General features: G+C 66.7%; 48 protein-coding genes, 2 tRNA genes and 1 pseudogene (1 of these 51 cut by a window edge). 18 read left to right on the plus strand and 33 right to left on the minus strand.

The features are described 5' to 3' along the window. Window positions 1-484: 484 nt before the first annotated feature. From DYI37_RS17440 to DYI37_RS17465, 6 genes are all read right to left on the minus strand, one after another. Window positions 485-1,876, minus strand: a complete 1,392-nt coding sequence (locus DYI37_RS17440; RefSeq protein WP_116684564.1) for a M20 family metallopeptidase — start codon at window positions 1,874-1,876, stop codon at window positions 485-487. Next, on the minus strand, window positions 1,873-2,865 hold the full coding sequence (locus DYI37_RS17445) for an ABC transporter ATP-binding protein (protein WP_116684565.1): 993 nt from the start codon (window positions 2,863-2,865) through the stop codon (window positions 1,873-1,875). The genes DYI37_RS17440 and DYI37_RS17445 overlap by 4 nt, the downstream gene beginning before the upstream one ends. Beyond that, window positions 2,862-3,830, minus strand: coding sequence for an ABC transporter ATP-binding protein (locus tag DYI37_RS17450; protein WP_116684566.1), 969 nt, complete (start codon window positions 3,828-3,830; stop codon window positions 2,862-2,864). The genes DYI37_RS17445 and DYI37_RS17450 overlap by 4 nt, the downstream gene beginning before the upstream one ends. Continuing rightward, window positions 3,827-4,720 (minus strand): ABC transporter permease, encoded by an 894-nt coding sequence (locus tag DYI37_RS17455; protein WP_116684567.1) that lies wholly within the window; start codon window positions 4,718-4,720, stop codon window positions 3,827-3,829. Before DYI37_RS17455 ends, DYI37_RS17450 begins: the two co-directional genes overlap by 4 nt. 2 nt (window positions 4,721-4,722) lie before the next feature. Next, entirely contained in the window at window positions 4,723-5,640 is a 918-nt protein-coding gene (locus DYI37_RS17460; protein ID WP_116684568.1) for an ABC transporter permease, read from the minus strand. Window positions 5,641-5,813: 173 nt separating this feature from the next. Next, the gene (locus tag DYI37_RS17465; protein ID WP_116684569.1) at window positions 5,814-7,337 is read right to left on the minus strand and encodes an ABC transporter substrate-binding protein; all 1,524 of its coding nucleotides are present in this window, start codon (window positions 7,335-7,337) and stop codon (window positions 5,814-5,816) included. A 106-nt stretch (window positions 7,338-7,443) separates the two neighbouring features. Here DYI37_RS17465 and DYI37_RS17470 point away from each other — a divergent pair, with 106 nt between their 5' ends. Beyond that, a complete protein-coding gene (locus tag DYI37_RS17470) occupies window positions 7,444-8,256 on the plus strand; it encodes an IclR family transcriptional regulator (RefSeq protein ID WP_116684570.1) in 813 nt (270 codons plus the stop codon). Further along, on the plus strand, window positions 8,253-9,407 hold the full coding sequence (locus DYI37_RS17475; RefSeq protein WP_116684571.1) for a M20 family metallopeptidase: 1,155 nt from the start codon (window positions 8,253-8,255) through the stop codon (window positions 9,405-9,407). Before DYI37_RS17470 ends, DYI37_RS17475 begins: the two co-directional genes overlap by 4 nt. A 94-nt stretch (window positions 9,408-9,501) precedes the next feature. On the opposite strand, the gene DYI37_RS17480 is transcribed toward DYI37_RS17475, so the two are convergent. From DYI37_RS17480 to rsfS, 6 genes are all read right to left on the minus strand, one after another. Beyond that, window positions 9,502-10,020, minus strand: coding sequence for an RNA pyrophosphohydrolase (locus DYI37_RS17480; RefSeq protein ID WP_116684677.1), 519 nt, complete (start codon window positions 10,018-10,020; stop codon window positions 9,502-9,504). 126 nt (window positions 10,021-10,146) lie between these two features. After that, the gene (locus DYI37_RS17485) at window positions 10,147-11,307 is read right to left on the minus strand and encodes a divergent polysaccharide deacetylase family protein (protein ID WP_116684572.1); all 1,161 of its coding nucleotides are present in this window, start codon (window positions 11,305-11,307) and stop codon (window positions 10,147-10,149) included. A gap of 197 nt (window positions 11,308-11,504) precedes the next feature. Further along, window positions 11,505-12,872, minus strand: a complete 1,368-nt coding sequence (locus tag DYI37_RS17490; RefSeq protein WP_116684573.1) for a S41 family peptidase — start codon at window positions 12,870-12,872, stop codon at window positions 11,505-11,507. Between the two features lie 21 nt (window positions 12,873-12,893). Next, window positions 12,894-14,594: a murein hydrolase activator EnvC family protein gene (locus tag DYI37_RS17495; protein ID WP_116684574.1), complete on the minus strand. Its 1,701-nt coding sequence runs from the start codon at window positions 14,592-14,594 to the stop codon at window positions 12,894-12,896. A gap of 263 nt (window positions 14,595-14,857) precedes the next feature. Further along, on the minus strand, window positions 14,858-15,340 hold the full coding sequence (gene rlmH, locus DYI37_RS17500; RefSeq protein WP_116684575.1) for a 23S rRNA (pseudouridine(1915)-N(3))-methyltransferase RlmH: 483 nt from the start codon (window positions 15,338-15,340) through the stop codon (window positions 14,858-14,860). A 139-nt stretch (window positions 15,341-15,479) separates the two neighbouring features. Continuing rightward, the gene (rsfS, locus tag DYI37_RS17505) at window positions 15,480-15,890 is read right to left on the minus strand and encodes a ribosome silencing factor (protein WP_116684576.1); all 411 of its coding nucleotides are present in this window, start codon (window positions 15,888-15,890) and stop codon (window positions 15,480-15,482) included. Between the two features lie 514 nt (window positions 15,891-16,404). On the opposite strand from rsfS, the gene cysG reads away from it, so the two are divergent. The 4 genes from cysG to DYI37_RS17525 all read left to right on the plus strand — a co-directional run bounded on the left by cysG (window position 16,405) and on the right by DYI37_RS17525 (window position 19,972). Continuing rightward, window positions 16,405-17,862: a siroheme synthase CysG gene (gene cysG, locus DYI37_RS17510; RefSeq protein WP_116684678.1), complete on the plus strand. Its 1,458-nt coding sequence runs from the start codon at window positions 16,405-16,407 to the stop codon at window positions 17,860-17,862. 125 nt (window positions 17,863-17,987) lie between these two features. After that, window positions 17,988-18,863 carry an SDR family oxidoreductase gene (locus DYI37_RS17515; RefSeq protein WP_116684577.1) on the plus strand — a complete coding sequence of 292 codons (876 nt, stop codon included), beginning with the start codon at window positions 17,988-17,990 and terminating at the stop codon, window positions 18,861-18,863. Between the two features lie 100 nt (window positions 18,864-18,963). Further along, a complete protein-coding gene (locus tag DYI37_RS17520; protein ID WP_116684578.1) occupies window positions 18,964-19,359 on the plus strand; it encodes a hypothetical protein in 396 nt (131 codons plus the stop codon). Further along, window positions 19,352-19,972, plus strand: coding sequence for a GNAT family N-acetyltransferase (locus DYI37_RS17525; RefSeq protein WP_245413983.1), 621 nt, complete (start codon window positions 19,352-19,354; stop codon window positions 19,970-19,972). The genes DYI37_RS17520 and DYI37_RS17525 overlap by 8 nt, the downstream gene beginning before the upstream one ends. Window positions 19,973-20,011: 39 nt before the next feature. On the opposite strand, the gene DYI37_RS17530 is transcribed toward DYI37_RS17525, so the two are convergent. Then, a complete protein-coding gene (locus tag DYI37_RS17530) occupies window positions 20,012-21,481 on the minus strand; it encodes a DUF6880 family protein (RefSeq protein WP_116684579.1) in 1,470 nt (489 codons plus the stop codon). Next, window positions 21,481-22,221 (minus strand): 7-cyano-7-deazaguanine synthase QueC, encoded by a 741-nt coding sequence (gene queC / locus DYI37_RS17535; protein ID WP_116684580.1) that lies wholly within the window; start codon window positions 22,219-22,221, stop codon window positions 21,481-21,483. The genes DYI37_RS17530 and queC overlap by 1 nt, the downstream gene beginning before the upstream one ends. 311 nt (window positions 22,222-22,532) lie before the next feature. On the opposite strand from queC, the gene DYI37_RS17540 reads away from it, so the two are divergent. Further along, on the plus strand, window positions 22,533-23,954 hold the full coding sequence (locus DYI37_RS17540) for a DUF2252 domain-containing protein (RefSeq protein ID WP_116684581.1): 1,422 nt from the start codon (window positions 22,533-22,535) through the stop codon (window positions 23,952-23,954). Window positions 23,955-24,045: 91 nt separating this feature from the next. Here DYI37_RS17540 and DYI37_RS17545 read toward each other — a convergent pair whose 3' ends face one another. The 5 genes from DYI37_RS17545 to DYI37_RS17565 form a co-directional block, all read right to left on the minus strand. Beyond that, the gene (locus DYI37_RS17545; protein ID WP_116684582.1) at window positions 24,046-25,017 is read right to left on the minus strand and encodes a dipeptide ABC transporter ATP-binding protein; all 972 of its coding nucleotides are present in this window, start codon (window positions 25,015-25,017) and stop codon (window positions 24,046-24,048) included. Further along, window positions 25,014-25,991 (minus strand): ABC transporter ATP-binding protein, encoded by a 978-nt coding sequence (locus DYI37_RS17550; protein WP_116684583.1) that lies wholly within the window; start codon window positions 25,989-25,991, stop codon window positions 25,014-25,016. Before DYI37_RS17550 ends, DYI37_RS17545 begins: the two co-directional genes overlap by 4 nt. A gap of 7 nt (window positions 25,992-25,998) precedes the next feature. Continuing rightward, the gene (locus DYI37_RS17555; protein WP_116684584.1) at window positions 25,999-26,940 is read right to left on the minus strand and encodes an ABC transporter permease subunit; all 942 of its coding nucleotides are present in this window, start codon (window positions 26,938-26,940) and stop codon (window positions 25,999-26,001) included. Then, window positions 26,937-27,944 carry an ABC transporter permease subunit gene (locus DYI37_RS17560; protein ID WP_116684585.1) on the minus strand — a complete coding sequence of 336 codons (1,008 nt, stop codon included), beginning with the start codon at window positions 27,942-27,944 and terminating at the stop codon, window positions 26,937-26,939. Before DYI37_RS17560 ends, DYI37_RS17555 begins: the two co-directional genes overlap by 4 nt. Window positions 27,945-28,108: 164 nt before the next feature. Continuing rightward, window positions 28,109-29,707, minus strand: coding sequence for an ABC transporter substrate-binding protein (locus DYI37_RS17565; RefSeq protein WP_116684586.1), 1,599 nt, complete (start codon window positions 29,705-29,707; stop codon window positions 28,109-28,111). A 374-nt stretch (window positions 29,708-30,081) separates the two neighbouring features. Here DYI37_RS17565 and DYI37_RS17570 point away from each other — a divergent pair, with 374 nt between their 5' ends. After that, entirely contained in the window at window positions 30,082-30,756 is a 675-nt protein-coding gene (locus tag DYI37_RS17570) for a haloacid dehalogenase type II (RefSeq protein ID WP_116684587.1), read from the plus strand. A 62-nt stretch (window positions 30,757-30,818) separates the two neighbouring features. Beyond that, window positions 30,819-31,562, plus strand: a complete 744-nt coding sequence (locus DYI37_RS17575; RefSeq protein WP_116684588.1) for a transporter substrate-binding domain-containing protein — start codon at window positions 30,819-30,821, stop codon at window positions 31,560-31,562. 163 nt (window positions 31,563-31,725) lie between these two features. Here the strand turns inward: DYI37_RS17575 and DYI37_RS17580 are convergent, their stop codons facing one another. The 6 genes and pseudogenes from DYI37_RS17580 to DYI37_RS17610 form a co-directional block, all read right to left on the minus strand. Continuing rightward, window positions 31,726-32,130: a F0F1 ATP synthase subunit epsilon gene (locus DYI37_RS17580; protein ID WP_116684589.1), complete on the minus strand. Its 405-nt coding sequence runs from the start codon at window positions 32,128-32,130 to the stop codon at window positions 31,726-31,728. Between the two features lie 181 nt (window positions 32,131-32,311). Further along, window positions 32,312-33,733, minus strand: a pseudogene (gene atpD / locus DYI37_RS17590) (F0F1 ATP synthase subunit beta); the annotation flags it as partial. Window positions 33,734-33,785: 52 nt separating this feature from the next. Next, window positions 33,786-34,676 carry a F0F1 ATP synthase subunit gamma gene (locus DYI37_RS17595; RefSeq protein WP_116684592.1) on the minus strand — a complete coding sequence of 297 codons (891 nt, stop codon included), beginning with the start codon at window positions 34,674-34,676 and terminating at the stop codon, window positions 33,786-33,788. 92 nt (window positions 34,677-34,768) lie between these two features. Beyond that, entirely contained in the window at window positions 34,769-36,298 is a 1,530-nt protein-coding gene (atpA, locus tag DYI37_RS17600) for a F0F1 ATP synthase subunit alpha (protein WP_116684593.1), read from the minus strand. Next, on the minus strand, window positions 36,298-36,858 hold the full coding sequence (locus DYI37_RS17605) for a F0F1 ATP synthase subunit delta (RefSeq protein ID WP_116684594.1): 561 nt from the start codon (window positions 36,856-36,858) through the stop codon (window positions 36,298-36,300). The genes atpA and DYI37_RS17605 overlap by 1 nt, the downstream gene beginning before the upstream one ends. A gap of 278 nt (window positions 36,859-37,136) precedes the next feature. Beyond that, on the minus strand, window positions 37,137-37,529 hold the full coding sequence (locus DYI37_RS17610) for an AGROH133_08824 family phage infection protein (RefSeq protein WP_116684595.1): 393 nt from the start codon (window positions 37,527-37,529) through the stop codon (window positions 37,137-37,139). Window positions 37,530-37,962: 433 nt separating this feature from the next. Between DYI37_RS17610 and yacG the strand changes: the two genes are divergently transcribed. After that, on the plus strand, window positions 37,963-38,160 hold the full coding sequence (yacG, locus tag DYI37_RS17615; protein ID WP_116684680.1) for a DNA gyrase inhibitor YacG: 198 nt from the start codon (window positions 37,963-37,965) through the stop codon (window positions 38,158-38,160). On the opposite strand, the gene DYI37_RS20190 is transcribed toward yacG, so the two are convergent. Beyond that, window positions 38,111-38,311 carry a hypothetical protein gene (locus DYI37_RS20190; RefSeq protein WP_199520205.1) on the minus strand — a complete coding sequence of 67 codons (201 nt, stop codon included), beginning with the start codon at window positions 38,309-38,311 and terminating at the stop codon, window positions 38,111-38,113. The genes yacG and DYI37_RS20190 overlap by 50 nt on opposite strands. A 213-nt stretch (window positions 38,312-38,524) precedes the next feature. Next, the gene (locus tag DYI37_RS17620) at window positions 38,525-39,316 is read right to left on the minus strand and encodes an alpha/beta hydrolase (protein ID WP_116684596.1); all 792 of its coding nucleotides are present in this window, start codon (window positions 39,314-39,316) and stop codon (window positions 38,525-38,527) included. A 244-nt stretch (window positions 39,317-39,560) separates the two neighbouring features. On the opposite strand from DYI37_RS17620, the gene DYI37_RS17625 reads away from it, so the two are divergent. From DYI37_RS17625 to DYI37_RS17635, 3 genes are all read left to right on the plus strand, one after another. Further along, a tRNA-Pro gene (locus DYI37_RS17625) sits at window positions 39,561-39,637 on the plus strand. A gap of 47 nt (window positions 39,638-39,684) precedes the next feature. Beyond that, window positions 39,685-39,990 (plus strand): ETC complex I subunit, encoded by a 306-nt coding sequence (locus DYI37_RS17630; protein ID WP_116684597.1) that lies wholly within the window; start codon window positions 39,685-39,687, stop codon window positions 39,988-39,990. Window positions 39,991-40,140: 150 nt separating this feature from the next. Continuing rightward, window positions 40,141-40,217, plus strand: a tRNA-Arg gene (locus DYI37_RS17635). A gap of 345 nt (window positions 40,218-40,562) precedes the next feature. On the opposite strand, the gene DYI37_RS17640 is transcribed toward DYI37_RS17635, so the two are convergent. Further along, window positions 40,563-42,125, minus strand: coding sequence for a peptidoglycan L,D-endopeptidase MepK (locus tag DYI37_RS17640; protein WP_116684598.1), 1,563 nt, complete (start codon window positions 42,123-42,125; stop codon window positions 40,563-40,565). A gap of 508 nt (window positions 42,126-42,633) precedes the next feature. After that, a complete protein-coding gene (locus DYI37_RS17645) occupies window positions 42,634-44,100 on the minus strand; it encodes a sigma-54-dependent transcriptional regulator (protein ID WP_116684599.1) in 1,467 nt (488 codons plus the stop codon). A 290-nt stretch (window positions 44,101-44,390) separates the two neighbouring features. Between DYI37_RS17645 and DYI37_RS17650 the strand changes: the two genes are divergently transcribed. The 5 genes from DYI37_RS17650 (at window position 44,391) to pip (ending at window position 51,431) form a co-directional block, all read left to right on the plus strand. After that, complete coding sequence (locus DYI37_RS17650; RefSeq protein ID WP_116684600.1) at window positions 44,391-46,220, plus strand: M3 family oligoendopeptidase; 1,830 nt, start codon at window positions 44,391-44,393, stop codon at window positions 46,218-46,220. Window positions 46,221-46,625: 405 nt separating this feature from the next. Beyond that, a complete protein-coding gene (locus tag DYI37_RS17655; protein WP_116684601.1) occupies window positions 46,626-47,174 on the plus strand; it encodes a 2Fe-2S iron-sulfur cluster-binding protein in 549 nt (182 codons plus the stop codon). Further along, a complete protein-coding gene (locus DYI37_RS17660; protein ID WP_116684602.1) occupies window positions 47,171-48,142 on the plus strand; it encodes an FAD binding domain-containing protein in 972 nt (323 codons plus the stop codon). The genes DYI37_RS17655 and DYI37_RS17660 overlap by 4 nt, the downstream gene beginning before the upstream one ends. A 5-nt stretch (window positions 48,143-48,147) precedes the next feature. Beyond that, window positions 48,148-50,373, plus strand: coding sequence for a xanthine dehydrogenase family protein molybdopterin-binding subunit (locus tag DYI37_RS17665; RefSeq protein WP_245413985.1), 2,226 nt, complete (start codon window positions 48,148-48,150; stop codon window positions 50,371-50,373). Window positions 50,374-50,483: 110 nt separating this feature from the next. Further along, window positions 50,484-51,431 (plus strand): prolyl aminopeptidase, encoded by a 948-nt coding sequence (pip, locus tag DYI37_RS17670; RefSeq protein WP_116684604.1) that lies wholly within the window; start codon window positions 50,484-50,486, stop codon window positions 51,429-51,431. Between the two features lie 103 nt (window positions 51,432-51,534). On the opposite strand, the gene putP is transcribed toward pip, so the two are convergent. From putP to DYI37_RS17690, 4 genes are all read right to left on the minus strand, one after another. Next, window positions 51,535-53,043, minus strand: a complete 1,509-nt coding sequence (gene putP, locus DYI37_RS17675; RefSeq protein WP_116684605.1) for a sodium/proline symporter PutP — start codon at window positions 53,041-53,043, stop codon at window positions 51,535-51,537. Window positions 53,044-53,130: 87 nt separating this feature from the next. Beyond that, window positions 53,131-54,474, minus strand: coding sequence for a glycolate oxidase subunit GlcF (glcF, locus tag DYI37_RS17680; RefSeq protein WP_116684606.1), 1,344 nt, complete (start codon window positions 54,472-54,474; stop codon window positions 53,131-53,133). 151 nt (window positions 54,475-54,625) lie between these two features. Continuing rightward, window positions 54,626-55,882: a glycolate oxidase subunit GlcE gene (gene glcE / locus DYI37_RS17685; RefSeq protein WP_116684607.1), complete on the minus strand. Its 1,257-nt coding sequence runs from the start codon at window positions 55,880-55,882 to the stop codon at window positions 54,626-54,628. A gap of 4 nt (window positions 55,883-55,886) precedes the next feature. Further along, a protein-coding gene (locus DYI37_RS17690; protein WP_116684608.1) for an FAD-linked oxidase C-terminal domain-containing protein crosses the window boundary here: on the minus strand, window positions 55,887-57,274 show its 3' portion. The gene runs 106 nt beyond the window's last position; the window shows 1,388 of its 1,494 coding nt (coding positions 107-1,494); its start codon lies off the right edge, out of view — the gene reads right to left on this strand; its stop codon occupies window positions 55,887-55,889.

Here is a 57,274-nt window from a genome sequence, read left to right on the forward strand (position 1 = left end):
CGCCCGCCAAAAAGCCCCCGCGGCTAAGAATGAAATCTCCAACCGAAGCCAAACCAAAACCACGCTTCAAATCCGTGAAAACAGTCGGACGAAAACCTCGAGCAAGACCAGAATCAATGCGGAGGCGGGGATGAGGGCAGGGGTGGGGGAAGGTGGCAGAGGCATCTCTTGCCAAAAGGCTAGATGTACCGCGATGGGAGCCGGACGCGGCGATTCTAGCGTTCATCCCATCGCTTGGTCAGATGCGCCTGCGCCGTCCGCGAACCATACGCGGCGATCCTCGGGAGGGTGCATCTTTTCGTTTGCCGGGATCGGCATCGGAGCGGAATACGATGAGCGGGGGCTCGCGGTTTCGCTCCGAGCCATCGGTTCGCCGCAGACCATTCCGGACGCGTCATTCGACGGTTCCGCGTGATGCTCCAGCCGGCGAGGGAGCCGGCCCGTAGATCGGGGCGCCGGCCAGAGCCTGCCGGCGCCTGTTTCATCAATCATGCGACGGACGTCCCGCGGCGTCTCCGAGGTCCCAGTAGAGACCGGCCATGATCTGCAGGCCCTCGCGGGCGATCGATTTGGGAAGATGCTCGTCGGGAGCGTGCTGGGAGCAGCCCGGATAGGAATGGGGCACCCAGATGGTGCGCAGGCCGAGGATCTCGCTGAAGGCGTCGTTGGGCAGCGAACCGCCCAGATTGGGCAGGAGCGCCGGGCGCTTGCCCGTGGTCGCCTCGATCGAATGGAGCGCCCATCCGACCCAGGGATCGGCCGGATCGAGGCGCGTCGCCTTGAAGATCTCGTCGCGCGAGGCGGAGACCTCCACATCGGCAAGTCCCTGGCGGGCGAGGTGCTCGCCCACGGCCTCGATGACCCGTTCATGGTCGACGCCGACGACGAAGCGCAGCTGCATGCGCGCCCAGGCACGGCCGGGAATGGCGTTTACGGGCGTCGCAGGCGTTCCGGCCTCGAAGGCGAGCACTTCGAGCGAGCACCAGCCGAAGACCCGCTCGGAGGGGCTGAGGCCCGGCTCTCCCCACCAGGGCTCGACCTCAGGCCCGTCCGCACCGCCGACCTCGCAATCGCGCAGCGCCTCGCGCACCGGCTCCGGCAGATGGGTGGGGACGAGACCGGGCACGCGGATCTGTCCCGTCGGGCCGACGAGGCTCGCGATCGCGTGGGACAGCCGGATCGCGGGATTGGAAAGGAGACCGCCCCAATTTCCCGAGTGATGGGCGCCCTCGCGCGGCTCCAGGGTGAGGTCGAAGGTGACGCCGCCGCGCGAGCCGAGAAAGACGGTCGGACGCTCGAGCGTCAGGCGCGGGCCGTCCGACGCGATCAGGAGATCGGCCGACAGGGCCTCGGCATTCTCCTGGCAGATTTCGCGCAGGCCCGGCGAGCCGCACTCCTCGCCCATCTCGATCAGATATTTGGCGTTGAAGCCGAGATGGCCACGGGTCTCCAGCACCGCCCGCATGCCGGCGAGATTGATGGCGTGCTGGCCCTTGTTGTCGACGACGCCGCGGCCGTAGAAGCGATCCCCCTCATCGGCCATGCGCCAGGGGCCCTCGCCCTTGGTCCAGCGCTCGTCGAGACCGCGAATGACGTCGCCATGGCCGTAGCCGAGAACGGTCGGCAGGGCGTCGTCCTCCACGCGTTCGGCCAGCAGGAACGGCCCCTTGGCGCGCGGATGCTCGACGATGCGGCAGGTGAAGCCGAGCGCGTCGAGTTCGGGGCCGATTTCCTCGGTGAGGTAGCGCGACAGATCCTCGCCGCGTTCGGGGTTCTGGCTCTCCGTCGGCATCGCGACCCGGCGCGACAGCGTGCGGGCGAAGTCTCCGTCGTCGAAATGCGCGCTGGCGCGGGCGATCGCCGTCTCTCGGCTCATGGATATGCGTCCTTCTGGGGAAGTGAACCGTCGATCTGCGGGTCGTGGAGGTGGCATTCCGTCATGTGCCCGGAGGCGAGCAGCGGGCGCGGGGCCTGCGTGTCGCAAGGCGCGAAGCGCTGCCGGCAGCGCGGATGGAAGCGGCAGCCGGACGGCGGGTTCAGGGGATCGGGATAGGCCTCGCCGAGCCCGGTCTCGGGAATGCCGAGGCCGGGTTCGGGCGTGAGGATCGAGGAGAGAAGCGCGCGGGTATAGGGATGCTTCGGATCGGCGAAGAGCTCGTGCGTCGGGGCGAGCTCCACGATGCGACCGAGATACATCACCGCGACGCGGGTCGCGATGTGCTCGACGACGCCGAGATCGTGGCTGATGAAGACGAGGGTGACGTCGAGATCCTTGCGCAGCTCGAGGAGGAGATTGAGGATCTGCGACTGCACCGAGACGTCGAGGGCCGATGTCGGCTCGTCGCAGACGACGATCTTCGGATTCATCACGAGAGCGCGGGCGATCGCCACGCGCTGCCTCTGTCCCCCGGACAACTCGTTCGGATAGCGCTCGGCGAAATGGGAGGGCAGCCCGACCCGCTCCATGATCGCGGAGACCATGCGGCGGCGCTCCGCCTTCGTGCCGATCCCGTGGACGTCGAGCGGAAAGCCGACGATCGCGGCGATGCGCCGGCGCGGATTGAGCGAGGAATACGGGTCCTGGAAGACCGGCTGGACGAGCTTTGCGACAGCGAAGCGATCGAGCTCGGTGAGGTCGCGCCCGCCATAGCGCACACGGCCCTCGCTGGGCGGCAGAAGGCCGAGAAGGATCTTGGCGAGCGTCGACTTTCCGCAGCCGCTCTCGCCGACGATGCCGAGAACCTCGCCCGCCTGGATCGCCAGATCGATGCCGTTCACCGCGTGGAGCGTGCGCTTCTTGCGGAACATGCCGCGCCGGACCTCGAAGAGGCGGGAGACATCGTTGGCTTCGAGAACAGCCGTCATGGCAGGGCCTCCAAAACGCAGCGCCACATATGATCGCCCGCCCGGCGCTCGGGCACGTCCTCGGCACAGACGGGCCGCGCATGGGGGCAGCGATCGCGGAATGCACAGCCCCGCATCTCGCCGACGAGCGAGGGAACCGTGTTGGCGATCGTGCCGAGACGCTCGCCCGGCCGGGTCTTGCCCGGCTGCGGGATGCAGTCGATCAGGCCCCTGGTATAGGGGTGATGCGGATCGCCGAAGATGTCCCCGGCCTTGCCCTGCTCGACGATCTGGCCGGCATACATGACGGCGACGTCGTCGGCGATGCGGGCGACGATGCCGAGATCATGGGTGATGAGGACGAGGGCGATGCCGAGCTCCTCCTGGAGTTCGGCGAGAAGACGCAGGATCTGCGCCTGGATCGTCACGTCGAGCGCGGTCGTCGGCTCGTCCGCGATGAGAAGGCTCGGCCCGCACATCAGCGCCATCGCGATCATCACCCTCTGGCGCAGGCCGCCGGAGAGCTGGTGCGGAAACTGGCCGAGACGGTCCCCCGCCGAGGCGATGCCGACGCGTTCGAGAAGGGCGATGGCCTTTTCGCGGGCCTCCCGGGCGGAGGCCTTCCGGTGATGTCGATAGGCCTCGCAGAGCTGGTCGCCGATCGTATAGGCCGGGTTGAGGGCCGTCATCGGCTCCTGGAAGATCATGGCGATCCGGTCGCCGCGAAGGCGTCCCATCACCTTGGGCGAGCCGATGTCCTCCCCGCGGAAGGACAGCGTCTCGGCCGTGCGCCTCGCCGATTTCGGCAGGAGGTCCATGATCGCGAGCGAGGTCATGGACTTGCCGCATCCGCTCTCACCGACGATGCAGAGGGTGCGGCCGGGCTCCACCGAAAACGAGATGTCGCGCACGGCGTGAAGGGTGCCGCGTTCGGTCGCCAGATCGACCTTCAGATGCCGCACGTCGAGGATTGCCCCGCCGCTCATTCCCGGCCCTCCGGCGCGACGATGTCCCTCAGGCCGTCGCCGGCGAGGTTGATCGCGAGGATGAGGAGGGCGAGGGCCGTGCCGGGAATGGCGATCAGCCAGAACGAGAAGAACATGTAGGCTTTCGCCTCCGAGATCATCAGGCCCCAGGAGGGCAAGGGCGGCTGGACGCCGAGCCCGAGGAAGGAGAGCGCCGCCTCGAGGAGGATGGCGCTCGCAGCCTCTAGGGTGGCGACGACGACGAGCTGGGCGAAGACGTTGGGCAGAACCTCGCCGAAGAGGATGCGCGGCGTGCTCGCGCCGGCCGCCTGCGCCGCGGCCACGTAATCCTGGGAGCGGACCTGCTGGGTCGCGCTGCGCATGACCACGGCGAAGCGGTCCCATTTGAGGAAGCCGAGGACGAGAACGACGACGAGGAGCGAGCCGCCGAGGATGGCGACGATCGCGAGGGCGACGAGGATCACCGGCATCGCGAGCCGCGTCGTGACGAGGAAGGTGACCACGAGATCGACCGTCCCGCCGAAATAGCCCGCGAGGAGACCCATGGTCGTGCCGATCAGGCCGGAGATCACCATCACGGAGAAGCCGATCACGAGCGAGATGCGGGCCCCGTAGATCATTCTCGACAGATAGTCGCGGCCGAGATTGTCGGTGCCGAGGGGATGGGCCCAGGTCCCCGCTTCGTACCAGACCGGCGGCTGGGTGCGCGCGAGGAGGTTCTGGGCATAGGGGTCGTAGGGCGCGATCAGCGGCGCCAAAAGCGCGACGAGGACGATGACGGCAAGGAGGCTCGCGCCGAAGACGAGGCTCTTGTGGCCGAAGACGCGGCGACGAAGGCGCGCGCCCGCGCTCGGCATCGCGACGGCAGCGAAGGCAGTGCTCTCTGTCATGATCAGGCCACCCGGATGCGCGGATCGAGCCACGCGTTGACGAGATCGCCGACGAAGGTCAGGAGCACGTAGAAGACCGACAGCAGCATCACCACGGCCTGGGTGACGGGAAAGTCCTTCTGGGTGATCGATTCGTAGGCGAGGAAACCGAGGCCGTCGAGGGCGAAGATCGTCTCGATGACGACCGAGCCGCCGAGGAGGTAGCCGAGCTGGACGGCCGACAGGGAGACCACGGGAACGACGGCGTTTCGAAGCGCATGCTTGACGATGACGCTTCGGCGCGAGAGCCCCTTGGCGCGGGCCGTGCGGATGTAGTCGGCCGACAGCACCTCCACCATGCCGGCCCGCACGAGGCGCATGAAGGCGGGGGCGACATAGTAGCCGAGCGCGATCGTCGGCATGACGAAGTTCTGCCAGGAGCCGGAGCCGGACACGGGAAGCCAGCGCAGGCCGATCGAGAAGATCATCACGAGGATCAGGGCGAAGAAGAAGTTCGGCAGCGCCTGTCCGACGACCGCGATCGAGAGCGCCAGCCGGTCGATCCAGGTGTTGCGGTAGATCGCGGCGAGGACACCGAGGGGGATCGAGATCAGAAGAGCAAAGAGAAGCGAGGAGATGCCGAGGATGAGCGTGACCGGCAGCTTGTCGAGAACGAGCGCGCCGACGCTGGTGCGGAAGAAGAGCGAGGTTCCGAGATCGCCCCCGAGCACCTGGAGCAGCCATTCGCCGTACTGGAAGAGGAGGGGACGATCGAGCCCGTACTGGGCCCGGATCGCCTCGATGTCGATGTCGCGCGCGCCTTCGCCGGCGAGCGCAATGGCGATGTCTCCCGACAGGCGCAGGAGGAAGAACGAGATCGCCGAGACCGTGAGCGCAACGAGGAGCGCGAGGGCCAGCCGGCGGGTCGCAAACCGCAGCATGGGTTGATCTTTCGCTAGAGAAGCGGACCCGCTTTCGGGATCGGGTCCGATGCTCCGGTTTCTGGCTGGCGCATCGGGGGTCCGGAAACCGTTTTCAGGCTTCTAGCCGATGCTCTATGGCGACCCGCCTCGGCGGCGGGTCGGGGAAGGATGGGCGCGCCGGAGGGCGGCGTTCAGTCCTTCCAGTCCATTTCCCAGAAGCGCGGCATCTCGTCCGGATAGGCCGTGAAATCGAGATCCGAGGTCGCGACGTAGTAGACCGGCAGCGACCAGAGCGGCACGCCGTAGACATGCTCGGCAATGAGGGCGAGCGCGTCGCGATAGGCCGCGTTGCGGGCTTCCGGTTCGATCGTCGTGTCGCCCTTCTGGAGAAGGTCGCGAACTTCCGGATTGCGGGTGATGTCGTCCGCCTCGAACTTAAAGTAGACGGGCGTCGAGGCCGAGACGTCGTTGACCGAGAAGGAGCCCCAGGTCTGGTGGGTGAGCTCGGCCTCTCCGGCGCGGATCTGCTCGCGCATGGCCGCGTATTGGAGGAAGTTGAGGCGCGCATCGATGCCGACGGCCTTCAGGTAGCCGATGATCGCCTCGGTCTGGTTGCGCTCGCGATAGGCGACGATGTCGAGGGCGAGACCGTCCCCGTAGCCGGCCTCGGCGAGCAGCGCCCGCGACTTTTCCGGATCGTAGTCGTAGGTGGGCGCTGCCGAGGCGTCGCAGCCGGTCTGGGAGGGGAAGCAGATCACGTCGAGGACGCGCGCGCCGGCGCCGACGATCTCGCTCGCGATCGTCTCGCGGTCGATCGCGTGCATGATCGCCTTGCGCACCCGCTCGTCCTTCAGGGCCGGGGCGGGGCTGTTCTCCAGCGTGTTCATCTGCATGAAGACGATGCGCATCGTCTCGCCGGAGACGACCTGCAGGAAGGGCACCTGCTCCATCTGTTCGGCCTGGTCCTTCGGCACGTGCATGACGAAGTCCATGCCCTGGGACAACATCTCGGCGACCTGGGTCTGGCGGTCCGGAATGATGCGGATGTCGACGGTCTCGATCGGGCCCTGTTCCTTGGGGGAGCCCTCGAAATAGGCCTCGTTCTTTTCAAGGACGATAGCCTTGCCGGGCTCGTTGGAGACGACCTTGAACGGCCCGGTTCCGACCGGATTGCGGTCCATGCCCTCCGGGCCGACCTCTTCGTAATATTCGTTCGGATGGATCGCGAGCGGGCCGGAGAGATATTCGATCGCCGCCGGGAAGACCTCCTTGCTGATCACGCGGACCGTGTAGTCGTCCACCTTCTCGGCCCGGTCGATCCAGGCGACGTTCTGCTGGGTCGTGACGCCGTTCTCAGGGTCGGCGACGAAGTTCAGGGTGTAGACGACGTCGTCGGCGTTGAAGGCCTCGCCGTTGTGGAAGGTGACGCCCTGGCGCAGCTTGAATTCCAGAGTGCGGTCGTCGATGCGCTCCCAGCTCTCGGCGAGAAGGCCCTTGTATTCGTTGGAGCTCGGATCGCGATAGACCAGCGTGTCCCAGACGTGCTGACCGATGATGACCCCGATGCGCACATTGTTGAAATAGGGATCGATGCTCTCGGGGGCCTGATCGTAGGCGAAGCGGATGGAGTTGTTCGCCTGATCGGCGAAGGCCGGATGGCCCGCGAATAGCATCGGCGCGAGGCCGGTCAGAAGTGCGGCGGTGTGCAGGCGCATGATCGGGTCTCCAGCGGTTCAAATATTGCATTGCAATTTTGTGATTTTCATTCCAATACAAGATCACGTTGTATGCAAGAGAAAATTTTAGGCAGGAGGCTCCCGGTTGGATCGGAACGCTCTGTTCGTGCGGTCGGTGGAAAAGGCGATGCGGGTTCTGGAAGCCTGGCGCGGCGACGAACTCTATCTGGGTCTCAGCGAGGTCGCCGAACGGGCCGGGCTCGACAAGAGCGCCACCCAGCGCTTCTGTTACACCCTGGAATCGCTCGGCTATCTCACCAAGGACGCGCGCACGCGGCGCTACGCTCTCGGCACGCGGGTCCTCGACCGCTCGCATGCCTTTCTGCGCACGCATCCGATCGTGGAGGCCGCTTCCCCGCTCCTCCTCGAATTGCGGCGCAAGACCTCCCAGCAGGTCAAGCTTTCGCTCTTCGACGACACGACGATCGTCTATGCGGTGCGGCGGCAGGCCGAGCACCAGGCCCTCGCGGTCTCCACCATCGGTCGCCGCCTGCCGATCCAGGCGACGGCGGGCGGACGGGCGATGCTGGCCCTCCTCGACGACGACCGGGTCGCCGACATCCTGTCGAGAACCGAATGGAAGCCGCTGACACCCATGACCGATCTCGATGCAGAGGCCGTGCTCGAGGACGTGCGCCGGATCAGGCATGTCGGCTACTCGTTCCTCGCCGATCAGGTGATCGTCGGAGAACTCGTCGTCGGCACCGCCGTCAGCGATGCGAACGGTCAGCCGGTGGCGGCGATCCACATCTCCGGCCAGGCGGACGCCTCCCCGCGCGGCGATTTCGAGCGGCGCTACGCCCCGCTCGCCAGCGAAGCCGCCCAGTATCTCAGCCGCTACGAGATCCCCGACGGCCAGCGTCCGATCTCGTCCGTTGCCGAAAGGGAAAGACCATGATCAATCACGTGACGACGCCGTCCGCCGGTGATGCCGAAACCTGGCTCGAAGGCCGGCAGGCCGCCATGATCGGGCTTCTCGCCGATCTCGTCGCCATCGACAGCCCCTCGCGCGACCGGGCTGGCGTCGATGCGGTCGGCGCGCGGATCGCCGCCTTCCTCGCCTCCGAGGGGATCGAGACGCGCACAGAGCGCGACACCCCGCACGGGAAGATCCTGTCGGCCGAAACCGGCGAGGGCGCCCCGTTTCTTCTCCTCGGCCACCGCGACACGGTGTTTCCCGCCGGCGAGGCCGCCCGCCGTCCCTTCCGCGAGGCGGCCGGACGGGCTTACGGGCCGGGCGTTGCGGACATGAAGGCCGGCCTCGTCATGAACGCCTTCGCGCTCGCGGCCCTGCATCGCCATTTCCCCGCGATCTCCTGCCGGATGCTGACGACCGTCGACGAGGAGATCGGCTCGCCCTTCTCGCGCGAGGCGATCGAGACTGCGGCGCGTGCCTCCCGCGCGGTCTTCAATTCCGAGCCGGCACGGGCCTCTGGCAACATCGTCTCCGGGCGCAAGGGCGGCGTCACCTACCATCTCACCGTCACCGGCAGGGCGGCCCATGCCGGCGTCAACTTCACGGAAGGGCGCAGCGCGATCCACGCGCTCGCGCGCAAGATCGTCCGGCTGGCGGCGCTCACGCGGGCCGAGGAGGGCGTCACGGTGAATGTCGGCACCGTCCACGGGGGATCGACCTTCAACACCGTCGCCGAGAGCGCGGTCGCCGAGATCGATACGCGCTTCGTCACCCACGGCCAGCGTGACGAGTTGAAGGCGGCGATCGCCGAGATCGCGGAGGCGGGCGAGGGCGAGGGCATTTCGGCGTGCCTTCGCGAGCGCAGCGAGTTCTATCCGCTCGTCGCCGATGCGGCGAGCGAGGCGATGGCCCGCGCCTATCTCGATGCGGCGAAGGCGCAAGGCATCGAGATCGGCGCCGAGTTCACCGGCGGCTGCGCCGATTCCGGGTTCACCGCATCCGTCGGCACGCCGACGCTCTGCGGTGTGGGTCCGGTCGGCGGAAAGGCGCATACCGTCGACGAGTATATCGAAGTGCAGAGCCTTCTGGAGCGCACCAAGGTTCTCGTCGCGGCCATGCAGGCGCTCGCCTGAGCGCTTCGCCGCGTGAAGCTCGATATGGCGCGCGGCGGCAGATGTCTCCTCCGGTCCGGCAAGGCCGGTCTGCGGACCCCGTCCGTGCGCCGGCCTATCCGGTGGGGCCGAGATGGCGGAAGGCCGCGATCACCTTGTCGTAGACCTCGCGCTTGAAAGGGACGACGAGATCGGCCAACTCCTCCATCGGCTTCCAGGCCCAGGCGTCGAATTCGGCATGGGCCTCGCCCGGCGGCGGATCGATCTGGATCTCGCTCTCCTCGCCCTCGAAGCGGAAGGCGAACCAGCGCTGGGTCTGGCCGCGAAACCGGCCCTTCAGGGCGATGCCGACCAGCTGCGGCGGCAGTTCGTAGTCGATCCAGTCGGGAGCCTCTTGAAGGAGCGAGACCGTCTTCATCCCGGTCTCCTCCCACAATTCGCGCCTTGCGGCGGCGAGCGGCTCCTCGCCCTCGTCGATCCCGCCCTGGGGCATCTGCCAGAGCTTCGTCGCCCCGGTCATCTCGCCCTTGTCCTCGACGAGGCGGCGCCCGGCCCAGACGAGACCCTCGCGATTGAGCACCATGATCCCGACGCAGGGGCGCATCGGCAGGTTGTCGTATTCGATCGGCTTCATCTCGTCCGTCCTCGGATGCATGGCTCGACCCGTCGAACGGGTCGCACCGTCACATCGCGCGCGGCGTGCGAAGTGCAAGGGGAGGGGCAGGGGACCAGAGGGGCGTCCGGTCGCCCGGCCGGATCGTTAGCCCCGTTCGGGGTCGGTGACCAGCGCGGACACCGGAACGATGACGATGCCGCGGCCTTCGGCGGCCCGGACCCATTGGGAGATCACCGCCGTCGACATCTCGAAGGCTGAAGCCACGCCGATCGCGCGGCCGCGCTTGCGCGCGATCTCCTCGAGTTCGGCGAGGCGGCCGTCGATCGCGGCCGGGTCCTGGACGTCGTCGAGGACGAGGTCGGCGGTGCCGGTCGGCGCCAGTGACAGACCGGCGGCATCGACGGTGCGCGAGCGGGCGGAGGTGCCGTCGTCGAGATACATCAGCCCGCGCCGGGCGAGTTCGTCGAGGAAGGGGCGCATCGCCTGCGGATCGGCGGTGAGGGCGCCGCCGAGATAGTTCATGACGCCCACATAATTCGTCATGCGCGCGAGCGAGGCATAGAGGCTGGAATAGTCCTCGCTCTGCATCTCCTCGCGCGTCACCGTGTTTTCGCCCGGATCGACGGACGGATATCCGACTGGCTCCATCGGCGTCTGAAGGAGGAGTTCGTGGCCCGATCGCCGGCCCTCCTGCATCCATCGATCGAGGCTGTTTCCGTTGGCGGCAAAGCCGAGGGTCACGCTCGGGGGAAGACTGGCGATGGCGGTCTGGGTGCCCGACTGGCTGATGCCGAGGCCGCCGACGACGATGGCGATCTGCGGGCCGGGCGCGGAGGCGGATGCGGCCTTGTAGACGTCGAAGGGACGGCGGCCATCGCTCGAACGCGCGGGCAGGAGGCCGAAATCACTCTCTTCGAGGAGATCGGGCTCCGGCCGGTAGGCCGACTGGAGATCCTGCCGCACATCGCCGAGTTCGTAGACCTTGAAGCTCGCCGGCTCGTAAGGGGTATCGGCTGCCGCCCGCTCGTCGCGGGCCGCAAGAGCGGCCTCGATATCGATCCGCTTCGCCGTTCCCCCGATCATGGAGATCCCGGAGGTCTGGCGCGGATCGAGGGCGGCGGACGGGTTCTCCGTCTCCGCGGCCGCGACTTGCCGGTCCGCGCGGTCGATCCAGGCCGGAAAGAGCGAGAGGCCGGCAAGGGCGGTGGCCGAGAACGCGATGGCCCAGTCGGCGCGGGTCGGCCTGAGGCGCGCGTTCCGTGAACGGGTTCCGGGTGTGAGGGGCTGGGAGAATACGGAGTCCATGGCCCGCAAGACTAGAGGACGAGCCTGATCCGGGGCTCGCGGCGGTGCCGGAGCGTCAGGTCCGCCCGGTCCCCCGGAAAGGGGCGACCGGGCGGCGGCGGCAGAAAGCCGGCGGAGGCGCGAAGACCCCAAAGAGAAACGGCCCGGATCAGGATCCGGGCCGTTCGAAGATCGTCTGGCGTCAGCCGGTCAGCCGGTCAGTTGGCTGCGCTGTTCGTCTCGCTTCTGGTATCGGCCTTCGCCTGCTCCTTGGGCGGGAACATCGCGTTGACCTCGACGCCGTTGAGGAGATCCAGCGCGTATTTCAGCTGCAGATCGTCGGCGCGCTCGCTCGGCACGTAGCTCGAGGAGCCCGAGCCTTCCTCGGTTTCCTCGTTGCCGGTGATGTGACCGCGCAGGGAGGACTCGCCGCGGGCGATCTCGTCCTCGGGCTCGAGGCCCATCTGCTCGCGGATCTCCGGCGGCAGGGGCTGTTCGACCACGATGTCGGGATCGATGCCACGGCCCTGGATAGAGCGGCCCGAGGGCGTGTAGTAGAGCGCCGTCGTCAGGCGCATCGCGCCGGCAGAGCCGAGCGGGATGATGGTCTGGACGGAGCCCTTGCCGAAGGAGCGCGAGCCGACCACGGTCGCCCGGTGCTGGTCCTGCAGCGCGCCGGCCACGATCTCGGAGGCCGAGGCCGATCCGCCGTTGAGGAGCACCACCAGCGGCTTGCCGTCGATGTCGTCGCCCTCGCGGGCATTGTAGCGGCGGGTCTCGTCGGCGTTGCGGCCGCGGGTCGAGACGATCTCGCCCTGCTGGAGGAAGGCGTCGGAGACCGAGACGGCCTCGTCGAGAAGCCCGCCCGGATTGGAGCGCAGGTCGAGGATATAGCCCTTCAGCTTGTCGCCCACCTGCTTGTCGATCTCGGCGATCGCCTCTTCGAGGCCGACGGTCGTCTGCTCGTTGAAGCTGTTGACCTTGATGTAGCCGACATCGTCGATCGCCTCGGACTTCACCGACTTGACGGTGATGAGGTCGCGGGTGAGCGACATGCGGATCGGCTTCTCGGCGCCTTCGCGCACGACCGTCAGCTTCACGTCGCTGCCGATCTCGCCCTTCATCTTCTCCACGGCTTCGGAGAGGGTGAGGCCGCGCACCTGATCGCCGTCGATCTCGACGATGAGGTCGCCGGAGAGGATGCCGGCCTTTTCGGCCGGGGAGTCGGCGAAGGGCGAGCCTTCGACGAGGACCACTTCGTCCTTCATGGTGACCTGGATGCCGAGGCCGCCGAACTGGCCGCGGGTCTGGGAGCGCATGTCCTGCGCTTCCTTGGCGTTCATGTAGCTGGAATGGGGATCGAGCGAGGTGAGCATGCCGTTGATGGCGCTCTCCACCAGCTTCTGGTCGTCCGGCTGGTCCACATACTGGGCGCGGACGCGTTCGAAGACGTCTCCGAAGATCGCAAGCTGGCGGTAGGTGTCGGAGCCGGCGGCGTTCGCCACGCCCGCATTCTGGCCGACGACGGTGACCGCCGCCGCGCCCATCAACGCTCCTGCGAAGAGTATCGAAAGCTTACGAATCATTCCCCGTCCTTCCCAAGGGCCTCAATCCGTCCACCATGCGGATGGATCGACCGGTGTTCCATTCTTCCGGAACTCGACATAGAGGTTCGAGCCCCCCGTGCCGAAATCCGCGGCGTCGGCGCTGGCAAGGCGCCTCGAGCCCATCGCTGCGATCGGCTCGCCTGCCGAGACGAACTGGCCGGTTTCGACGTCGATCCGATCCATGCCGGCGAGAACGATGTGGTAGCCATCGCCCGCATCCAGGATCAGGACCTCACCATAAGACCGGAACGGCCCGGAATACAAGACTTTGGCATCGGCCGGCGCCGTCACCACATCGCCGGACCTGGCGGCGAAGGTCACGCCTGTGGAGGCCCGGCCGATATCGTCGCGCTCCTCGAAATCGATCGTCTGGCGACCGGCCACGGGCGGATTCAAACGCTTCTTCAATGTCGAAAATGGGGCGGAGGGTTCGAGGAAGCGGACGCTGCGGCGAAGCGCCTCGAGATCGTAGCTGGCGGCGGGACCGTTGGCCGCAGGCCCGGAGGCCTGCGGGTCGATCATCGCGACCTGGACCTCGGCCGGAGCGTCGGGCGCGGCGGCCGTCTCGGACTGAGTCTCGGTCTCGGTTTCTGCCTCGGCGACGGCTTCGGCGGGCGTGTCAGCTGCGGCCTCGGCCTCGGCAAGCCGTGCCTTCTCTTCCTCGGCGGCAGTGGCCGCGAGGCGTGCGAGTTCCTCGGCCCGTTCGCGCTCGACTTGCGCCTGGGCTTCCGCCTCGGCCCGCTCGCGCTCGAGCCGCGCGGTCTCCTCGCGCGCTTCCTCGGCGGCCACACGCTCGGCCTCCTCGATCGCCTGAGCCGCCTTCACGTCCCGGTCGAGCGCGGTGATGAGGTCCTTCAGATCCTCGGCATCGCCCGCAAGCGCCTCGGCCCTCAGCCTCGCCTCCTCGCGCTTGGCGAGATTGTCCCGTTCGAGAACATCCTTGCGGGCCGAAAGACGCTTCAGCCGCTCCTCCTCGCTGCGGTGCTTGAGGAGCTCGGAGCCGAAATCCTCCATCTGGCCCGCGAGATCGCTGCGGACCACGCGCAGCCGTTCCATATCGGCGAGCAGCGTCCTCGTCTCCTCGCGAAGGCTCGGGACGACCGAGCCGAGCAGGATGGCGCTTCGGACCGAGCCGAGCGCGTCCTCGGGCCGGACGAGAAGCGCCGGCGGCGGCTCGCGGCCCATGCGCTGAAGCGCGGCCAGAACATTGGCGAGAAGCGCGCGCCGCTCCACGAAGGACGCCTTGAGAGTGCCTTCCTCGGCGGAGAGTTCGCCGATGCGGCCCTCGATCGCGGACAGGGCGGCGCTCGTCTCCTTCTGGCGAAGCGCCGCCTCGACCATGGCCTCGCGGATCGTCTCGCGATCGCTGCGAAGGGTCTCGATCTCGGCATCGAGGGCGGCGAGCGCCTCCTTCGTGAGGCCCGCATTGGAGGAGATCGCCGCGAGCTTCTCGATGGTGCGCTCGCGCTGGCGTTCCAGGAGAACCGAGCGGGGCGGCTGGAGCGAGGCGGTGCGCACGGCATCGTCGACACCCGTGCCGGTGACGGCGGACGGGGCGGGCGAGGGCTCTTCGGTCGCCTCCGAAAGGCCCGTGAGGGAGAGGCCGAGGCAGAGCGCGGCGGCTCCCATGCGTAGGCCGGGCAGAGCGCGGGACAGGCGTGCGCCGCAACCAGCCTCGTTCCGTTCCCTCGTCAGCGCCATCGTCTCCCCATGCCCATCTCGAAACGCAAGCTCCCGCAATCGCGATGTCGATCGCCGGTCGTCCTCGTTTCTATCCCGATTGGAATGACGAAGTCTTAACAGCGCATCAACCATGATCGACGCAATGGGGCAGCGGGCCAGCCGCCCGAAAATCGGCGGCCGTTGCAGGCGAGGCACGTCGCGCGGAGCCAGAGTGTCATCCACTTAAACGGCTGGAACACAATGCCTTCCTTCACGAGGCCCCCGATCGCGATCGCGATCGCTCACTCGCGATGATAGGGGTGGCCCGACAGGATGGTGACCGCGCGGTAGAGCTGTTCGGCAAGGAGTAGCCGGGCGATCTGGTGGGGAAAGGTCAGCCGGCCGAGGGAGAGGACATAGTCGGCGGACTTGCGCATTTCGGGGTCGAACCCGTCCGGCCCGCCGATCAGGAGGGCGCAATCGCGCGTTCCGGCATCGCGCCAGGTGCCGAGGAGCGCCGCGAATTCGGGAGAGGTGGGGGTCTTGCCCCGTTCGTCGAGGAGGATCGTCGCGGCCGACGGATCGATGGCGCCCTTCAGCCGGGCCGCCTCGTCGCGCTTGCGCAGATCGGCCTCGCCGTCCCGCGCTTCCGGGTAGTCGGACAGGCCGCGCCATTCGAGGCCGACCTGCGGCCCTGCCTTCTTCAGGCGGTCCACATAGCGCTCGAAGAGATCCTGCTCGGGTCCGCGCTTCATCCGGCCGATGGCGGCGATCGACAGGCGCATGGGTCACCTCGTGCGCGGGCTCAGGCAGGGCTCGTGCAGGACAGTCTCGTCCGGTGCCGGGCCAAAACCCGTCCGGCGCCAGGCCGGCGCCCGGCATCGGCCCGTCCTATCTATCCTGCCGGCATCGGCCTCGGTCGGCTCAGTGGACGGTCGCCACCTGATGATCGCCGCCCACGCTCCACATCTTTTCCAGATTGTAGAATTCGCGGACTTCGGGACGGAAGACGTGGATGATCATGTCGCCCGTGTCGATCAGCACCCAGTCGCCGGTCTGAAGACCTTCGACCTTCGGGGTCTTCACGCCGGCCTGCTTCAGATCCTTGATGAGATGATCGCAGACGGCGCTGACATGACGGTGCGAACGGCCCGAGACGATCAGCATGTGATCGGCGAGCGCGGACTTGCCCCGCATGTCGATGGAAACGATGTTTTCGGCCTTGGAGTCTTCGAGACTGCGCAGCGCGTGTTGGAGAACGCTCACACCGTCCGATGCTCCGGAGGCAGGCGTTTCGGAAGCAGTCGGAGTGGTTCCGCTCTTCGCTTCGGTCATGGGTCCCAGTGTCGTTTTCCCTTTCTCAAGACCGTGATGGCTCGAAAGCCTTTGGCCTCTTCTGAAAGTGGCAGCGTTTGGTGTCGGATTCAAGACGTCCGGCGGTCGCAGCCGGCGCAAACCAGGGGTTTGCGGGCCGATTTCGCCAGTCTTCGAGTATTTCCCTGTCCGTGGGGCGCGTCCTCGGTGCGGTATGGTGCCTACGCGCAGGGGAGCGGCGATCCGGTGACCTATGGCGGAACCGGCGGCGAAATCGTCTTCCGGCGGGCACGGCCGCATCGGCGCGCCTATGCCCTCGATGAGGCGGAATGGCGAATAATTCGCCTCGCGCATCGCCGGCGGCGGGTCTATGTTGTCTCGCAAGCGCGAACGACCATCGAGGATCGTCATGACGGACGAACAGATGCGGGACGAACAGGGACCGAACGAAGGCCGCACCGGACCGGTGCTCGCCTTCGACCAAGGGGCTTGGGCCACGGAAACGCAGCGCGCCGAGCCGGGCCGCAGCGCGCGCATGGGCCCGCTCGCCGTACTGCCCGTCTTCTACGACCTGAAGGACCGCCGGGTGGTGATGACCGGGGGCGGCGACGGCGCGGCCTGGAAGGCGGAACTTCTCGCCTCCTGCGGCGCACGCGTCGATCTCTATGTCCCGGCGGGCGAACTCGGCGAGGAGATGACCGCGCTTCTCGGCTCCGACATCGTCCGCGGTGCGATCCGCCATTTCGACCGGCCCTGGGCGCTCGACGTCTTTGCCGGCGCCGGCATGGCGGTCGGCGACGTGGAGAGCGAAGCCGAGGCGCAGGCCTTCCGCTGTGCAGCGAAGGCCGCCGGCGTGCCGGTGAACGTGGTCGATAAGCCGGCTTATTGCGACTTCACCTTGGGCTCCATCGTCAACCGTTCGCCCCTCGTCGTCGGCATTTCGACCGCAGGCGCCGCGCCGATCCTCGGACAGGCCGCGCGGCGGCGGATCGAGACCCTGCTTCCCCCCGGCCTCAAGGGCTGGGCGGAAGCTGCCGCCGACATCCGGGCGAGCGTCGTCTCGCGCCTGAAGCCCGGCCCCGAGCGCCGCAGCTTCTGGGAGCGGTTTTCCGATCTCGCCTTCAAGGCGAAGGCACCCGAAAGCCGCGAGACGCTGGACGCATCCGTGCATGCGATCGCAGCGTCCGGCGCTCAGGCCGGCCGCGTGACCCTCGTGGGCGCGGGGCCCGGCGAAGCCGAACTCCTGACCCTCAAGGCCGTCAGGGCGCTTCAGGCAGCCGACGTGATCCTCTTCGACGACCTCGTCTCCAGCGACATCCTGGAACTTGCCCGGCGCGAGGCCAAGCGCATGCTGGTGGGCAAGCGCGCGGCACGCGAGAGCTGCAAGCAGGAAGACATCAACCGGATGATGGTGGAGTTCGCCGAGGCCGGTAAATCGGTCGTGCGGCTGAAATCGGGCGATGTCTCGATCTTCGGCCGGGCGGGCGAGGAGATCGCCGAACTGCGCCAGCGCGGCATTCCCGTCGAGATCGTGCCGGGCATCACCGCCGCCTCGGCGCTGGCGGCAAGCTTCGGCATCTCGCTCACCCATCGCGATCACGCCCAGCAGCTGCGCTTCATCACTGGCCATTCCAAGCGCGGCGACCTGCCCGACGACGTCAACTGGGCCGAGCTCGCGGGACCGCGCGCCACCACCATCTTCTATATGGGCGGGCGCATGGCCCACCGGATCACCGATCGCCTCGTCGGCGAGGGCATGGATGGCGCAACGCCCGTCGCGGTCGCCGCCAATATCAGCCGGGCCGACGAGACCCGGCTGCACGGCCGGCTGGACCAGCTCGGCGCGATCGTCGACCGTATCGGCGTCGATCGTCCGATCCTCATCGGCGTCGGCGACGTCTTCGGCGAGATCGCCTCCCATGTCGCCGCGTTCGGCGAGGAGGGCGCGGAGCCGGACGGCGATCGGATCCGCCGGATCACCGCCTCGGCCTGATCGCCTTGGGCCTGCGTCAAGGCGGGGCGCGTGGACCCGTCCGGCACGGGCCGTCGCCGAAACGGCTTGCCAGTACCCGTCTCCCGGTCCAGATTGACGCAAACGTCAATCGGAGGAGAACGGGCATGACGGCATCCACGCTCGCGGGCAAGACCATCTTCATGTCGGGCGGCTCGCGCGGAATCGGCCTCGCGATCGCGCTGCGCGCGGCGCGCGACGGGGCGAATGTCGTGGTCGCGGCCAAGACCGACACGCCCCATCCCAAGCTTCCCGGAACCGTCCACACCGCCATCGAGGAGATCGAGGCGGCCGGCGGCAAGGGGCTCGCCGTGGTCTGCGACATTCGCGAGGACGAGCAGGTGGAGGGCGCGGTGGCGCGAGCCGTCGAACGGTTCGGCGGGATCGACATCTGCATCAACAATGCCTCCGCCATCCAGCTGACGGGCACGCTGGAGACGGAAATGAAGCGCTACGACCTGATGAACGGGGTCAATGCGCGCGGAACCTTCCTCGTCTCCAAAACCTGCCTTCCTCATCTCCTGAAAACGGACAATCCGCATATCCTCAATCTCGCGCCGCCCCTCGACATGAGCCCGAAATGGTTCGCCGGACACACCGCCTACACGATGGCGAAGTTCGGCATGTCCATGTGCACCCTCGGAATGGCGGCCGAATTCCGCAAGCAAGGTGTCGCCGTCAATTCGCTCTGGCCGCTCACCGCCATCGACACGGCGGCCGTGCGCAATGTCCTGGGCGGGGACGAGATGGGCCGGCACAGCCGCAAGCCCGAAATTCTCGCCGATGCCGCCCATGTCATCCTGACGCGGCCCGCGCGCGAGACGACCGGGCATTTCTTCATCGACGAGGTGCTCCTGCGCGAGGAGGGCGTCACGGATTTCTCGGTCTACGGCCCCGAGGGCGGCGGCGATCCGGTGGCCGATTTCTTCGTGCCCGACGAGGTCTTCGCCTCGGTTCCGACCAAAGTGCGCCACATGTTCTGACGGGCTTCGGCAAGGGGATGCGGGACGGCTTGACCTTGCCGCCGTTCCGCTTCAAGCACGGCGGGTGAAGATGCCTGTCCCTTCCCGAAAGGAAACCACCGTGCTCCGCCCCGTTCCGTCCTGTCTCGCCGGCACTCTCGTCGCGGCCTCCGTCGTCCTCGGCGGTTGCGCGACCTCGGGCGGCGATGCCACCTCGCTGACCCAGCGCTGGCAGGGCCAGCCGGCCCAGAGCTTCTTTGCCCAATATGGCAGCCCCTTCGCCGAATATGGCGAGCGGGGCGGCGGCGTTCGCTATACCTGGCGCAGCCGCTATTCCGTGGCGGCCACGGGCGGCACGGGCGCTGCCGCCGGGTCCGAGGTCCGGGTCTGCGAGATCGATCTCGTCACCGACGCCGCCGATCGCATCCAGACGATCGAGGCCACGCGCAATCCCAAGGTTCGCTCGAGCGAGACCGCCTCCTGCGAGGGCGCGTTCGACACCCCGTTCCGTGGCTGATCGCAAGGACGGCGCCGCCCCTACCGTCGAACGGCTGACGGGCGATGCCATCCTGCCGGTTCTCGGCGACGTCGCGCGTCTGCGCATGACGGTGTTCCGGGCCTTTCCCTATCTCTATGACGGGGATCCGGCATACGAGCAGGCCTATATGGAAGCCTATGCCCAGTCCGAGGGCGCGGTCGTGGTCGTCGCGCGCGCCCCGGGCGGTGCGATCGTCGGCACTTCGACCGGCGCGCCGCTCGCCGATCACGAGCCCCAGCTCTCCGATGCCTTCGCGGCGAACGGCATCGATCCGGGCGAGGTCTATTACTGCGCCGAATCGGTGCTTCTCCCCGGATGGCGCGGCCATGGCGTCGGTCACCGCTTCTTCGACGAGCGCGAGGCGGCAGCCCGCGAACAGGGCTTTTCCATCGCCGCCTTCTGCGCCGTCGAGCGGCCTGAGGATCACCCGAAAAGGCCCGAGGACTACGAGCCCCTCGACGGTTTCTGGACGAAGCGCGGCTACGGAACGGTGGACGAGATCAAGGCGGTCATGGCCTGGCGCGACGTGGGCGAGGCGGAGGAGACCGAAAAGCGGATGCAGTTCTGGATGCGCCGCCTCGATGAGGCTTGAGGCAGGGCAGCGTTTCGCCGTTGCGCGCTCGTGCCGGTGTCACCGCGCTTCGTCCGCAAGGCGCTTCCAGAAGCCGTGCTTGCGGCCATGCCGTATCTTGAGGCCCGCCAGATACTCGTCGTGAGCGGCCATGTCGCCGAAATCGTCGATTCGGGCGGCAAGGCGGGCGCAATCGGACAGATGCCGGGCCGCATGCCTGTAGCGGCTCGACTTGGCCGCTTCGAGGGTCAGGTCGATCATCGCGCGCTTGAGGCGCGTTGCGGCCAGCGGATGATGGGTCTCCAGCACCTCGCTCGCCGGTGTCAGGATCTCGTAGAGATCGCCGTCCCATCGCCCCGCCTCCCGCTCCACGAGGCGCGCCGCGCGCTTGAGGTCCGGCCAGGCGGTGAAGAAGGCGAGGGCGTCGTGGGGATCCTCCTGCGTCAGAACCCGGTTCAGCGCCGCTTCCTCGGTCTCCACGTCCTCGAAATCCGGCAGCTTCGCGATGAAGGCTTTCAGGCGGTCCGCGTCGAGGCGCGCCGTGAAGCAGTGCCAGCGGAAATCCTGCGCCTCCTCTTGACGCCCGAGGGCTTCGAGGGTCGCGAGATAGGCGTCTTCCCACTCGGTCTCGACGAATTGCGAGGACAATTCGCGCGCATCTTCCAGAACCTCGTTCAGCGCGTGGAGCGCATCCTGCGGGCGGCCGGCCGCAAGAAGGCGCGTCGCGATCTCGGCGGCAATGCGCGGGATCGTGCGCTGCAGGGCCGAGTGCTGGGCGATGAAGGCGTCGACGTCGCCCTCGATATCGGCGATGGATTTCAGCGCGCCGTCGATGCGCGCCATGCGGCTCGCATCCGAGATCTCGTCGGCATAGACGGGACGGGGGCCGGAGGGATCGAGGGCGTAGCCGAGGATCCGGCGCTCGCCCTTCGGCTCGGCCCTTTCCTCCGAGCGCCATTCGGTGAGCCGGCTTTTCAGATCCTTGAGCCCCGCCGGACCCAGTGCCGGCGCGAGCGTTGCGACGAGCCGGTCGTGCTGGCCGTGCTCGTTCTCGGACAGGAGGGAGAAGACTTGGCCGGCGAGTTGTTCGGGCGGCGGCTTCAGCCGGCCTGCGATCTCTGCCAGATCGTCCGCGGCCTTCTCGAACTGGGCGGTCACCGTGCCCGAGCCGTCGTCGGTGCGCTCCAGAAGCCCCCTCGAAAGGGCGAGATAGCGCCACAGAAGGTCGAGAGCCTCTGCCGGATCGCTTGCCCCGATGGTCTCGACGATCGCCTTTCGCTGGTGTTCGAGATCGGCGAGGACGTCCTTGCGCTTGCGCCAGCCGATCCGGCTGCGGCCGTTGGCGATCGCGGTCAGACGCTTGCGCACCTCGTGGGCCGCGCTCTGGGGGCTCGCTTCGTGGGCAAGTTCCAGCCTTATGCGCCGCTTCAGCGTGGCGCTGCCGGCCGAGACCTCCATCAGGAGCTTTGCCAGCCGCTCGGCGCCGAGGGCTTCGAGATTGGCGGCGTTGAGCGTCGTCCTCGAAGCCATCAGGTCGGTCCGGCCTTCGTGTCGCCCGTGCCGCGCGCCCGGCGGTCCAGATAGGCCTCGTAGCCGCGTGCGCGCAGGTCGCAGGCCGGACAGGCTCCGCAGCCATAGCCCCAGGCATGACGGTGGTCCCGGTCGCCGTGATAGCAGGTATGGGTCTCCTCGCGCACGAGGTCGACAAGGGCCTCGCCGCCGAGGCGTTCGGCCATCTCCCAGGTCTCGGCCTTGTCGATGAACATCAGCGGCGTCTCGATCACGTATCGCGCCTCCATGCCCAGATTGAGGGCGAGCTGCATCGCCTTCATCGTATCGTCCCGGCAATCGGGATAGCCCGAATAATCGGTTTCGCAGACGCCCGTGACGATATGCTTGAGGCCGCGGCGATAGGCGATCGTGGCGGCGAAGGCGAGGAAGACGAGATTGCGGCCCGGCACGAAGGTGTTGGGCAGGCCGTTCTCCTGCATGGCGATCTCCATCTCGCCCGTCAGTGCCGTCTCGCTGATCTGGCCGAGGAGCCCCATGTCGAGGAGATGGTCCTCGCCGAGCCGTTCTGCCCAATGGGGAAAGGCGGCCGAGAGGCGATCGCGCACCAAAGGGCGCACGGCGAGTTCGATCGCGTGCCTCTGGCCGTAGTTAAAGCCGATCGTCTCCACGCGGGAGAAGCGATCGAGCGCCCAGGCAAGGCTGGTGGTGGAATCCTGGCCGCCCGAAAACAGGACGAGCGCTCCCTCCGAACTGGTCATCCTTCGCTCCGTCCCCTGTTTCGATCTCCGGCCGTCCGGTGGGCACCCGGGTATTATCGGAGGCCCTTCATCCTCGTCCTTCCACAGGCCATGCCCCGCCGCAAGGGCCGCATCCCGGCATCCCTCGCCGGCCTTCGCGCGCGTGCCATGGGCCGGGCGATCCCTTGCCGTTCGGCCCTTGCGACCTGAATACCCCGGAAGGGACCCGCTTTTTGCTTCTCACGCCGATGCCTCGCAGCGGAGTTCGGCCGTGAGGCGATGCCGGATCGACCGCCGAACCCGTACCCGTTTCAACGAGGACATCGAGACCCATGGCCAAGGCACAGAAGAAGACGGCGTCCGTGACCAGTTCGAAGGACGTGCAACCCTCCGAGAAGGCCGGCAGCCGGGTGGAGGCCTATCGCGATCTCTCCCGGCGGATCGCCTCCGACAGGGAGATCATCGTGCCGCCGATCTTCCTGACGGGACAGTCCCGGCGCGAGCATGTGCGCTCGACCCTCAGGGAAGACCACGCCCAGCGCATCGAGCAGCGCAACGAGGCCGCCTGGCAGAAGTTCGAGGAACTGGCCGGCGACTTCTTCAAGTTCTTCCGGGGCACCGCCCTCCTGTTCTATCGCGACATGGTCGGCCAGGACGGGCACATGCCCTCGGTCATGGCGCTCGGCGACGTGCATCCGACCAATTTCGGCGTCATGCCGGACGATCACGGCGCGCCGATCTTCGGGGTCAACGATTTCGACGAGACGATCTATGCCCCCTTCACCTGGGACATCAAGCGCGGCGCGGTGGGGTTCTGGATCGCCGCGCGCGAGAAGGCGGGCTTCAAGCGCAAGAAGCGGCGCAAGATCGTGGAAGCCTTCGTCGAGGGCTATCTCGACGCCATAAAGATCTATGCCGAACATTCGACCGAGAAGAACGACTCCTATCGGATGGACAATTCCCCGCCGGTGATCCAGCGCCTGTTCGAGGAGGCGTGGGAGGAGCGCAAGGACTGGCTCTGGGACGATTATCTGAAGCCCTCCGGACGCGGCTTCAGGGCGAGCGACGAATTGCAGCCGATCTCCGGCGAGATCGAGAAGTTCCAGAAGGCGATCGACGATCTGGCCAAGGCCAACGACATCCGGGGGATCGACCGGGCGGGCGAGCTGAAGGTGAAAGATGTCTGCATCCGCCACGGCCAGGGCACGGCATCGCTCGGCCTGCCGCGCTATTACGTGCTCATCGAGGGACCGTCCAAGGATGCGAGCGACGACCTCATCATCGAGTTCAAGCGCGCCCGGCAATCGGCGCTCGAGGGCCTGACGCCGCCGACGGATTTCGATGCCGGCGACAAGGCCGAACGGATCGCCCACGGCCAGTCGGTGCAGCTTGCCCATGGCGACGTCTTTTACGGGGCGGTGACGATCGACGGCGAGAGCTTTCTCAGCCGCGAGCGCGCGCCCTTCCGCGACGATATCGATCTCGACGAACTGAGCTACGACACCTGGAAGGACTATGCCCGCGTCTGCGGGGCAGCGCTCGCCCAGGCCCATGCGCTTTCCGACGATCTCGGCCAAATCGACTACGACGTGGAGCCCTCGATCTTGAAGGCCGCCTATCCGCAGGACCTATTCAAGGCCGATCTCGTCCGCTTCACCGAGGAGGCGGCGGACCGGCTGAAGCGCGACCACGAATACTTCCAGGAGGACTTGAAGCACGGGGCCTTCGACAGCATCGACATGGTCTATCGCTGACGCGGCTTCCCTCACGGGCGCTGCTCGCACCGGCCAAGAGGCCGTGGCCCGATGGCGGGGACCGGTTTCGGGTACCGGTCCCCGCCCGTGATCAGATCCGGCCCTCGTCCACCGCGAAGCAGGCGACCTCGCTCGCGCCATGGCGTTTCAGGAGCGGACGTTCGGCCCGGCACCGGTCGTTGGCATAGGGGCAGCGCGGATTGAAGGAGCAGCCGGGCGGGGGATCGAAGGGCGAGGGGAGTTCGCCCGTCAGGCGGATGCGCTCGCCGCGCTCGTCCGGGTTCGTCGCCGGCGTCGCCGACAGGAGCGCCCGCGTATAGGGATGCTTCGGCTCGCCGTAGAGCGCCTCCTTGGGGGCGATCTCCACCGGGCGGCCGAGATACATCACCAGCACCCGGTCGGCCACGTGCTTCACCACGGACAGGTCGTGGCTGATGAACACGTAGGTGAGGTTCAGCCGGTCCTGAAGATCGGCGAGGAGGTTGAGAACGGCGGCCTGGATCGAGACGTCGAGGGCCGAGACCGGCTCGTCGAGAACGAGGATCTTGGGATCGAGGATCAGCGCCCGGGCGATCGCGATGCGCTGGCGCTGGCCGCCCGAGAACATGTGCGGATAGCGGTCGTAATGCTCGGGGCGAAGACCAACCTCGGCGAGCAGCGCCTTCACCTTCTCGCGCCGTTCGGCCCGCGAAAGATTCGAGTTGATCTTCAGCGGCTCCTCGATGATCGCCCCGACCTTCTGGCGCGGATTGAGGGCGCCATAGGGGTTCTGGAAGACGATCTGCACGGTCGAGCGCAGCGATTTCACGTCGCCCGTGCGGCCGGCGGCGATCACCTTGCCGTCGATCTCGAGTTCGCCCTCGGTCGGCTCCTCGATCATGGTGAGGATGCGGGCGAGGGTGGACTTGCCGCAGCCCGATTCGCCGACGATGGCGAGGGTCTCGCCCTCCTCCACCGAAAAGCTCGTCTCCTTGACGGCCTTGAGGCCGAGCGGCTTGGCGAAGAGGCCGCGCTTGACCTCGTAGACCTGGGAGAGGTTGCGGGCGGTGACGATGGCGTTCATGCCGCTTCTCCGATCCGTGCATTGAGCGGGTAGTGGCAGAGCGCCCTGCCGAGCGTCTCGTCCTGGCGGGGCGGGACGACGGTGCGGCACAGGGCGTCGGCCTTCGGGCAGCGCGGATTGAAGAGGCAGCCGTTCGGCCTGTCGCCCTGGCCCGGCACGACGCCCGGAATGGTCGGCAGCCGGTCGCCGGTCGCCCGCTCGGGCATCGCCGAAAGGAGCGCCGCCGTATAGGGGTGGTGCGGTTCGGTGAATAGGGTCTCGACCCCCTGGGCCTCCACCTGCTGGCCGGCATATTGCACGATCACCCGCTGGGCGGTCTCAGCGACGACGCCCATATCGTGGGTGATCAGGATCATCGCCATGCCGTGATCCTTCTGGAGATCGACCAGAAGATCGAGGATCTGGGCCTGGATCGTCACGTCGAGCGCCGTCGTCGGCTCGTCGGCGATGAGGAGCTTGGGCCGGCAGGCAGTGGCCATGGCGATCATCACGCGCTGGCTCATGCCGCCCGAAAGCTGGTGCGGATAGGCTTTCAGCCGCCGCTCGGGCTCGGGCAGGCCGACCGCTTCCAGAAGCTCGATCGCGCGCCGGTGCCGCGCCTTGCGGTCGAGCTTCATGTGGATGCGCAGGGATTCCTTGATCTGGAAGCCCACCGTGAAGCACGGATTGAGCGAACTCATCGGCTCCTGGAAGATCATCGCCATGGCCGCGCCGACGATGCGGCGCCGCTCGCGCGCGCCGATGCCGCGCATGTCGCGGCCCTCGAAGGACATCTCGTCCGCCGTGACCGTGGCTGTCGGCGGCAGAAGGCCCATGAGGCCGAGCATGGCGACCGACTTGCCTGAGCCCGATTCGCCGACGATGCCGAGGATCTCGCCCGGCTGGAGCGTCATGTTGAACCCGTCGACGGCCTTGAAGGGACCCGAGGCGGTCTGGAAGGTGACCGAGAGATTCTTGATGGTGAGGAGGGACATGGGTGCGTCAGCTCCTTTTCAGCTTGGGGTCCAGCGCATCGCGCAGGCCGTCGCCGACGAGATTGATCGCCAGCACCGTGATGAGGATCGCAATGCCCGGGAAGGTGACCACCCACCAGGCGCGCAGCACGAATTCCTGGGCGTCTGCCAGCATCGTGCCCCATTCGGGCGTCGGCGGCTGGGCACCGAGGCCGAGAAAGCCGAGGGCGGCGGCGTCGAGAATCGCCGAGGAGAAGGAGAGCGTCGCCTGGACGATCAGCGGGCCGAGGCAGTTCGGCAGGATGGTGACGACCATCAGCCGGAACGGGCTCGCGCCCACGACCCTTGCCGCGGTGACGTAATCGCGCTGCTTCTCGGCCATCACGGAGGCGCGCGTCAAGCGCACGAAATGCGGCTGGAGCACGAGGGCGATGGCGATCATCGCATTGACGAGGCCGGGGCCGAGAACGGCGACGAGGACGAGCGCGAGAAGGAGGGAGGGAAAGGCGAGGATGATGTCCATCACCCGCATGACCACCGTGTCGAACCAGCCGCGCAGATAGCCGGCGAGAAGTCCGATCGAGATGCCGACGGTGACCGAGAGGGTGACCACCACGAGGCCGATGAACAGGGAATAGCGCGCCCCGTAGATGAGCCGCGAGAGCATGTCGCGGCCGACAGCGTCGGTGCCGAGAAGATAGGGCCAGACGCCGCCCTCCTGCCAGATCGGCGGGATGAGCAGCGCGTCGCGGTTCTGGGCCGTCGGGTCGAAGGGAGCGATCACCGGCGCGAGGATCGCGATGAGGACCACCGCGGCAAAGACCCAGAGGCCGACCACGGCCCCCTTGTTCTCCGAGAAGTAGTACCAGAATTCGCGCAGCATGCGGCCGCGCGCGCTGGGCTCCGGCTTGCGGTCCGGGATCTGCGAGCCGACGCCTTCGGCCGCTTCCTGGGCTTCGATATGGCTCATCGTGCGCGCACCCTCGGATTGATGAAGCCGTAGAGGACGTCCACCGCGAGATTGACGACCATCACGACCATCGCGATGAGGAGGAGACCGCCCTGGACGACCGGATAGTCGCGGCGGAAGACGCTATCGACCATCCACTTGCCGATGCCCGGCCAGGAGAAGATCGTCTCGGTGAGAATGGCCCCCGCCATCAGCACGCCGACCTGGAGGCCGATGGTGGTGACGACCGGAATGAGGGCGTTGCGAAGGGCATGGACCGAGACCACGCGGAAGGCGGGAAGTCCCTTGGCGCGGGCCGTGCGCACATAGTCCTCGCCGAGCACCTCGAGCATCGCCGAGCGCGTCTGGCGCGCGATGACGGCGAGCGGGATGGTGGCGAGCACGATGCCGGGAAGGACGAGATGGGAGACCGCCGAGCGGAACGCGCCCTCCTGACCGGAGATCAGGCTGTCGATCAGCATGAAGCCGGTGGTCTGGGGAAAATAGTAGAGGAGCGAGATGCGGCCCGAGACCGGGGTCCAGCCGAGATAGCCGGAGAAGAAGATGATGAGGAGCAGGCCCCACCAGAAGATCGGCATCGAATAGCCGGTGAGCGCCGCGCCCATGGTGATCTGGTCGAACCAGGAGCCGCGCTTGATGGCGGCGAGGACGCCGGCCGGCACGCCGATGAAGACGGCGAGGGTGATGGCGACGAGGGAGAGCTCGAGGGTCGCTGGGAACAGCGTCATGAACTCCTCGAGAACCGGGCGCCGGGTGACGACGGAATTGCCGAAGTCTCCCTGCAGGAGGCCGGTGAGATAATCCCAGAACTGCAGCGGCAGCGGGCGGTCGTAGCCCAGAAGGGTCTGGAGTTCGGCATAGCGCTCCGGCGAAATGCCGCGCTCGCCGCTCATCAGGAGGATCGGGTCGCCCGGAAGCAGGCGGATGAAGGCGAAGGCGACGATCGCGACGCCGACGAAGGTCGGAATCAGGATGCCGACCCGCGAAAGAATGAAGCGGAACATGGGGACCGATGCGGATAGGCGGCACGCGCCGGCAGGTCGTGCGGGCGTAGGCCGAACGGTGATCGGGAGAAAGCGGGGAAGGAAGCGCTACAAGGCGCAGCGCCCGGGGCCGAGCGGATCGAAGGGATCTGCCGGACGCCGGGCACTGCGCGTTCAGTTCGCGGTCATTCCTCGATGTCGACGCCGGTGAACCAGTGCTGGCCCAGCGGGTCCTGGGTGTAGCCGGTCACGTTCGAGCGCATGGGCATGAAGGTGATCGAGGTGGCGATGGTCGCCCAGGGCGCCTCTTGCTTGAAGATCTCCTGCGCTTCCTTGTAGAGCGGCGTGCGCTCGGCCTGATCCGTCAGGGTCTTCGCCTCGTTGATCTTTGCGTCGAACTCCTCGTTGCACCACTGGGCGCGGTTGGCATTGCCGACCGCGTCGCAGGACAGGAGCACCCCGAGGAAGTTGTCCGGGTCGCCGTTGTCACCTGTCCAGCCGAGCAGCACCGCGCCGTCGCGGTCCTCCGCCTTGGAGCGCTCCAGATACTCGCCCCATTCGTAGGAGACGATCTCGGCATCGACGCCGACGGCGGACAGATCCGACTGGATCAGCTCGGCCATGCGGCGGGCGTTCGGATTGTAGGGACGCTGGACGGGCATCGCCCAGATCTTCATGGAAAGGTTCTCGACGCCGGCTTCCTGAAGCATCGTCTTGGCCGCTTCCGGATCGTAGGGGTCGTCCTTGGTCTCCTCGTTATAGGACCACATCGTCGGCGGGATCGGGTTCTTGGCGACTTCGCCCGAGCCCTGGAACACCACGTCGATGATCGCCTGCTTGTTGATCGCCGTGTTCAGCGCGCGGCGCACCTTCGGATCGTCGAAGGGCTCCTGCTTGGTGTTGTAGGCGAGATAGCCGACGTTCAGCCCTTCCTGCTCCAGCACCTTGAGATCGGAATTGCCCTTCAGGCTCTCGATATCGGCCGGGTTCGGATAGGCCATGACCTGGCACTCGTTGGCCAGAAGCCGCTGCTGGCGCACCGAAGCGTCGGTGGTGATGGCGAAGACGAGGTCGTCGATCGGCTCCTTGCCGGCCCAGTAGTCGGGGTTCGCCTTGTAGCGGATGACGGCATCGGGCTGGTAGGCGACGAACTGGAACGGGCCGGTGCCCACGGGCTGCTGGTTGAGCTGGGCCTCGTTGCCGCTCTCGGCGAGCTGGTCGGCATATTCCTTCGACAGGATCGAGGCGAAGGGCATTGCGAGATTGGCGATGAAGGGCGCGTTCGGCTCGTTGAGCGTGATGCGCACTGTCATGTCGTCGACCTTCTCCATCGACTGGATCAGGTCGGGCATGGCCATGGAATTCCAGTACTCCCAGGACGCGCCGGCGACATAGGCGTTATACGGATTGTCGGCCGAGTTCTGGCGCTCGAAGGAGAAGATCACGTCGTCGGCATTCAGCGGACGGGTCGGCGTGAAGAAATCCGTGGTCTGGAACTTCACGTCGGGGCGCAGATGGAAGGTGTAGGTCTTGCCGTCCTCCGACACGTCCCAGCTCTCGGCAAGGCCCGGCCGGGTGTTCGTGGTGCCGAGTTCGAATTCGGCGAGGCGGTTGTAGACGGTGGCCGAGGAGGCGTCGAAGGTGGTGCCGGCGGTATAGAGCGCCGGATCGAAGCCTTCCGGCGAGCCTTCCGAACAATAGACGAGGGTCTTGGCGGACGCCGCGGTGGCGCCGAGGGACAATGCGAGCGCGGTAGCAGCGAGAAGCTGCGTCGTAAGTCTCATGGAAAGGCCTCCTGTCAGGAATGATGCGGCGTCTTCTGCGCCTTGCCGGGCAGCGTGGGGTCGATCGGCATGATCCAAACCCGTCGCTGTCGGTTCGCCGGGCAGGTCCTTGACGGACATCGAGGGTCGATACCGCCCGGTCGCTGATCATAAGGATCGCTTTTAGTCAAACAAGGCAAGTGCTAAATTTGGGATCGTTCCAGACAATCCTCAGAAACGTCACGCGGAATTTAGCCGGAAACTCCCCGAGACCGACCGCGGCTGCCGGTCGCTGCGGTCCCCGGCCGATTGCCGATTGCCGAACGCGCGCGCGCCCATAGGTCTCAGGACGAACGAGAGCGCCCGGCGGCGCCGGGAACAGGGAGCCGAACGCCATGACGATAACGAGGCCGAAGGCGGTGATCTTCGATATCATCGAGACGGTCTTCGCCCTCGAGGCCCTGCGCGACGATTTCGAGGCGCTCTCCCTTGCCCGCTCCGATCTGGAAACCTGGTTCGCCTTTGGCCTCCGCGACGCGTTCGCGCTCGATGCCACGGGTTCGATCCAGCCGTTTCCGAAGATCCTGTCCGGCGCGCTCGACGAGCTTCTCGCCGTGCGCGGCCTCGAGACCTCGCAGGAGGCGCACGACACGATGTTCGAGACCATGCGCGCGCTCCCCGCCCATGCCGATGCGCACGAGGCCTTCACGGTCCTGCGGCAGGCAGGAATCCCGCTCTATGCCCTGTCGAACGGGGCGCGGGAATCGACGGAGAATCTCCTGAAGAAGGCAGGTCTCACTCACCATTTCGAGGACATCCTGTCTGTCGAGACCGTCGGCCGCTTCAAGCCGGCGAGGCCGGTCTACGAACATGCGGTCTCGGTCTGCGGGGTAAGGGCTGAGGAGGCGATGCTGGTCGCGACCCACGCCTGGGACGTGCACGGCGCGAAATCGGCCGGCTTGTCAGGCGCGTTCGTCGCGCGTGGCCAGGCCTATCCGAAGACGATGCTGGCGCCCGATCTCGTCGGCGACGAGCTTCTCGACGTGGCGAAGGCGATCGCCGGATCATAACTGCGCGGACCGCAGGGGAATCGCCGGTGACGGCTTGTGCGCAGAATACAAGGAGCGTGCCGATGACGACCTATGGCAGGATGCGCGACGAACTCGTCGAGGACGGCCGGCTTCGCGTCGCGATCAATCTTGGAAATGCCGCGCTTGCGGCGAGGGGCGCGGAAGGCGGCGGGCTCGAAGGCATCACCGTCGCGCTGGCCAGGCGTCTTGCGGCGGCGCTCGGCTGCGAACCCGATTTCACCGTCTATGAGGGCGCTGGCAAGGTGGTGGATGCGGCCGGCGAAGACGCCTGGCGGATCGCCTTCTGCGCCATCGATCCCGAACGGCGCGAGCACGTGGCCTATTCGAGCCCCTATGTGCTGATCGAGGCGGGTGCGCTGGTGCGTGCCGGCTCTCCCTTACGCCATGTGGACGAGCTCGACAGGCCCGGCATGCGCCTGCTCGTCGCGCGAAACTCGGCCTACGATCTCTATCTGACCTCCCATGCGAAGGCGATGGACCTCGTCCGCGAGGCCGATCCCGGTGCCTCGTTCAGGGCCTTCAAGGCAGGCGATCCGCAAGCCGATGCGGTCGCCGGGGTCGTCCAGTCCCTGCGCAAGGCCTTCGGCGACGACGGCGCCTATCGGTATCTCAGCGGCACGATCACCGCCATCGGCCAGGCGATGGCCCTGCCGAAGCGGTTCGAGCATCTGGCACCGGACCTTACGCGCTTCGTGGAGGAGGCGAAGGCGGACGGCTTCGTTCGCCGTGAACTCGACCGGGCGGGCAAGACGTCCCTCACCGTCGCGCCTGCCGAGACCGGATGACAGGGACCCGGTGCTCCGGCCTTCGTCCGACGCTTCCTTCAGTCCGAGAACTGGGCCTTCCTCATTGGGTCCGATCCCCCAACGAAAAACGCCGCCTCGAAGAGACGGCGTTGCATCGTGTTTCGGACAGACTGGACCGAGGCCGGCGATAGCCCCCGATCGATCAACCCGGCAGGCGGGAATTGGCGTATTCCAGCTGGGAGACGTATTCCTGCGCCTTGAAGCGCGTATCGTCGTCCTCGGCTTCCTCGACGCGCTTCTGGGCTTCCTCGAGATGGGCCTGCATCTGCTTGGCTTCGATCGAGTCGGCGGGTTCGGCGAATTCGGCAAGGAGCGTCACGCCGTTCTCGTTGATATCGGCAAAGCCGCCGCGCACGAACAGGGTCTTTTCCTGCCCGCCCGAAAGCGTCGCCGTGACGATGCCCGGCTTCAGCGTCGTCATGAAGGGCGCGTGATTGCCCATGATCGTGAACTCGCCCTCGGAGCCGGGCACGACGACGGAGTCGACCGTCTCCGACAGCAGAAGCTTTTCGGGGGAAACGAGCTCGAATTTGAAACTGTCAGCCATATCGCCTGTCTTCCGTGACGTTCATGCGGGGCCCGCGGATGGCCGCTTCGCCCTGCGCTGCCCGGTTCCGATCGATTGCTCGAACGGCGCTCCGATGGGTCGTCGAGACCGAGCGGCATGCGGACGCGGCGAGCGCCCGCATGCCCGATTTCTGGCCCCGGAACCGGGGCCGCTGGCCTGATCAGGCGGCCGAAGCCATCTTCTGGGCCTTGGCGATCGCCTGGTCGATCGAGCCGACCATGTAGAAGGCCGATTCCGGCAGGTCGTCGTATTCACCCTCGACCAGACCCTTGAAGGAGCGGATCGTGTCCTCGAGGGCGACGAGCTCGCCCGGCGTGTTGGTGAAGATCTCGGCGACCGCGAAGGGCTGCGAGAAGAAGCGCTCGATCTTGCGGGCGCGCTGCACCGTGAGCTTGTCCTGTTCGGACAGCTCGTCCATGCCGAGAATGGCGATGATGTCCTGCAGGGAGCGATACTTCTGCAGCATCTCCTGCACTTCACGCGCCACCCGGTAATGCTCCTCGCCGACGATCATCGGCTGCAGCATGCGCGAGGTGGAGTCGAGCGGATCCACGGCCGGGTAGATGCCCTTCTCGGAGATCGAGCGGTTGAGAACCGTCGTCGCGTCGAGATGGGTGAAGGTCGTCGCCGGCGCCGGGTCGGTCAGATCGTCGGCCGGGACGTAGATGGCCTGGACCGAGGTGATCGAACCCTTGGTGGTGGTGGTGATGCGCTCCTGCATCTGGCCCATATCCGTGGCGAGCGTCGGCTGATAGCCCACCGCCGAGGGAATGCGGCCGAGAAGCGCCGACACTTCCGAACCCGCCTGGGTGAAGCGGAAGATGTTGTCGACGAAGAAGAGCACGTCCTGGCCCTCGTCGCGGAAGTGCTCGGCGATCGTGAGGCCGGTGAGGGCGACGCGGGCGCGCGCTCCCGGGGGCTCGTTCATCTGGCCGAAGACGAGGGCGGCCTTGGAGCCTTCCGTCGAGCCGTTGTTCTTGTGCGGGTCGACGTTCACGCCGGACTCGATCATCTCGTGATAGAGATCGTTGCCCTCGCGGGTGCGCTCGCCGACGCCGGCGAAGACGGAGTAACCGCCATGCGCCTTCGCGACGTTGTTGATGAGCTCCTGGATGAGCACGGTCTTGCCGACGCCGGCGCCGCCGAACAGGCCGATCTTGCCGCCGCGCGCATAGGGCGTCAGAAGGTCGATGACCTTGATGCCGGTCACGAGGATCTGGCTTTCCGGGGACTGCTCGATATAGGGCGGCGCTTCCTGGTGGATGGCGCGGGTCTCGGTCGACTTGACCTCGCCGATCTCGTCGATCGGCTCGCCGATGACGTTGAGGATGCGTCCGAGGGTGCCGTCGCCCACGGGAACGCGGATCGGCGTTCCGGTGTCGGTGACCGGCTGGCCGCGCACGAGACCTTCGGTGAGATCCATGGCGATGGTGCGCACGGTGTTCTCGCCGGTGTGCTGGGCGACTTCGAGAACCAGGCGGTTCCCGTTGTTGTCGCATTCGAGCGCGTTCAGGATCGCCGGCAGATGATCGTCGAACACAACGTCGACGACGGGACCGATGACCTGGGATACACGGCCCATCGGCCGTCCTTGCGTGTCGGTGTCAGCCATCGTGGCCTCCTTCCATGAGTTCCTAGAGCGCTTCGGCGCCCGAAATGATTTCCGTCAGCTCGGTCGTGATCTGAGCCTGGCGCTGGCGGTTGTAGGAGATCTCGAGATCTTCGATCATGTCGGACGCGTTGCGCGTCGCATTGTCCATGGCCGTCATCCGCGCGCCGTGTTCGGAGGCGGTGTTCTCGAGGAGCGCGCGCAGGATCTGCACCTTGATGTTGCGCGGGATCAGCGCGTCGAGAATGTGGACCGGATCGGGCTCGTATTCGTAGGCGACGCTCGCCTTGGTGCCGGATGCGGACTCGCTCTCGCCCTCGTCGGTCTCGATCTTCGCCGGGATGACCTGCTGGCCGACCGGCGTCTGGGTCATCGCGTTCTCGTATTCGGCGTAGAACAGATGGCAGACGTCGAACTCGCCGCTCTCGAAGAGCGAGAGAAGCTTGTCGCCGACCTGGGCCGCCTGTTCGAAGCCGATCTGCGAGACCTCGCGGAACGTCATGTTGTCGACGATCTTGTCGCGAAGGTCGCGACGCATCAGGTCCCAGCCCTTCTTGCCGACGGTGAGATACTTCACCGTCTTGCCGGCGCTTTCCAGTTCGCGGGCCTTCGCGCGGGCCTTCTTCACGATGGAGGCGTTGAAGCCGCCGCAAAGACCGCGATCGGAGGTGAAGACCACCAGAAGCTGAACGTCGTCCTTGCCGGTGCCGCGCATCAGCTTAGGGGCTTCGTTCTGGTTGACGCCTGCGAGATTGGACAGGACCGAACGCATGCGCTCGGCATAGGGGCGCGCGTTCTGCGCCGCTTCTTCCGCGCGGCGCAGCTTGGAGGCGGCCACCATCTGCATGGCCTTTGTGATCTTCTTGGTCGATTTGACCGAAGAGATACGATTACGAAGATCCTTCAGGGATGCCATTGCTTGTCGCGCGTCTCCGGGCTGTCGCGGCCCGGCCGATGATGATCACGGCCGGGCAGTTCCGTTGATGTCGATCCGTGCGGACGGATCGATCAGGCGAAGTTCTTCTTGAACTTGTCGACCGCGGACTTCAGCTTGTCCTTGATCTCGTCCGTGAGCTGCTTCTTCTCGGCGATGGCGTCGAGCACGTCCTTGTGCTCGTTGCGCATGGCGCTGAGGAGACCGGCCTCGAAATCGCCGACCTGATCGACATCGATGTCGTCGAGATAGCCGTTGGTGCCGGCATAGATGACGACGACCTGTTCTTCGGTCTTCAGCGGCGAGAACTGCGGCTGCTTCAGAAGCTCGGTCAGACGCTGGCCGCGGCGCAGGAGGCGCTGGGTCGAGGCGTCGAGATCGGAGCCGAACTGGGCGAAGCTCTCCATCTCGCGATACTGGGCGAGTTCGCCCTTGATCGAGCCCGCGACCTGCTTCATCGCCTTGATCTGGGCCGACGAGCCGACGCGCGAGACCGAGAGGCCGACGTTCACCGCCGGGCGGATGCCCTGGTAGAACAGGTTGGTCTCGAGGAAGATCTGGCCGTCGGTGATCGAGATCACGTTGGTCGGGATGTAGGCCGAGACGTCGCCGGCCTGGGTCTCGATGACCGGGAGCGCGGTGAGGGAGCCTGCGCCGTGGTCGTCGTTCAGCTTCGCGGCGCGCTCGAGGAGACGCGAGTGAAGGTAGAAGACGTCGCCCGGATAGGCTTCGCGGCCCGGCGGGCGGCGAAGGAGCAGCGAGATCTGGCGATAGGAGACGGCCTGCTTGGACAGATCGTCATAGGCGATCACGGCATGCATGCCGTTGTCGCGGAAATACTCGCCGATCGTGCAGCCGACGAAGGGCGCGATGTACTGCATCGGAGCCGGATCGGAGGCGGTCGCCGCGACGACGATCGAATACTGCAGCGCACCGCGCTCTTCGAGCGTGCGCACGAACTGGGCGACAGTCGAACGCTTCTGGCCCACCGCGACGTAGATGCAGTAGAGCTTGTCGTTCTCGCGGCCTTCGTCGTGAGCCGGCTTCTGGTTCAGGATCGTGTCGAGCAGGATCGCCGACTTGCCGGTCTGGCGGTCGCCGATGACGAGCTCGCGCTGGCCGCGACCGATCGGGATCAGGGCGTCGATCGCCTTGAGGCCGGTCGACATCGGCTCGTGAACCGACTTGCGGGGGATGATGCCCGGTGCCTTCACGTCCACGCGGCGGTTCTCGGAGCTGTCGATCGGGCCCTTGCCGTCGATCGGATTTCCGAGACCGTCGACGACGCGGCCGAGAAGGCCCTTGCCGACGGGGACTTCGACGATGTTGCCGGTGCGCTTGACCGTATCGCCTTCCTTGATGTTCCGGTCCGATCCGAACACGACGACGCCGACATTGTCGGCCTCGAGGTTCAGGACCATGCCCTGGATACCATCGGAGAATTCGACCATCTCGCCGGCCTGGCACTTGTCGAGGCCGTAGACGCGGGCAATGCCGTCGCCGATCGAAAGAACCTGCCCGACCTCCGAGACTTCGGCTTCAGCGCCGAAGTTCTTGATCTGGTTTTTCAGGATATCGGAAATTTCCGCTGGGCGGATGTCCATCAGCCGACCTCTTTGAGTGCAAGCTTAAGCGAATTGAGTTTGGTGCGGATCGACGTATCGACCTGACGGGAGCCGATCTGGACGATCAGCCCTCCGAGGATCGACGGATCGACCCGCTCGCGAAGGGTGACGGTCTTGCCCGCATAGCGGCCGAGAACGTCCTTGAGTTCGTTGCGTTCGTCGTCGCTCATGGCGGCGGCGGTGATGACATCGGCCTCGACTTCGCCGCGTTCGGCTGCGGCAAGCTGCTTGAACCGGCGAATCATGCCGGGCAGGGCGAAGAGGCGACGGTTGCGGGCGACCACCTTCAGGAAGTTGCCGGTGAGCGCGCTGGGCTGCGCGCTGTCGACGACACCCGCAATGCCCTTCGCCTGCTGTTCGGCGGAAAAGGCCGGGCTTTCGACAAGACGCCTGAAATCAGCATTGTCCTCGATCAGGCTGCGCAGACCGTCGAGTTCGGATTCGACGGTCTGGATGGAGCCTTCCTGGCGAGCCAGGTCGAAGAGCGATTGGGCGTAGCGGTCAGCAACTTCCGAAACGGGAGAGGATGATTTTGCCACGGACGACCGTTTCTCTTTCGCGTTATCGTTGTCGGCCCGTCTGCGTCCCGCCCTCGACAATCGATGGGTGGGCAGCGTCCGGGCCGGGCCGAGCGGGATGCGGGACCGTCAGGCCCCGTCCCCCTTCGTGAAGACTGCGGACCCTCTAGCATAGGGTTTTTGAAGCGACAACATGCCTTTGAAGGGTCTTCGTGCCGCCTACGCGTTCGTGAGCGGATGAGGCGACGGTATCGTCTCCTCATCGCCCAAGGGCCTGATCTGCCGGGGCAAACCTTGCGTCAGGACACGAAACCGAAGGCCGGGGCGAGGGCCGCGAATGCGAGAAGCAGCATCAGGATGCAGGTGATCCAGTTGACGAAGGTCGATCCGTCATCGGACAGAATCGAGACGAAGCGCCCGAATCCGCTCATCAGCCATCCGGCGCCGAGACACAGCTGGATGAACATCTGGTCGAAGAAGAGAAGGGCGACGATGCCGACGCCGAGCCAGAAGCCGGCGATGACCGAGCGCGGCTCGCCGATGGCTTCCGGCCGGGTCTCGCGCGGCTGGAGCCTCAGCGCCCTGAGGGTGAGGCCGGGCGCAAAGAGCGCGAAGAGGCCGAGAAGGACGGTGACGGCAGCCGCGCAGAAGGGCAGGAGGCCGGGAAGGTCGGTCGGAATGGAGAATTGCATGGCGGTCCGGGAGGTCTCGCGGGTGTGAGGAGACCGCTCCATACGACAGAAGGGGAGGAGAGCGAAACCGGCTCGCGCCGCATGGGGCCTCCCACGTGGGAGGCCATCCGATCGAAACCGAGGGCGCGCCTCGGGCCTCATGATCTGCGGGATGTGAGCTGAGGATCGGTGCCTGCTCTTTCCGCATCCTCTCCGGCCCCGTCACAGGGACCGAACCCATCGGCCCCGCGCGCCTTTCCCCGTGACGCGATAGAATCCGCCAGCGGATCTCGAAGACGATGCGGATCCGCATGCCGATCGCCGGGTCCCAAAGCTTGAAAATCTTCGGCGATCGAACCATCTGGGGGACCGCCGCCGGGGCGAACATGCCCGTCCGACCGTCGCTCCCGACATGTCAGGGGGCGCGACCGTTTCTCGCGATCAGATGCCCGCCATGACGAATTCGCCTTCGACAGTCACGCCCCTTCGCCCCAAGCGGCGTTGTCCGGAATGCTCCCGCCCGTCCGCGCGCGAACACTTCCCGTTCTGTTCGGAACGCTGCAAGGCGGTCGATCTCAATCGATGGCTGTCGGGAAGCTACGTTATTCCCGGTCCGTCGGTTGCCCCGGACGAGGGCGGCGAGGAGCGGTAGTCACGAGGCTGGAGATCAGCTTCTCCAGGGACGCTTCCTCGCGCTTGACGGTCGCGAGATCGAGGGGGAGCCGCCGCGTCGGCGCGACGGACAGGGATTTCATGGCCGAAGCGACCAGTTCCTGCAATTCGCGATCGTCTTCGATAGTCACGCTCGTTTCCCCCTCAAGGCGAGCTGCGGTGAGGGCAGACTAGCTCAAACCTCCGGCAATATCCATGAACCTTTTCGCTAAAATCTGAGCCTTCGTACCGATTGCCTTCCGGGAACGGCAAATGGTCGGCGCCGCGGGCGATCGAGCGTCCGCAAGGCGGCTGGCGGACCGCCTCGCCCGGCCGGACAGGCGCCGGGAGATCATGCGGCTCGCTCAGAGCGAGGAGAGAAGGCCGCCCAGAACGCGCGAGATCGTCTCCAGATCCTGAGGGCGCGAGAGCCGGTGGTCGCCGTCGCGGATGAGGGTAAGCGTGACGTTCGCCGCCGGCAGGCGCTCCATCAGGGTGAGGGCATGGGTGTGCGGCACGTCCGGATCCTCCATCCCCTGCACGATGGCGACCGGGCATCCGGTCTCGATCATGTCGGTGAGAACGAGATGGCGCGCACCGTCCTCGAAAAGGGCTTTCGTGAAGATGTTCGGCTCGTCGCTGTACTCGGAGGGCTGGGCGAAAAAACCGTCGCGCTCGATCGCCGCGCGATCCTCGGCGCTGAGCTTCGGCATCATCAGCGTCTCGGTGAAATCGGGGGCGGGCGCAAGCAGCATCAGGGCGTCGACCGAAAAGGCGCATTCGCCCCGCCGCGCGGCCCTGGTGAGGAGGAGCGCGACCCAGGCTCCCATGGAGGAGCCGACGAGAACCACCGATCCGGCCCCCGACGCCTCGATGACGCGGCGCGCCTCCTCGGTCCAGCGCGAGATCGTGCCGTCCTCGAAGCGCCCGCCCGATTCGCCGTGCCCGGAATAGTCGAGCCGCAGGAAGCCGCGCCCGGTCGCCTCCGCATAAGCGAGGAGGTGTTCGGCCTTGGTGCCGCGCATGTCGGAGCGATAGCCGCCGAGCCAGACGAGGACCGGGCCGGTGCCGGCGCGGCTGCGATAGGCGATCGCGCGCCTGTCGTCACCTTCGCCGACGCTGAGTTCGTGGGCGGTTTCCGGAATGTCGTCGTGCATGAGATCTCCGCTTGACTGTCGAGGGCGCCGCCGTCCGCCGCATCGTCGGCGCGGGGCGCGAAAATCGGCTCGGCCGACCAGATCGGCCGGCGGGCGCTGCCGGCAAGGCGCATATTGAAGCAGCCGGCCGGGCCGTCACGTCTAAGCGAAGGCCGCGCCCACAAACCCGCAGCGCTTTACTTGACTTTCACCGGTCCCCCCGTCAAATCCTCCTCCCGTGGACGACCGCACGATTGTCGGATCCCGGAGCGTAGCGCAGCCTGGTAGCGCATCTGGTTTGGGACCAGAGGGTCGCAGGTTCGAATCCTGCCGCTCCGACCATCCGTCACCCGCCGGGTCTTCCGTCAATTCGATCGAAAGAGTTCGCCATGGTCGCGAGGATCTACAAGCCGGCGCGCACCGCCATGCAGTCCGGCAAGGCCAAGACGCAGGAATGGCTCCTGATCTATGAGCCGCAGGAGCCCAAGCGCATCGACCCGCTGATGGGTTACACCTCGTCCGGCGACATGCTCGGCCAGTTGCGCCTGTCCTTCGAGACGCGCGAGCAGGCGGTCGAATATGCCGAGCGCAACGACATTCCCTACCGCGTCGAGGAGCCGAAGGAGACGAAGCGCGTGCGCGTCGCCTATGCGGACAACTTCAAATACGACCGGCGCCAGCCCTGGACCCATTGAGGGCTCCCATTGCCCGGACGCGGTATCGTCTGGGGATCGGGGCCGGCGAACACGTTTCCGCAGGCCCCGATCGAACCCCGCTCGAGGGGCTCGTCTTTTTTTCCGCCTCGTCATGATTTTCCGGTCGTGATGATCTAGTGTCGCACCCACGGTCCCATAGCTCAGCTGGATAGAGCAACGGCCTTCTAAGCCGTAGGTCCCAGGTTCGAATCCTGGTGGGATCGCCAATTCTTTTTTCTCAGAACATCGCTCAGGCGGCGTACGGTCGTATCGGTTGCCCTTTGGCTCGGCGGTTCGCGTGGCCAATACGGGAGCCTTTCACGTGCCGCAGGCTGGCCGCGTTCGGTCGCCCTTCAAAGCAGTCTCCCAAAGTCGGCCGGTTCGCGCGGAGCGTGGGAGTGCCGGGCTGGCCTCTTCGTGGTTACGGTCTCTCAAAGTCCGACCGGAACGGGCGCGAACCTTCGATGCAGGCCCCTGAACATGCGAACGGCCCGGACGCGGATTGCGTTCGGGCCGTTCGTGTGTGGACGGGTCCGCGATCCGCGGGACCTCGGGAGGACTGGCGGACCGGCTCAGTCGAAGCTCAACGCCGACTCGATGCGGGCGCGGATCTCGGCGTCGCCGTCGAGGACCGCGACCGGCTGGCTCCGGGCTTTCGGCGTGCTGCGGGAGGAGGCGAGTTTCCATCCGCCCTTGGTGGAGACCGGCTCCTCGCGGCTGGCGACGGCGACCGGCGCTTCGACCACGGGCTTGGGAGCTGCGGCGGGCTTGGCGGCGGTGATCGCCATGAAGTTCGCAGCCTGGTCGCGCTCGTGAGCCGGCCGCATGCTCGGGGCGGGCAGGGAGACCTGGCGCAGGGCCGGCGGCGCCGTCGGCGCATCGGGCGGGATCACGGCGGCGACCTGATCCTTCAGCACCGAATTGAAGGCCGGGCGACCGCTCGGAAGGGGAACGGCATAGGCGAGCTCGGAGCCGATGCGCCGTTCGTCGCTGGCCTGGGTCTCGAGCGCTGCGATCATCGCGGCCGTCTCGTCGTCGGACGGCGTCACCCGCTCGGGCGTGCTTGCCTGGAGCGTCGCGGGAACGGCGCGGGCGGGCGCCCAGCTCGGCATCGGAACATTGGCAGGCTCGAGGCTGGCGACCGTGGTCTCTTCCAGGGTGCCGTTCACGGCCTCGGCCGGGGCGTTGCGCGGATCGCTGCGGGTGTCGAAGCCGGCATCGAGCATGGCGACGGCGACCGGCTGGGGTGCGGACTGGGTCGGGCGGGAGGTCGGAACGACGCTCGCGACCATGGGAGCCTGGGGCGCCGCCTGCTGCGGCCGGGCCCGGGCGACCTGGGTCGCCGGCGCCGCGCTCTCCATGTTGTCCTCTTCCTCGTCGGCCCCGCCGCCGCCGAAGAGCATGGACAGAAGCGACTTGCCGCCGCCCGAGGAGGCGTTGGCGACCTGCATGTCGCCGGACTGGCGGCGGGCCTTGTAGGAGGCGAGCGCCTGCTGATAGCCCGGAAGCGGCTTGCCGTCCGACGGCACGTGGACGGTGCCGCCATTCGGGAAGACGGCGAGGAGCTGGTTGCGGTTCATGCGCGGCCAGTGGCGGGCATTGCCGGTGTCGAAATGGACGAAGGGCGATCCGGACTTCGGATAGAAGCCGACGCCGCCGACCTGCATCTTGAGGCCGATCGCGCGGAGCGTGGAGAGCTTGACGCCCGGAATGTAGAAGTCGAGCGCCTTGCCGACCATGTGCTGGCTCTTGGTCGCCTGGCCGCCGCGCGTGCGCTTCAGCATGCTGTTGGTGGCCGGCGAGCGATAGCCCGAGATGATGTGGATGTAGTCGCTGGCGCCGGCCTGCCGGTAGGCTTCCCAGATCAGGTCGAGGAGCTGCGGGTCCATGTTGGTCGGCGCGTTCTTGCGCCAGTCCCGCAGCATGTAGTTGATCTTCTTCAACTCGTTCTGGTCGTAGCGGCCGTTGCGCTTGTAGGCGAAGACGCCGCGTTCCTTGGTGTGAACGTTGAAGAATTTAAGGGTTCGCGTCTCGGCGGACGCGCTCGCCGTGCCGAGTGCGGTGAGCACCATCAGGCATGCGAAAACGGCGACGGCCCAGCTACGGACACGCGAGGCGCTGATTGCGAAATTCAAAGCTCATCCCCTTCCGATCAGCGTTCCGGTGCTTCGTATCCCTCGAAGCGTCCGGACCGTCAGCGGATTGCCGCGATCCTCGGCGACACAGTTTGACGCGAACTGCGGCATAAGGATGACACCCGATCCGCATTCTTTCAAACTATCTGGTTTTGGTTAAGGCCAGGTAAAGGTTAAGACTTTGCTCCGCCAAGAAGGCGCGGGTCCCGGACGCGGGTCATCGCGGTATATCCAAGAATAGAGAGGTTCCGGCCCGTTTTCGCCCGATTTTCACGCCCCCGAGCGAAATATGCTTGGCCGGCTCTTCGAAGGAAGGGCTCGAAAAGGCCGCCGAAGACCGGCCCCGGATCGGCGTTCGAGCCGCTCGATTGCGGGCGGTGCCTTGTGCGAGCCTGAAGCCTCTACAGCCTCGGCCCCGACTCAAGAACCGGGTCCGAGGCTTCGGTTCATTGCCGACGTATCGGATGGCCCGAAAACCGGGTCCACGTTTCGGTCCGATGCTCTCATGTCAGGGCACATCGATCTCGTATTGGCGCATCTTCCTGTAGAGCGTCGAGCGTCCGATGCCGAGGCGGCGGGCGATCTCGCTCATGCGCCCCTGATAGCGCTCGACCGCGAGGCGGATGACGGCGGCCTCGATCTCGTCGAGACGGCGCAGGTCGCCGGTCTCGTCGTGAAGAAGCGGATCGGGGCGGCGCCCGCCGTCTTCACCGCGCCCGGTTTCGGCGGCCCGTTCCCGGGGCGCGGCCTCTGCCTCGCCGACAGGCGCCTTCGGCCAAGGCGTCGGTGCGCCTGCGCCGTCGGCGGCTTGCCGCGCGAGGAGAAGGGCGTCGAAATCCTCCGGCCGCAGCACCTCGTTCTCGCACAGGACCACGGCCCGGTGCACCATGTTCTCCAGCTGGCGGATATTGCCGGGCCAGTCGAAGCCTTCCAGAAGGTCAAGCGTGTCGGGACCGATCCGGCGGGCCGGCGACTGGGGCTCGTCGGCGAGGAAGCGCTTCAGGAAACCTTCGGCAAGGGGCCGGATCTCCGCGCGGCGGTGACGAAGCGGCGGGACGGTGATCTCGAAGGCGTTCAGCCGGTAGAAGAGATCCTCGCGGAAGCGTCCCTCGCGCACGGCCGCACCGAGCGACCGGTTGGTGGCCGAAAGCAGCCGCACATCCACCTTCACCGCCCGGTCGGCGCCGATCGGGTCGACGACCCCTTCCTGGATCGCCCGCAGAAGCTTGACCTGCGCGGACGGGCTGAGTTCGCCCACCTCGTCGAGGAAGAGCGTTCCGCCGTCGGCCTCCCGGAACTTGCCGAAATGCTCGCGTCCCGCATCCGTGAAGGCACCCTTGGCATGGCCGAAGAGGATGCTTTCGACGAGATCGGAGGGGAGCGCGCCGCAATTGACGGTGACGAAGGGCTTGCCGGCGCGCGGGCCCCAGGCCTGGATGGCGCGGGCGATCCATTCCTTGCCGACGCCGGTCTCGCCGCTGACGAGAACGGGAATGGTGGACTTCGCGGCCTTGGCGGCGCTGGCGACGACGCTCGCCATCGGCTCGGGCAGAGCGTGGGCGCGAAAGCTCGCCGGCACGGGCGCCGGGCGCGAGCGGGCATCGAACATGCGCACCGCCCGCGTCAGCGCCTCGCCGAGCCTGTCCGGCGAGACGGGCTTGGTGACGAAGTCGAAGGCACCCGCCCGCATGGCCGCGACCGCCGTCTCGACGCTGTCCTTGGCCGTCTGCACCACGACCGGAACGTCGATGGCGCGCTTCTGCATCTCCGCCATCACCTCGGTGCCGCTCTTGTCGGGCATCACGAGATCGAGGAGGACGACGGTCACGTCCTGCGCCCGCGGGCCCGTCAGGGCGTCGAGCGCGGCCCGGCCGCCGTCGCAATGGATCGGCTGCAGGCCGATCCGCGAGATCTGCGCGTCGAGGAGCCTGCGCTGAATGGGGTCGTCGTCGACCACCAGAACCTTGCGTGCCATCACCGTGTGCCCAATCTGTGCCTGCCTGAGGCGGGATTGACCCAAACTGGCACGGGGGGCCTGAAAGCCGCCTCAAGGAACACCGGTAACGACGGATGAGCGAATTGCCTCGATTTGTAACGAACGGACCGGCCTCGAACGCCCTGTCGTTCTTTAATCCGGGGGAGCCGTTCTTTATCTGAGGGGCGAACTTCCTCTAAGGGGAATGACCGGCGACGGCCCGACCGTCCCTTTCGCGACCGCCGTCCGTTCCACGAACCCTGAGCACGAACCTTGAGCAGGCCCGCCCGATGACGAACCGCTTCCTCCCGATCGCCCGTTCCGCCGCAGAGCCTCTCGCAGGCGGTTCCGCGGCGCTTCCGGAATGGAATCTCGACGATCTCTATCCGGCGATGGATTCGCCCGAGCTGAAAGCCGATCTCGAGCGCGCGCGGGCGGATGCCGCGCTCTTCAAGGAGACCTGGCGCGGCCGCCTCGCCGACCTCGCCGAGAGCGATCCGGACGGTCTTGCCCGTTCGGTCGCCGATTACGAGAAGCTCGAGGAACTGCTCGGCCGCATCATCTCCTATGCCGGCCTTGTCTATGCGGGCGACACCGCCGATCCGATGCGTGCCAAGTTCTACGGCGACATCCAGGGATCGATCACCGATGTCGCCACCCATCTCCTCTTCTATACGCTCGAGATGAACCGCATTGAGGACGCGGTGATGGACCGGGCGATGGAGAGCGAGCCGAAGCTTGCCCATTACCGGCCCTGGCTCGTCGATCTTCGCAAGGACAAGCCGTTCCAGCTCGAGGACCGGGTCGAGGAGCTGTTCCACGAGAAGGGCATCACCGGGGCGGGCGCCTGGAACCGGCTGTTCGACGAGACCCTGACGAGCCTGCGCTTCACCGTCGACGGCGACGATCTCGGGCTCGAATCGACCCTCAACCTGCTTCAGGACGAGGATCGCGAGAAGCGCCGCAAGGCGGCGGCCGCGCTCACCAACGTCTTCTCGGCGAACCTGCGGACCTTCACCCTCATCACCAACACGCTGGCCAAGGACAAGGAGATCTCCGATCGCTGGCGCGGCTTCACCGATGTCGCCGATTCGCGGCATCTCGCGAACCGGGTGGAGCGCGAGGTGGTGGATGCGTTGAACACGGCCGTCACCCAGGCCTATCCCTCGATCTCCCATCGCTACTACGCCATGAAGGCGAAATGGCTGGGGCTCGACGTTCTCGACTACTGGGATCGCAACGCGCCGCTGCCCGATGCCAAAAGGCGCGACATCTCCTGGTCCGACGCGCGCGAGACGGTGCTCTCCGCCTATTCGGGCTTCTCGCCCCAGATGGCCGAGATCGCCAACCGCTTCTTCGAGCGCGACTGGATCGATGCCTCGCTGCGGCCCGGAAAGTCGCCGGGCGCCTTCGCCCATCCGACCGTGCCGAGCGTCCACCCTTACGTTCTCCTCAACTACATGGGCAAACCGCGCGACGTAATGACGCTCGCCCACGAGCTCGGTCACGGCGTCCACCAGGTGCTGGCGGGCGATCAGGGCGCGCTGATGGCGGCAACGCCGCTGACCCTTGCCGAGACCGCCTCGGTGTTCGGCGAGATGCTCACCTTCCGCTCGCTGCTTGCCCAGGCCAAGACGCAGCAGGAGCGCAAGACGCTGCTCGCCTCCAAGGTGGAGGACATGATCAACACGGTGGTGCGCCAGATCGCGTTCTACCAGTTCGAGCGCGCGCTCCACGAGGAGCGCAAGGGCGGCGAGTTGACGGCCGAGCGGATCGGCGAGATCTGGCTCGCGGTCCAGGGGCGCAGCCTCGGGCCGGCGGTGCGGCTCGGGGACGGCTACGAGACCTTCTGGACCTATGTCCCCCACTTCATCCACTCGCCGTTCTACGTCTATGCCTACGCCTTCGGCGACTGCCTCGTGAACTCGCTCTATTCGGTCTACGAGAACGCCGAGACCGGCTTCCAGGAGAAGTATTTCGCGATGCTGAAGGCCGGCGGCACCAAGCATCATTCCGAGCTTCTCGCCCCCTTCGGCCTCGATGCCTCCGATCCGGCCTTCTGGTCGAAGGGCCTCCAGATGATCTCCGGCTTCATCGACGAGCTGGAAGCGATGGAGTGAGACCGACGCTCACGGGAGGCGTCGCGTTCGGATGTCCGCCAGCAGCGCGGGCGGCGTCTGAGCCCTCGCCGGACGTGGATCGACCCGAGGGGTCGATTCATTCGTCCGACTGACGACGCGGCGTTTTGAAGCGCATGGCCTTCCCGGGCCGTGCGCGCGCCGCGTCCGCCACCCCGCCTGCCGAGAGGCGACAATTCCAAAACCTTCATGATTTTCAGGCCTTCGGCCCGATGACCCGGCGGCGAACCGGCCCGTGGCGACGGATCTGGCCCAACGGACCGTGGCCCCGAATATCCAAGGGCGGACAGAGAAAAGTCCGTTCACCTTTCGAACCTTTGTCCGGCTCGCGTGTTCCCCTCGTGACTTCGAACCGTTCCAATCTACCTTCCGCTCTAAGGCCGAAGGCTGGAACGCAGCGAATACCGAAGGGAATTCTCCGTGAACGTAACATTGTCTATCAACGGCCGGGACCACGCGCTGGACATCGATCCGCGCACCTCCCTGCTCGACGCCTGCCGCGATCACCTCGGGCTGACGGGATCCAAGAAGGGCTGCGACCACGGGCAGTGCGGCGCCTGCACGATGCTCGTCAACGGACGCCGGATCAATGCCTGCTTGACCCTCGCGGTGATGCACGAGAACGATGCGATCACCACGGTCGAGGGTCTCGGCACCGCCGAGAACCTGCATCCGATGCAGGCCTCCTTCGTCGAGCATGACGGCTATCAGTGCGGCTACTGCACGCCGGGCCAGGTCGTCTCGGCCGTCGGCATGCTGGGCGAGATCGGCGACGGCTGGCCGAGCCATGTGACCAAGGACATCAAGACCGGCACCGAGATCTCGGGCGACGAGATCCGCGAGCGCATGAGCGGCAATCTGTGCCGCTGCTCGGCCTATCCGAACATCGTCGACGCCATCTCCGCGGCCGCCGGCAAGACCAAGGAGCCCGCATGAGACCGTTTGAATATTCCAGGGCGTCGAGCGTCGGCGAAGCCCGCACCCTCGGCGGACGCTTCATCGCAGGAGGCACCAACCTTCTCGACCTGATGAAGCTCGAGATCGAGACCCCCGAGAAGATCGTCGACATCACCCGGCTTCCGCTGAACGAGATCAAGGAGACCGGGGACGGGGGGCTGAAGATCGGCGCGCTCGTCACGAATTCCGTTCTCGCGGCCGACGAGCGGATCCGCCGCGATCACGAAGTCCTGTCGCGGGCGCTTCTCGCCGGTGCCTCCGGCCAGCTCCGCAACAAGGCCTCGACCGGCGGAAATCTCCTGCAGCGCACCCGCTGCGGCTATTTCTACGAGACCTCCCAGCCCTGCAACAAGCGCGAGCCGGGCTCGGGCTGCGCGGCGATCGGCGGCTTCAACCGCATCCATGCGATCCTCGGGGCCTCGACCAACTGCATCGCGACCCATCCCTCCGACATGGCCGTCGCGATGATGGCGCTCGACGCGGTGGTGGAGACCGAACAGGCCGACGGGCACAATCGCGAGATCCCGCTCCGGGACTTCTACCGTCTGCCGGGCGACACGCCGCATATCGAGAACGAGCTCAAGGACGGCGAGCTCATCGTCAACATCCGCCTGCCGAAGCCCAAGGCCGGCTATCACGTCTATCGCAAGGTCCGCGACCGGGCGTCCTATGCCTTCGCGCTCGTTTCGGTGGCTGCCATCGTCAAGATGGATGGCAGCGAGATCGCCGAGGCGAGCCTTGCCTTCGGTGGTCTCGCCCACAAGCCGTGGCGCGACCCGAAGCTGGAGGCGATGCTGGTCGGCCAGACCCCGAAGCGCAAGCTCTTCGAGGATGTGGCCGACGCCCTTCTCGCCGATGCGCAGGGCCAGGGCGAGAACGATTTCAAGATACCGCTTGCACGGCGCACCCTCATCTCGGTGCTGTCCGAAGCAACGCAGGGAGCATGAACACCATGAACAAGCACGTTATGGACGAAGCGATCGGCGAGACCCGCCTCGATCGCGGCACGCAGGGCGTCATCGGCAAGGGCGCACCGCGCTACGAGGGCAAGCTCAAGGTGTCGGGCACCGCGCCCTATGCCTATGAGTATCTCGCCGGCGAGGACGTCGCCTATGGCTTCATCGTGCCGGCCTCCATCGCCAAGGGCACGATCCGCTCGGTGGATGCGACGAAGGCGGAGGCGGTGCCCGGCGTTCTCACCGTCATTTCGGGCGACAGGATCGTCCGTGCGGCCTCCCAGCCCATGGCGCCCGCGGCCCAGACCATCGACGGCGAGGTCTTCCACTACAACCAGCCGGTCGCCGTGGTGATCGCCGATCGTTTCGAGACGGCCCGCCACGCGGCCAAGCTCGTGAAGGTGGACTACGACGCCAAGGAAGGCCGCTTCGACATCGCCGCCCGCACGACGGTGCGCGAGCCCGCATCCATGCCGATGGAGCCGAACCAGACGCGCGGCGACTTCGAGAGTGCCTTCGCCAAGGCCGAGATCCAGTACGACCAGACCTTCACCACGCCCTCCTATCAGGCGGCGGCGATGGAGCCCCACGCCACCACGGCCAAATGGGACGGCGAGCGCCTGACTGTCTGGACCTCGCACCAGCTTCTGGAGACCGCGCCGGGCCAGCTCTCCAAGCATACGGGCGTCGACGCGGACAAGATCACGGTCCACAGCCCCTATATCGGCGGCGGCTTCGGCTCCAAGCTCGGCCTCGGCCCGGATGCGGTGATGGCCTGTCTCGGCACGATCGCCACCGGCAAGCCGGTGAAGATCGCGCTCACCCGCCAGAACGTCTTCCAGGCGACCTCCCGTCGCGGCGAGACGGTCCAGCGCGTGCGGATCGGCGTCACCAAGGCGGGCAAGATCACCTGCTTCGCCCATGAGACGGACACGACGAACTCGCCGGGCAACGGCTTCTTCGAGCCTTCGGGCATCTCGTCGGTGTTCCTCTATCCCGGCGAAGACCGCATCGTCTCCCACAATATCGTCGAGACGGACGTGCTGATGGCCTCGGCCTGCCGTGCGCCTGGCGAAGCGACGGGCATGCTCGCGACCGAGGGCGCGCTCGACGAGATCGCCGAGCAGCTGGGCTTGGATCCGGTCGAGTTTCGCCGGATGAACGAGCCCGAGGTCAATCCGCAGACCGATACGCCCTTCTCCTCGCGCCGTCTCATCGACTGCATCGAGGAAGGCGCAAGGCGCTTCGGCTGGTCGGATCGTCCGAAGACGCCGGGCTCGCGCCGTGAGGGCGAGTGGCTGATCGGCATGGGCATGGCCTCTGCGAGCCGCAAGAACGACCTGATGGAGTCTTCGGCCGAAATCGAGATGAGCCCGGACGGCCGCGCGACGGTGCGCACGGGCATGACCGATATCGGCACCGGCACCTACACGATCCTGCAGCAGATCGCGGCCGAGATGCTCGGCCTGCCGCTCGACATGGTCGATGTGGAACTCGGCGACTCGCGCTTTGCCCCGTCTTCGGGTTCCGGCGGGTCCTGGGGTGCGAATTCGGCCGGCTCCTCGGTCTATGTCGCATCGCTCGCCTTGATCCGGGAGCTTGCGAGCCGCATCGACGCCGATGCCGAGACGCTCACCCTGAAGGACGGCCACGCGATCTCCGGCAATCGCCAGATCCCGTTCGCCGACATCCTGAAGGGCGAGGCGATCTCGGTGACCGGTAAGATCGAGCCGGGCAAGCAGGCCGAGGAGACGCATCAGGCGAGCTATGGCGCGCATTTCTGCGAGGTGGCGGTCAATGTCGTCACCGGCGAGACGCGCATTCGCCGCCTCCTGACCGTCGGCGCTGCGGGCCGTATCCTCAACGAGAAGACGGCGACCTCCCAGTGCTATGGCGGCCAGATCTGGGGCATCGGCTACGCGCTCGAGGAGGATCTCGTGATCGACAAGCGCAACGGCCTGATCGTCAACCACGATCTCGCCGAGTATCACGTGCCGGTCCATGCGGATGTGCCGCAGCTCGACGTGGTGCTTCTGGAAGACCGCGATCCCCATGCGAGCCCGCTCGCGGGAAAAGGCATCGGCGAGCTCGCGATCGCCGGCGTCGGCGCCGCGATCACGAATGCCATCTACAATGCCTGCGGCGTGAGGATCCGGGATTATCCCGCGACCCTCGACAAGATCCTCGCCGAACTGCCCGACGACTATCTGACGGCAGCCTGAGCGAAGGCATGATGCGGTGAATGGAGAGGGGTCGGGAAACCGGCCCCTTTCTTCCATGCGATCGTCTATATCATCCTCGGCGCACGACCGCCCGTTACGAGGATGACCCGATGACCCTCCGCAGCTTCTACCCGCCGATCGAGCCCTATGACACCGGCATGCTCGATGTCGGCGACGGACATTCCGTCTCCTACGAACGCTGCGGGACGAAGGGCGGCAAGCCGGTCGTCTTTCTTCACGGCGGGCCCGGAGGCGGCTGCAATCCCGATCAGCGGCGCCTGTTCGACCCGGCCCGCTACGACATTCTCCTCTTCGATCAGCGGGGCTGCGGACGCTCGACGCCCCATGCCTCGCTCGAGGCGAACACGACCTGGCATCTCGTCGCCGATATCGAGCGCCTGCGCCAGATGGTCGGCTGCGACCGGTGGCAGGTCTTCGGCGGCTCCTGGGGATCGACCCTCGCGCTCGCCTATGCCGAGACCCATCCCGAACGGGTGAGCGAACTTCTCCTGCGCGGCGTCTATCTCGTCACGAAGGCCGATCTCGACTGGTCTTACAGGTTCGGCGTCTCGGAGATGTTTCCCGAGGAGTTCGAGCGCTTCCAGGCCCCGATCCCCGAGGCCGAGCGCGGCGACATGATCGCGGCCTATCGCGCTCGCCTCACCGGCGCGGACGAGGCCGAGAAGCTCGCCTGCGCGAAAGCCTGGAGCACCTGGGAGGCGCGCACGATCAAGCTTCTTCCGAGCGACGAGCTCGCCGCTCGCTTCTCCGACGGGCATTTCGCGCTCGCCTTCGCCCGCATCGAGAACCACTACTTCACCCATCGCTGCTGGCTGGAGGAGGGGCAGCTCCTGCGCGATGCCCATCGTCTGAGGGGGATCGAGGGCGCGATCGTCCACGGGCGCTACGACATGCCGTGCCCGGCGCGGTCGGCCTTCGCCCTGTCGCGGATCTGGACGGATGCCGCGTTCCGTCTCGTCGAGGGCGCCGGCCATGCCGTCGACGAGCCGGGCATTCTGCATGAGCTGATCGAGGCGACGGATCGCTTCGCCGCATAGCGCTTGCGCGCACCGACGGGCCGACCGGCCCCATTCTCCGTCCACGCCCCGGCCTCGCGCTCGAACGCGACGCCGGGAGCGCCCGAGACGGGCGGTCCGGGATCTATTCCGCCGGCTGGGCTTTCGTTTCGATCGCGCGATATTCCCCGCTCGTCGCCGTCAGTTTCGAGACGAGGACGATGGCGACGAAGGCGAGGATGAAGCCCGGAATGATCTCGTAGACGCCGGGACCGCCGAGGAAGCTCGAATTCCAGCCGAGGCTGATCCAGACGATCACCGTGACGGCGCCGGTGACGAGGCCCGCGACGGCGCCGGTGCCCGACATTCTGGACCAGGTGAGGGCGAGGATGATCAGCGGTCCGAAGGCGGCGCCGAAGCCCGCCCAGGCATTGGAGACGAGGCCCAGCACCTCCGAATTCGGATCGCTGGAGATGACGACCGCCGCAAGGGCGACGAGGACCACGCAGACCCGGCCGACATTCACCATCTCCGTCTCGCCCGCCTGCTTGCGCAGGAACAGGCGGTAGAAATCCTCCGTCAGCGAGGAGGAGGCGACGAGAAGCTGGGAGGAGATCGTGCTCATGATCGCGGCGAGAAGGGCTGCGAGAAGGAAGCCGGTGATCAGCGGATGGAAGAGGAGATCGGCCAGAACGATGAAGATCGTCTCGGGATCGCTCACCTCCAGCCCGTTGCGCACCGCATAGGCCCGGCCGAAGACGCCGACGCCGACGGCGCCGATGAGCGAGATCGCCATCCAGCTCATGCCGATATTGCGCGCTGCCGGAACTTCCTTGAGGGAGCGGATCGCCATGAAGCGCACGATGATATGGGGCTGGCCGAAATAGCCGAGGCCCCAGGTGACGGCCGACAGGAAGCCGATGAGAGTGAGCCCGTCGAAGAGCGAGAGATAGTTGGGGTCGACCTGCGACAGGGTTTCGCCCGCGCCCGAAAAGCCGCTCCCCTGGCCCGAATAGAGCACCACGAGGGGCATGATGACGAGGGCGAGCATCATGATGCAGCCCTGGACGAAATCGGTGAGGGAGACGGCGAGGAACCCGCCGACCACGGTATAGGTGAGGACGATGGCGAGCGTCAGCCAGATGCCGACCGTGTAGTCGCTGAAGCCGCCCACATCGATGAACTCGCCGAAGGCGCTCTCGAAGAGCTTGCCGCCGGCAACGAGGCCCGAAGCCGTATAGACCGCGAAGAAGACGACGATGATGACCGCCGAGATGGTGCGAAGCGCGATCGCGCGGCTCGGGAAACGCTTGCCGAGAAATTCGGGAATGGTGAGGGAATTGTCGTAGCGCGCGGTCTGCTCGCGAAGGCGCGGGGCGACGATGATCCAGTTGGCGAAGGCGCCGACGAAGAGGCCGATGCCGATCCAGGCCTCGACGAGGCCGGAGGCGAAGAGCGCGCCGGGAAGGCCGAGAAGCAGCCAGCCGGACATGTCCGAGGCACCGGCCGACAGCGCGGCGACGGACGGGCTGAGCTGGCGCCCGCCCAGCATGTATTCTTCCGAACTCGATGTCGACTTGCGCCAGGCATAGAAGCCGATCGCGAGCATGAGGACGAAATAGGCCCCGAGGCTGATCCAGACGCCGAGCTGCATGGTTTTCGTCTCCTGCCATTCATCACCGAACGGTTAGGATAACGGCGGTCACGAGACCGTCAACACAAGTCCGACGAGATTCAGCCCCTATTCTGCCGCAATCGGCACCGCCTTGCCCTGCGGTTCGAGCCCGGCGAGCACGGCCGGCTTCTCGCCGCCATAGGCCCAGTCGAGGAGTTCGGCCGTGTGGAGGATCGGGATTCCCGTGCCCGAGCCGATCTGCGTGATGCAGCCGATATTGCCGGTGGCGATGACCTGCGGCGAGACGCTCTCGATGTTCTTCACCTTGCGCGCCTTGAGCTGCGCGGCGATCTCGGGCTGGGTGATGTTGTAGGTGCCGGCCGAGCCGCAGCACAGGTGCCCCTCGGGGATCTCGCGGATCGTGAAGCCCGCCTGTCGCAGCAGGCCGCGCGGCTGCTTCTGCACCCGCTGGCCGTGCTGCATGGAGCAGGCGGAGTGATAGGCGACGTCGAGGCCCGTCGCGTTGACCGGCTCCGGCAGGTCGAGGGTCGCGAGATATTCGGTGACGTCGAGGGTCTTCTCGGAGACCCGCTTCGCCTTGTCGGCATAGTCCGGATCGAGCCGCAGCATATGGGCGTAGTCCTTGACCGTCGTGCCGCAGCCCGACGCGGTCATGACGATGGCGTCGAGCCCGCCGGTCTCGATCTCGCGGCACCAGACGTCGATGTTCTGCTTGGCGAAGCGGTGGGCCTCGTCCTCCTTGCCCATGTGGTGGACGAGAGCGCCGCAGCAGGTCTCGCCCTTCGGCACCACGACCTCGACGCCGATGCGGTTGAGGAGGGCGACCGTCCGCTCGTTGATGGCGGGGTCGAGCACGGACTGGGCGCAGCCGCTGAGGATCGCGACGCGTCCCCTGCGGGTGCCGGCGGCCGCATGGGTGCCGGGTTCGTTGATCGCCGATTTCGCCGGAACGCTGGTCGGCGCAAGGCGCAGCATGGCGGCCATGGGCTTCAGGGGCCTGATGCCGTCGAGAAGGCTCGCGAAGGGCCGGCCGAGCCGCGCGGCGGCAAGGCTTGCGCGGAAGCGGCCCGGATAGGGCAGGACGAGGGCGAGGATCCGCCGCGTCATCCGGTCGACGAAGGGCCGCTTGTAGGTCGCCTCGATATGGTTTCGGGCATGGTCGACGAGGTGCATGTAGTTCACGTCGGCCGGGCAGGTGGTCATGCAGGCGAGGCAGGAGAGGCAGCGGTCGATATGGGTGACGGTCTTCTCGTCCGCCGGCCGGTCGTTCTCCAGCATGTCCTTGATGAGATAGATGCGCCCGCGCGGCGAATCGAGCTCGTTGCCGAGCGTCACATAGGTCGGGCAGGTCGCCGTGCAGAAGCCGCAATGGACGCATTTGCGCACGATGCCGGCCGAATGGGCCGTATCGGGATCGTCGAGCTGGGCGGGTGTGAAATGGGTCTGCATGAAGAGGCTCCTCCCAGAGCCGAAGTCGGCGGTCAGGTGCGCGGCGAGCGGGGCTTTTTCTAGAGATGCGACCCGGCGGTGCCGGATCGCTCGCCCGGCGAAAGCGGTCTTGGGCCTGCCGCGTGGTCGCCGTCGTGTCGGATGATGGCCGTCACCCCATCTTTCCCGGATTGAGCACGCCGGCCGGATCGAACTGCTCCTTCAGGCGGCGCGACAGGCCGGCAAGGGCGGGGGCGTGGGGCTGGAAGACCTCGGTCGCGGCACGGACCTGATCCGTCGCGCGCACGAGGGTCGCATGGCCGCCGCCGATGCGGCTCACGCCGGCGCGCACGAGGTCGGCTTCCGCCTCGCCGCTCTCCATCCGCAGCCAGACGAGGCCGCCCTGCCAGTCGTAGAAGGCGTCGATCGCCGCATGACGCCGGAGGCCCATCACGAGGGCATGGCCGGAGGTGGGCGCGACGCTCACGCGCCAGACCGGCCGCTCGCTGCCGTCGGCGAACGGGATCGCATCCTTCACGTCGCGCCAGAAGGCGCGCGATTCCTCACCGTGAAGATGCTCGAGCCGGCCGCGCTCCTCGAGAACGGTGCCGAGATGCTTCGCCCGCGCCTCGACCGAGGGGCCGAAGCCGTCGAGGCGGATCGCGGTGGCGGGCTCGTTGCCCAGCGCTCCGTCCATCACGCGGGCGGCCGTCAGCATGGGCAGATGGGCCGCGCCCGAGGCCTCGGCCGGCGAGCCGAGGGCGAGCGCCATCGCGGCGGATGCCGCCTCGTCGTCGAGACCGCGCAGGAGGAGCGTGGTTTCGGCCTCGCTCTTCGGCAGGACCTTGATCGTCACCTCGCTCATGACCGCGAGGGTGCCGAAGGAGCCGGCGATCCCCTTGGACAGGTCGTAGCCGGTGACGTTCTTGACCACCCGCCCGCCGGACTTGAAGATCTCCGCCCGGCCGGAGACGGCCCGGACGCCGAGAACATGATCGCGCGCCGCGCCCTGCTTCAGGCGGCGGGGGCCGGCGAGATTGCAGGCGACGACGCCGCCGATCGTGCCGAGGCCGCGCTCGCGCCCGTGGAGGGGGCCGTAATCGATGGGTTCGAATTCGAGGCGCTGGTGCTTCTCGTCGAGCATCGCCTCGATCTCGGCGATGGGCGTTCCGGCCCTTGCCGAAAGAACGAGTTCCTCCGGCTCGTAGAGGGTGACGCCGGTCAGCTTGCGCGTCGAGAGCGTCGCGCCCGCCTGAACCGGCCGTCCGAGGCCGGATTTCGAGCCCGTTCCCTCGACGAGGAGCGGCACCTCCTCGCTGACGGCCCCGGCGATCACGTCGCGAAGCGCGTCCTCGCTCGTCGGCTCGAACAGGCGGGAGGCCTCTGCGCCGGAGGCTCCGGCGGGCTTTGCGGCTGCATTCGCGCTCATGACGTCAGAACCTCGGCAGGTCGGGGAAGGCGACCTCGCCCTTGTGGACATGCATGCGGCCGAGTTCGGCGCAGCGATGGAGCTGCGGGAACACCTTGCCGGGATTGAGGAGGTGCTTGGCGTCGAAGGCGCACTTGACCCGCTGCTGGTGCTTCAGATCGGTCTCGCTGAACATTTCCGGCATCAGGTCGCGTTTCTCGACCCCCACCCCGTGCTCGCCCGTCAGGACGCCGCCGACCTCCACGCACAGCCTCAGGATGTCGTTGCCGAACTCCTCGGCCTTTTCCAGTTCGCCCTTGTTGGCGTCGTAGAGGACGAGCGGATGGAGATTGCCGTCACCGGCATGGAAGACATTGGCGACCTTCAGGCCGTATTTCTTCTCCATCTCCTTCATGCCGGCCAGGACACGCGGCAGTTCCTTGCGCGGGATCGTGCCGTCCATGCAGTAATAGTCCGGCGAGATGCGGCCGACGGCGGGGAAGGCGGCCTTGCGCCCGGCCCAGAAGGCGGCGCGCTCCTCCTCGCTCTGGGAGACCCGCGTGGTGGTCGCCCCGTTCTCGCGCGCGATGGTCTCGACGGCCGACAGCAGGTGGTCGACCTCGGCCTTCGGGCCGTCGAGCTCGACGATCAGCAGCGCTTCCACGTCGCGCGGATAGCCTGCGAGGACAAAATCCTCCGCCGCGTGGATGGCCGGGCGATCCATCATCTCCATGCCGCCGGGAATGATGCCCCTGGCGATGATCGCGGCGACGCATTCGCCGCCCTGTTCGGAGGTCGGAAAGCCGATCAGCACGGCGCGGGCGGTCTCGGGCGCCTGGAGGATGCGCACGGTCACTTCCGTGACGACCCCGAGCAGGCCCTCCGAGCCGGTCATCAGGCCGAGCATGTCGTAGCCCCCGTCGGCATCGAGATGCTTGCCGCCGATGCGCACGATCTCGCCCTCCATAGTGACGAATTCGAGCCCGAGCACGTTGTTGGTGGTCAGTCCGTATTTCAGGCAGTGCACGCCGCCGGAATTCTCCGCGATATTGCCGCCGATGGAGCAGGCGATCTGGGAGGAGGGATCGGGGGCGTAGTAGAAGCCTCTATGGTCGACGGCCTTGGTGATGCCGAGATTGGTGACGCCGGGCTGGACGACGGCGCAGCGATTGTCGAAGTCGACGTCGAGAACCTTGTTGAACTTCGACAGGACGAGCAGGACGCCGTCCTCGAGCGGCAGCGCGCCGCCCGACAGGGAGGTTCCCGCGCCGCGCGGCACCACCGGAATATCGTTGGCGTGGCAGTATTTCAGGACCTTGGAGACCTGTTTCACGGTCTGCGGCAGGACGACCACGAGCGGCAGCTGGCGATAGGCGGTGAGCCCGTCGCTCTCGAAGACGCGCATTTCGTTGG

This window comes from Fulvimarina endophytica, from assembly GCF_003403015.1.
Taxonomy (GTDB): domain Bacteria; phylum Pseudomonadota; class Alphaproteobacteria; order Rhizobiales; family Rhizobiaceae; genus Fulvimarina; species Fulvimarina endophytica.

Bases quoted from the DNA above. Each gene is read 5' to 3' on its own strand.
- DYI37_RS17440 (WP_116684564.1), bottom strand. From the start codon at position 1,876: ATGAGCCGAGAGACGGCGATCGCCCGCGCCAGCGCGCATTTCGACGAC.
- DYI37_RS17445 (WP_116684565.1), bottom strand. From the start codon at position 2,865: ATGACGGCTGTTCTCGAAGCCAACGATGTCTCCCGCCTCTTCGAGGTC.
- DYI37_RS17450 (WP_116684566.1), bottom strand. From the start codon at position 3,830: ATGAGCGGCGGGGCAATCCTCGACGTGCGGCATCTGAAGGTCGATCTG.
- DYI37_RS17455 (WP_116684567.1), bottom strand. From the start codon at position 4,720: ATGACAGAGAGCACTGCCTTCGCTGCCGTCGCGATGCCGAGCGCGGGC.
- DYI37_RS17460 (WP_116684568.1), bottom strand. From the start codon at position 5,640: ATGCTGCGGTTTGCGACCCGCCGGCTGGCCCTCGCGCTCCTCGTTGCG.
- DYI37_RS17465 (WP_116684569.1), bottom strand. From the start codon at position 7,337: ATGCGCCTGCACACCGCCGCACTTCTGACCGGCCTCGCGCCGATGCTA.
- DYI37_RS17475 (WP_116684571.1), top strand. From the start codon at position 8,253: ATGATCAATCACGTGACGACGCCGTCCGCCGGTGATGCCGAAACCTGG.
- DYI37_RS17480 (WP_116684677.1), bottom strand. From the start codon at position 10,020: ATGAAGCCGATCGAATACGACAACCTGCCGATGCGCCCCTGCGTCGGG.
- DYI37_RS17485 (WP_116684572.1), bottom strand. From the start codon at position 11,307: ATGGACTCCGTATTCTCCCAGCCCCTCACACCCGGAACCCGTTCACGG.
- DYI37_RS17490 (WP_116684573.1), bottom strand. From the start codon at position 12,872: ATGATTCGTAAGCTTTCGATACTCTTCGCAGGAGCGTTGATGGGCGCG.
- DYI37_RS17495 (WP_116684574.1), bottom strand. From the start codon at position 14,594: ATGGCGCTGACGAGGGAACGGAACGAGGCTGGTTGCGGCGCACGCCTG.
- rlmH (WP_116684575.1), bottom strand. From the start codon at position 15,340: ATGCGCCTGTCGATCGCCGCCATCGGCCGGATGAAGCGCGGACCCGAG.
- rsfS (WP_116684576.1), bottom strand. From the start codon at position 15,890: ATGACCGAAGCGAAGAGCGGAACCACTCCGACTGCTTCCGAAACGCCT.
- cysG (WP_116684678.1), top strand. From the start codon at position 16,405: ATGGGCCCGCTCGCCGTACTGCCCGTCTTCTACGACCTGAAGGACCGC.
- DYI37_RS17515 (WP_116684577.1), top strand. From the start codon at position 17,988: ATGACGGCATCCACGCTCGCGGGCAAGACCATCTTCATGTCGGGCGGC.
- DYI37_RS17530 (WP_116684579.1), bottom strand. From the start codon at position 21,481: ATGGCTTCGAGGACGACGCTCAACGCCGCCAATCTCGAAGCCCTCGGC.
- queC (WP_116684580.1), bottom strand. From the start codon at position 22,221: ATGACCAGTTCGGAGGGAGCGCTCGTCCTGTTTTCGGGCGGCCAGGAT.
- DYI37_RS17540 (WP_116684581.1), top strand. From the start codon at position 22,533: ATGGCCAAGGCACAGAAGAAGACGGCGTCCGTGACCAGTTCGAAGGAC.
- DYI37_RS17545 (WP_116684582.1), bottom strand. From the start codon at position 25,017: ATGAACGCCATCGTCACCGCCCGCAACCTCTCCCAGGTCTACGAGGTC.
- DYI37_RS17550 (WP_116684583.1), bottom strand. From the start codon at position 25,991: ATGTCCCTCCTCACCATCAAGAATCTCTCGGTCACCTTCCAGACCGCC.
- DYI37_RS17555 (WP_116684584.1), bottom strand. From the start codon at position 26,940: ATGAGCCATATCGAAGCCCAGGAAGCGGCCGAAGGCGTCGGCTCGCAG.
- DYI37_RS17560 (WP_116684585.1), bottom strand. From the start codon at position 27,944: ATGTTCCGCTTCATTCTTTCGCGGGTCGGCATCCTGATTCCGACCTTC.
- DYI37_RS17565 (WP_116684586.1), bottom strand. From the start codon at position 29,707: ATGAGACTTACGACGCAGCTTCTCGCTGCTACCGCGCTCGCATTGTCC.
- DYI37_RS17570 (WP_116684587.1), top strand. From the start codon at position 30,082: ATGACGATAACGAGGCCGAAGGCGGTGATCTTCGATATCATCGAGACG.
- DYI37_RS17575 (WP_116684588.1), top strand. From the start codon at position 30,819: ATGACGACCTATGGCAGGATGCGCGACGAACTCGTCGAGGACGGCCGG.
- DYI37_RS17580 (WP_116684589.1), bottom strand. From the start codon at position 32,130: ATGGCTGACAGTTTCAAATTCGAGCTCGTTTCCCCCGAAAAGCTTCTG.
- DYI37_RS17595 (WP_116684592.1), bottom strand. From the start codon at position 34,676: ATGGCATCCCTGAAGGATCTTCGTAATCGTATCTCTTCGGTCAAATCG.
- atpA (WP_116684593.1), bottom strand. From the start codon at position 36,298: ATGGACATCCGCCCAGCGGAAATTTCCGATATCCTGAAAAACCAGATC.
- DYI37_RS17610 (WP_116684595.1), bottom strand. From the start codon at position 37,529: ATGCAATTCTCCATTCCGACCGACCTTCCCGGCCTCCTGCCCTTCTGC.
- yacG (WP_116684680.1), top strand. From the start codon at position 37,963: ATGACGAATTCGCCTTCGACAGTCACGCCCCTTCGCCCCAAGCGGCGT.
- DYI37_RS17620 (WP_116684596.1), bottom strand. From the start codon at position 39,316: ATGCACGACGACATTCCGGAAACCGCCCACGAACTCAGCGTCGGCGAA.
- DYI37_RS17630 (WP_116684597.1), top strand. From the start codon at position 39,685: ATGGTCGCGAGGATCTACAAGCCGGCGCGCACCGCCATGCAGTCCGGC.
- DYI37_RS17645 (WP_116684599.1), bottom strand. From the start codon at position 44,100: ATGGCACGCAAGGTTCTGGTGGTCGACGACGACCCCATTCAGCGCAGG.
- DYI37_RS17650 (WP_116684600.1), top strand. From the start codon at position 44,391: ATGACGAACCGCTTCCTCCCGATCGCCCGTTCCGCCGCAGAGCCTCTC.
- DYI37_RS17660 (WP_116684602.1), top strand. From the start codon at position 47,171: ATGAGACCGTTTGAATATTCCAGGGCGTCGAGCGTCGGCGAAGCCCGC.
- DYI37_RS17665 (WP_245413985.1), top strand. From the start codon at position 48,148: ATGAACAAGCACGTTATGGACGAAGCGATCGGCGAGACCCGCCTCGAT.
- pip (WP_116684604.1), top strand. From the start codon at position 50,484: ATGACCCTCCGCAGCTTCTACCCGCCGATCGAGCCCTATGACACCGGC.
- putP (WP_116684605.1), bottom strand. From the start codon at position 53,043: ATGCAGCTCGGCGTCTGGATCAGCCTCGGGGCCTATTTCGTCCTCATG.
- glcF (WP_116684606.1), bottom strand. From the start codon at position 54,474: ATGCAGACCCATTTCACACCCGCCCAGCTCGACGATCCCGATACGGCC.
- glcE (WP_116684607.1), bottom strand. From the start codon at position 55,882: ATGAGCGCGAATGCAGCCGCAAAGCCCGCCGGAGCCTCCGGCGCAGAG.